The sequence below is a fragment of the Muricoccus nepalensis genome, assembly GCF_006438825.1.
Classification (GTDB): Bacteria; Pseudomonadota; Alphaproteobacteria; order Acetobacterales; family Acetobacteraceae; genus Roseomonas; species Roseomonas nepalensis.
On record NZ_RCZP01000008.1, the window covers coordinates 57,445 to 115,115 of the forward strand.

Consider the following 57,671-nt stretch of genomic DNA (forward strand, 5'->3'; position numbering starts at 1 on the left):
CCGCATGGTCGAGGAGGCCACCGCTTCCCGTGCGCCAACCCAAAGGTTCATCGAGCGATTCTCGAACTGGTGGACACCGGGTGCGATGATCGTCTCTCTCCTGGTCATCCTCGTGCCGCCCTTCCTGTTAGGGTGGGATTGGTGGACCAGCGTTTATCGCGGCCTTGCCGTTCTTCTGATTGCCTGCCCCTGCGCCCTCGTGATCTCCGTCCCCGCCGCCATGGCGTCCGGCCTGTCCGCTGGGGCACGTCGCGGCCTGCTGATCAAGGGTGGCGCGGCCTTGGAGGAGATTGGCACCGCCAGGACGGTCGCCTTCGACAAGACAGGCACTCTGACGGAGGGCCGCCCCAAGGTCACGGATATCCTGCCCGTCCAGGGCATGACCGAGGTCGACGTCCTGACCCTGGCGGCGGGCGCCGAGCAGGGATCCTCACACCCGCTGGCCAAGGCTGTTCTGGCTGAGGCGGAAGCCCGCGGCGTTGCGGCGCCCCAGGTCTCCGAGCAGGCCGCGGTGCCGGGCAAGGCGGTCACCGCCACGGTGAACGGCCGCAAGGTCAGCGTCGGCAGCCCACGCCATGCCGCAGAGGTCGGTGCCAGCCTCGGCCAACTCGCTGAGGCGGTCGCTCGCCTTGAGGGCGAGGGCAAGACAGCTGTGGTCGTCGTCGCCGACGGTGCTCCGGCGGGCGTGCTAGCCCTCCGCGACGAGCCACGTGGGGACGCTGTCGCTGGGGTAGCCGCACTCTCGCGGCTGGGTATCCGCTCAGTCATGCTGACTGGCGACAATGCCCGGACGGGCGCCGCAATCGCAAAAGGGCTCGGCCTTGATGTGAAAGCCGAGCTCCTGCCCGATGACAAGCTCCGCGAGATTGGCGCCCTCAGGTCCTCAGGCTCTGTTGTCATGGTCGGGGATGGCATCAACGATGCCCCAGCGCTCGCTGCCGCCTCGGTCGGCGTGGCCATGGGCGGGGGCACGGACGTCGCGCTGGAGACCGCCGATGCCGCCGTCTTGAAAGATCGCGTGACGGGGGTTTCGGAATTGGTGAGCCTGTCGCGCGCTACCATGGCCAACGTAAAGACAAACGTTGCGATCGCCGTCGGCCTGAAGGCGGTGTTCCTTGTGACAACCCTGATCGGCGTGACCGGCCTCTGGCCCGCCATCCTTGCGGACACCGGTGCCACGGTTTTGGTAACGCTGAACGCGCTTCGGCTTTTGGGCTGGAGGCCGTCAGAGGTTCCTGGGACTCACCACGCTTGAGCCCACTCCTCTACACCCTAGTACCTGCGGCTGCGGCGGTCCTCGGGGCCGCCGTGGCTCTCTGGCGCCCACCTGGACCAGCAGCGAGGGCCGCCGTTCAGCATTTCGCGGCTGGGGTTGTCTTTGCTGCCGCGGCTGGAGAGATCCTACCAGATCTCAAACACGCTGGTTCCCCGGTGCCGGTTATCATCGGTGGTGCGCTCGGCGTGGCGGTGATGCTCCTGGTCAAACACATCGGCAAGCGTGCAAAGGGACCTCTGAGCGTTGTTGCTGTCACCGGCATCGACATCCTGGTGGACGGGCTTGTGCTCGGCATCGCCTTTGCGGCCGGGGCACGCCAAGGATTGCTCCTGACCGTCGCGCTGACCCTGGAGGTGCTCTTCCTCGGCCTCTCGATTACATCGAGCCTCGTGGAGGGCCTGGGCACACGAGCACGCGCCCTGTTGGCAATCGGTGGGATCGCGCTGCTCCTTCCGCTCGGAGCCCTCCTCGGTGCTCCGGTCGGACGACTGCCCCAAGCTTGGCTCACTGGGTTCTTTGCTTTCGGCCTCGTCGCGCTTCTCTATCTCGTCGTCGAGGAGCTGCTCGTCGAAGCGCATGAGGGTGGGCCAGAACCTCCCTGGGTGACCGCCACGTTCTTCGCCGGATTTCTCCTGCTTCTTCTCCTAGAGGAAGGCACGGGATGATGGAGGCGGTCACTCAGCAACTCAGGACAGAGAAGCCCATTTCAAGGAAGACAGCCATGGCTGCGGTGCGTAGTTCTGTTTGGATTTCAACGGCCATTTTGGCCGCCATTATGAGTGCTGGTTCTGGGACTGGAAACGCCCAGGGTCTACCCGGCCGGTCACCAGGCGGCGTGAGAATGACGGAAACACTGCTCAGCCAATCGGTGGCAGGGCTTGTTGAAGACGGCTGGCAGATCAAAGGCGTCTCACAGGCTGGGCCCGCCTTTGCCTACCATCTGGTGCATGAAAACAGCCTTGCGATCTGCTACTTCAATATCGCTGAACAGCCTCCTAACAGCCTGTGTTACCGGATGGCACCCTTACGCTGACCCGGTGATCAATACCCCCAGCTTCAGAGGCGGCGCGTGGGCTTCGGTAAGCAGAGGGGGTGCCAAGTAATTGCAATGCGGCACCGCCACTCGAGGCCGTCAAAACTGAACCATGTCCCCCAAAATCATTGGGATCCTGAGCTAGTAGGCTAGGTGGCCATAAGGTTGATGACCTATTCTGCTCGTGAGCACACTCCACAAGAACGGATCCATGACGCACTCCTTTAACCGACTGGCGCTCATTGGCTCTGGTCTGCGTGCGCTGGCGGCCACGGTCATAATGCTCGCTATCAGTTCCTCCCCGGGTGCCGCGCAGGGCTTTGGCAGTTCGGGCGTGCCGAATGTCGGGGCTCCAGAGGAGGCGCTGTTCCCTGCACTAGCAGCATTGCAGGACCGTTTAGAGGATCAGGGATGGCTCCTTCGCGGGCAGGCGACGTTCGTCCTCCAGGGCAACGCACGCTTCCGCTCGCCCTATCGTGGCGGGAACAGCCTGAGCCCTTCCGCCAATGCGCGGAATACCTTGTCGACGGACCTCGTCCTTGGCCGCCGCCTTTGGACCGGGGCGGAAGTCATCCTGGACGCCTCGGTCACCCGTGGTTTTGGGCTGTCGAACTCTACCGGCGTGGCGGCTTTCCCCAACAACGAGGCTTTTCGTCTGGGCTCGACTGAGCCGACCTTCTACGTCCCCCGTGTCTTCTTCCGGCAGACCATTGGCCTGTCGGCTGACACGGTGGAGAGCGATGGTGACCCGTTGCGCTTTACCACCCCGCTGCCACGCGAACGCTTGACCCTGACCGTGGGCAAGTTTTCGGTCTACGACATCTTCGACGATAATCGGTACGCCCACGATGCCCGCACTCAGCACCTGAACTGGGCCCTTGTTGGAGCAGGCGGCTTCGACTTCGCCGCGGATGCCCGGGGCTGGACCTATGGTGCTGCGCTGGAATGGGAGGATGGCACCTGGGGTCTTCGTGGTGGTGCCTTCCAGGTATCACGAAGGGCCAACGGGCTATTCATGGATCCCTCGATAACCCGAGCCTTCCAACTTATCGGCCAGGTCGACCGCTTCTATACGGTTGGAGGACGTCCTGGCGCTGTTCGCCTGATCTATGGCGCCTCGCGTTCCCGGCAATCTACCTGGGGCGAGCTCTTCGAGAATGGCTTCGATACCTTTGAGAAGAACCCCAACCGCTACAACCTCAAGCACAATGCCGCCCTGAACATGGAGCAGGAACTCACCGACGATCTGGGTGCCTTTGCGCGACTCTCCTGGAATGATGGCCGAACACAAAACTGGATGTTCACCGAGATGGACCGTGCTGTCTCGGCGGGTCTGTCCTTGAAAGGTCTACGCTGGCAGCGAGCTGCCGATACTGTGGGGCTCGCCACCAACGCAGGTTGGATATCAGGAGGGCGGAGACGGTACCTCGAGGCCGGAGGCATTGGCTTCATTGTCGGCGATGGTCGCCTCAACTACGCCCCCGAATGGATTACTGAGGTCTATTATGATGCCAAGGTGGCACCTGGGGTGAACCTGGCTCTGGATTATCAGCTGGTGGTGAACCCCGGCTACAACGCCGATCGCGGTCCGGTTCACATCTTCGGCCTACGGGCAAGAACGGCCTTCTAAGGGCTTCAGTATAGGAGTGGGGTGGATCGAGGGCATCACCACCCTGCTCGTCGTCCTATTGGCGGCCATGCCTCGATGACGCCCAAGGCTCGCCATGCGGCCGACACACGAACGGGCCAAACGGAAGGCATCAGAATGGGAGACGAACCCGTCATGCGCTGGACCACCGTCGCCGTCGCACTGGGCCTGCTGATCGCCGTCCCAGCCTGCGCCCAGCCCCTCTACTACGGCCCGGCTCCGGCCTACTCGGCTAATGGCCCGGCGCCATACCCGTATGGGGGAGCCCCCCGATACTGGGGCGGAGACAGGCACCACCATCACCATGCGCCGCCCCGCCACGATCACCACGGTGGTCATCATGGGGGCAGTCAACGGCATCATGGTGGGCATCACGGCGGCGGGCACCATGGGGGCCACCATCGCTGAGGGTGCGAACCATCCGGTCCTCGTTCCGTCCAGAGAGCGTCAGGCGGTAGTCGCTCGGGACCTGCTCGATGCAGCCATAATGGTGGAATGCCACAGGCAGTGCGGATCACTGCCAACCTTTTGGTGCTGCCCATCGAGCGTTCTGCAATCCCCTCAGCACCAGCCGACGACCTCGGCAGGCGTCCATTAAAATCGTAACGAACAGAGTCCCGGCTGGCCGTCACTACAGGATCCAGGATCCTGGGGCTGCTCGCGACGACGATGGAGTGCAACGAGGGAGACCGATCCGGCGACCGCGGCCACCGCTTGGATCTGGAGGACGCTGTCTCGTCGGACGGGACCGGACCAGGGTGGACGCCATCACCTGGTGTACTGGCTTCCGCTCGGCCCTGGAGCACTTGGGCGCATCCGGAGTTCTGAACCCGGCTGGCCACATCGGGGTGCAAGGGGGCCACGCCGTCGGCGACCCCTGGCTTTGGCTGGTCGGCTATGGCGACTGGACCGTGTGGCCTCCGCCACACTCGCCGGAGTGACGCGGGCTGCTCGAAATGCCGTGCAGGAGATCCAGGAAGCGTTGGCGACAACGTCACCTGCGGATGCCACCTGACTGAAGAACTGGATGCCCGACGTGAACTCTCTCGACCTCTCGCTCCCCAACGTTTCGCAAGCGCAGTTTGATATCCCTGATCTCACCCGGCTCGGCATTCCCGCGCGAGCACGCACCCGCCGTTCATCCTGCTGCTCTACGGCTCGCTTCGGGAGCGCTCCTACAGCCGGTTCCTGACGCTGGAGGCCGAGCGCTTCCTCCCCGGGTTCGGCGTCGAGACTTGGGTCTTTGATCCCCGTGACCTGCCGGTAGTCGACAGTGTGCCCGCTGACCATCCCCGAGTGGCTGAACTCTGAGAACTCTCCTTGTGGGCCGAGGGGCAGGTCTGGTGCTCTCCGGAGCGGCATGGTGCCGTTACCGGCGTCCTGAAGAACCAAATCGACTGGCTTCCCCTGGAGAGCAGAGGCGTCCGGCCAACCCAAGGACGCACCCTGGCAGTGATGCAGGTCTCGGGCGGAAGCCAGAGCTTCAACGCGGTGAACACGCTGCGCTTGTTGGGCAGGTGGATGAGGATGGTCACCATCCCGGACCAGAGCTCCGTCCCCAGGCTTGCGAGGAGTTCGACGACGCGGGGCGGATGAGGCCCGGGCCGCTCTACGACCGCGTGGTGGACGTCATGGAAGAGCTGGTGAAGTTCACCCTCCTGACACGGGACGTCTCGGCGCAGCTGACGGACCGCTACAGTGAGCGCAAGGATCGCGCCGAGAAGCAGGCCAGGGTAAACTTGGCCGAGGCGTCGGGCGGCTTGGGATAGTCTCTTGCCTCCCTTGCCAGGACGGCACCTGATTTGGCTGGGAAACTACGCGATTCGATAATCGAGGCCGTGACCGCAGATGCAGATCTCCCCCCAGTCAATCGAAGCTTTGGTAAGGGTGATCTCGGGCGGACCCGGAGCCGGAGCCGACGTGGCGCCTCCTATTGGGCGGTATCGCTCGGGCCCGAAGCTGGAGAGCTTCATGCGGGATTGCGGGGTACTCATGACCGTCGGGTCCGGCTCGCGACTGCCTGCCCTGACCGAGGCGCTCCTTGGGATCCTGCGGCGCGGCGATTTCGATATCATGCGTACCGTCATCGAGAAGGCGGCCGACCCGCGGGACTTCGTCACCGAGCCGGATAAGGTGCCCCAGGTCATCGGCTACCTGAACCAGTTCCTGCTTCACGACGGGCTGGAATTGCAACACCAAGGCCATCGCGTGCGCCTCGTCCAAGCAGGCACCTCGGCCCCCGTGCTGGCCGCCCTGGCGCAGAAGACGCAGACCATCGATTTCGACACTGTCCAGCGGGACCTGGAGCGCGCCATGGCCAGCGCCGTCACCGACCCGGAGGATGCGGTCACGGCGGCATGCTCGGTCATCGAAAGCGTGTGCCGGTCCGTCCTGATCGAGCTCGGGGCGAAACTTCCGGACAAGCGGGACATCCTGGCGCTGTACAAGGCGGTCCGAGATCCGCTCGCCCTCTCCCCTGGCCGGGAGGACCTGCCAGCTGAGGTGGCCGAGGACGTGCGCCTCGTCCTCAGCGGAGTCCACACGGTCATCCAGGGCATCGGTGCCCTCCGCACGCACGCTGGGGACGCGCATGGGCGAGAGCGCGGGTTCCGCCGGATCGACGCGAGGATTGCTCGGCTCGCCATCCATTCCGCCAGTGCCGCCGCCCTGTTTATCATCGAAACCTGGCAGCAAAAGCACCCAACGAAGCCGTTGATCGCCCACTGACCAGATCCGCGGCCTGCTACCGGCAGCGGAGCGCCACGGGCACCAGGGCCAGCACCATCAGCACGTTGAGCCCGGCCGCGCCGGACAGCACGGTGAATGTGACCTCCCCCCCGATCTCCGAGAGCAGTGCGCAGGCCAGTGGCCATCTCCATCCCGTCGGCATCAACTCGTTCGCCGTCGGTGCAAGGACCTGCAGGGATCCACCTTAAAGCTGTCGGATCCGATCCATGGCGAAGGGTGCCAGCAACTCGACAGCGCCGGTCTCGACGAGGTAACGCAGGTGTTGCCCAAGTGCGCCGCACTCGGATGGCTGGTCCGCCGATCGGGGTAGGACAATCCGACAGGCGGAAAGCGCCTTCCGCTCCACCCAGGAGGAGGATCACTAAAGCGCTGCAGGAGCGGGCTTGTGCATTTCGGGCTCCATACCGGCGTGCCACCCTCTAAACGCGGTGCAGGGCCGTCCTAGCCCCTTGGCGGGGCATCTCAGCACGACATGATGCCCCGCAGCGGGTTGGTAGAAAGAAATCTGCACCGGAATGCCCTCACGAGAAACCGGGAGCCACCGTCACACGTCGGACTTCTCGCTGCTCAACCTGAGCGGGAAATTTCCACAACCATTGATTGAAAATAACGCCTATTTTTTGGGCATTTACCTGTGGATGAAATACAAAGTGTAGTGAACTTCATACAAAGTGTAGTTGAAATACCCGTTTTTTCATTTGTTTTCAATGGCCTGCAAGGCCCGAATCTATTGAATAATAGTAAGCGAGAAGGCGGGCTTGGAGACCTGCCCTGAGGCTTCGGAGGCTAGGTGCGGGTAGAAAGGGGGGGGAGGTACCGATCCTGGGCACTCCGCCGCCAGGTACTGCTCCTGATCAGTCAGCTCCTGACCTGCTTGCTGAATTGTGGTTGGACCACAAGGGACAGGATAGGAATAGCCGAAAGGAGATGAGGAGGCAGGGCTGAGAGCCGGGGAAGCTGCCCCAACACACCCTTCGTGCCGGTAAAGCCCCGCCACGTCCCCGGCTCGGAAGCGAGCCTATCAGGTCACCTCGGGTTGTATCGAACGGCCCGGAAGATTCTCACCTGGCGGATCCCGGAGTGCGCTCGACGAAACCTCTGGATCGATCCCCCTGGTCCTAGGCCTGCTCCTTCTCAGCCCCGAACCATTGGCAACCACCCGGCCGACAAAGCCGTGGGCAGGGACGATCGCTGGCCGATTTTGGCCGATCGAGTTATGATCCTGAAAAGCACTGAACACTGTGCGGGGAAGCCCAACAATGGACGAGACGGTGGTGCTGAGTGACCACTGCACCAGGGATGGTCATACCTCCGAACCCTAAAACGAGCTTGAGGCCGGGTCTCGCTCACGTCCTGGCGAAGCTACTGACCCATCCCCTTCCCCGGCTAACCTTCGGGTCGCATCGGCCGCGGTCGACTGCATCAGTCCACGCTCGGCTCAGGATTACGCTGACCCGTCTGCCCTGGGAGGAACTGCTCCTTCCCATCGTCAGGACAGCCGGGCATCGCTTGGGTGGGTGCCCCTCTGGTTGGTGAAGCGCTGGTTGGGAAACCCAAGCCAATCCGGCTGAGGCAAGGTGTTGCGCCATCTCGCAAACTGGATCTGTCCACCCGACTGCGACGTACCGGCCATACGGGAGAGGCGTAGTGGGGAGCTTCAAGCCACGCCGGGGTTTGGCTATGCCGCCTTCCGTGGGGAAAAATCCAGTTTCCAAGGGGCCGCGAGATACGCCGGATCGGCCCTGCCATAGCCTGAAGAGACGAAATCGAAACCGGATGTGCCACACCGCACGCCCGTCTCGGTACGCCATCTTCGGCACCGCAGCGGTGAAGCCTGGGACTTTCTGGCGGGACGCGTGCTAGGCACGGCCTCAGAGGCCGTTCAGGAGCCCGCTGGGGCGCTTCAGACCAGCCGAGGGTAACCGACAGCACTCCCGCGCAAGGAACGGCTCTGCGCCCTCCTACGGCCCTCTGGTGGCCATCGCTGAAAAACCCACGCCAAGAGATGCATGTCAGAACCCGCCGGTGGACTAGAGGCAGTGGTTAGCGGCTTGAACGAAATGACTCTGCATGCCGTAGCCCCCCAAGCCAGGGCGAAAGAGGTCGATGCTGCTGCGCCACGTCTCGCGCCAGGTGGATCCTGATCATGTCAATAAGCCCGGCAGTGACTTGGTTTACGCCGTCACAGCCGGGGATTTGCACCGGTAGCCGCGCTGTTGACCGGCCCTCTGGTAGTTAGGGGCGCCTCGGTCTCTTCCGGCATGGTGCGTATGCTGGACATTGCGCTCGGCCCTGAGGCCTACGCGCCGGAGGGCATGTTCCTGGTCGCTCCAGACGGCCGTGAGGACAAGGCGCGGGCGCAACTGGCCCGTCCTGCATTCTCGCGGGCCGCCGACCTACAGGCGCAGTACCTGCCCACGGTGAACTCAAGACCAGCCGGGAGGCCATTGCCCGCTTGGTCAGGGCATGAGGCCGATCAGGGCCATTGCGCGGGAACTCGTCCGAGAGAATTTCCTGAGCTACAGCCCGGCCCCCGGCTGCTGCGCATCCTGCACGACACTCCCGGCCTGACTGCCAGTCCCACCGTTATGGCCGCCGTGGCCTTGATGCATGAACAGGTGCATCAGCGGACAGGCGAGAAGCAGGAGGTACGGAAGAACACCCAGGGCGAGCGCGTAATGCTCACGCAGGACGTAGAAGGCCACAATGAAGCCGAAGGCGACCAGGGCAACGCCGCCCCTGCTGCGCCACCACCGGATCGCAGAATGTTCGTGCATCTCAGTTCTGCTTGATCGGCCTTCCAACATCGTCTCCGGTGGCGCCCCGCGCCGCCTTGATCCAGCTCAAGCCAGGAGAACTGTCCGCGCGGCACTGCTCCCGCCCCACGCTCGGTGCCGAGCTCGGCACGGGCCGCCGCAAGGTGGACCGAGAAGCACCCCGCTTCGGGGTGCCCCGGAATAACCCTTTTTGGCAGCAAGGGCGCACTCCCAGTGCGGCCTCCCCTCGGCCCGGAAAGTGTACGACGCACCTCAACAGCCGGAACATGCAGAGTACTTCGTAATCGAGGGCACGCCCTGCCGGGGAAGAGCGTAACCCACCAGCTTGTCCCCTGGCGCGGCAGGCCGCCCAGACGGCGAATCAGGAAACAAAATGATGTAATTTCACGCCTGCCGGGCCGCCGCTTCGGAGCGTTACGGGCAGGCGGTCTGGAGCGGGGCGTAAGACCGCGTGCTGCTCCCTCCCTTCCGGCGAGAGGCTTTGCTCGATCCGTCACACGGCGCCATCGAAAAGACGAGAAGGAAGAGCATTCAATGAGCACACGGGGCCACGTTATCCGAACCACTTCTGCCATGGCGTTCGCACTCCCGCTTCTATGGGGCGTCCCCTCAGTCGCCCAGGGCGCTGGTCAGCAGGGCGGGCATCAAGGGGCCACGGCCGGGTATCACGCGGCCATGGAGAAGATGAATCGCGACATGGCGGCTGGCCCCATGACCGGGAACGCCGACCATGACTTCGCGAGTTTGATGGCAAAGCACCATCAGGCGGCCATCGACATGGCGCGGGTCGAACTCGAGCATGGGCGTGACCCGGAGATGCGGCGGACGGCTCAGGAGGTCATCGACAAGCAGCAGAAGGAAATCGCCGACCTGAGGACCTGGATGTCGCGGCACCCCTCCCGGTAGCTGCGCTCGACAGCCAGGATCACCAAGCCGGTGTCGTTTCAAGGCACCCTGACGGCGACCCTGCTGTGCCAGGCAGAGATAACAAGGTGCCAGCGGCCTGGCCCGGCCATTTGAGGAAGTTACGATGAGCTACGCCCGTTTCGGTGCAATGATCCTGGTGTCGACCGTGATCATGTTTGGTTTGATGTACCTCAACACCTATGCCTTTGAGCATGTGTTCTACAGCCAGACGCGAACCTGGATGGCCCTCCTGATGGGCGCCACCATGGCTGTCATCATGATGTTGTTCATGCTGAAGATGTATCAGAACAAGCGTGCAAACCTGGCGATCATCGCCGGAAGCATCGTGGTGTTCGCGGCCTCCCTCTTCCTGGTGCGCAGTCAGGCAACTGTAGGTGATGTCGCCTACATGAAGGCGATGATCCCGCACCACTCCATCGCAATCATGACGAGCGAGCGGGCCCACATCCGCGACCCACGTGTCCGCCAACTCGCCGACCAGATCATCGTGGCCCAGGTCAGGGAAATTGCTGAGATGAAGCAGTTGATCGCGGACCTCGAACGTAACCCGACACCTCCCAACGCACCGGATCTGGCACCGCGCATTGCGAGCGCCGATGCGGGAGCACGTTGATCAAACCGACAAAGCGAGAATAGCACTTGGCCACCCTGAGGGTGTGCGCGGACCTGAGTGTCGTGCCATGGGCGAAGACCGGCATGTTATCAGGGGAGCAGTCCGGTCTGCCTTGAACACCACGAGGTGACCCCAGAGCCGCTCCGGCCGGATCTGCATGTCCTGCCGGGTGCCTCCTCAGCATGGGGCACCGCCGTCCTCCCTCACAACGCCGGGGCGGCGAAACCTGTTCTCATCGCCATGGGCTTTGCCGCATGCGGTGCGCTGCCGCCGTCTGGCGCTGACGATGGTAGTGCCTGGAATACCGTCTAGCCATATACGACCGACTACGCGGGCCGCCCTGATGGTGAGCTTGGTCACCGCCTTACTCTCGGCAGGCTGCCCATGGTCCTGGCCTCTGGGGATGGCCTTGAATGGGCAAGCCAGAGGCAGTCAAGTCGAATGAGGGTGGCCCACGATCCCAGACGCCGCGCAATCACTTCGAAGCAGCCGCTGCTACCAAATGCCCTGATGCGGCGACGCTCCACAAGTATCCGTGCTTGGCATGCGCAATATTAGTGCGGATGCGTTCCATATCCTCCGACGAGATGTCATAAGATAATCTGCAATCGGGGGATCGGTAACAGACTGCGGATCGGTGTCGGCGCAGCGCAGCATCTTACATTACATCGTTTTATTACACCCCAATCCCCTCCCGCCGCTGCCCGTTTTCTTTGACCCTCTGGTCAAGTGCGAACCTGAGTTCCGCCTCGGAGGTCCGCGCACCCGCTGTACAAAAGGAAACCGTCATGGCGCACAACCCAGTGCATTCCGAGCTTGGCAGTGCCGATGGCCTGGAGCAGACGTTTGGCGACTACCACCTGCAGATTGGCAATTCAGGGCTGAACTTCCTCGCCGGGGCAGGCACCATGGACATCCAGTTCGGCCGCGCGAACACGGATGTCCTGATTGGGGAAGCCCAGAATGATGACCTTCTTGGAGGTGCAGGGAACGACATCATAGCCGGTGGTGCGGGCATGAATCACCTCGATGGTGGGGAAGGCAACGACCTCCTGGTGGGCGGCGACTCCGCCGACCAGCTTCGGGGATCGGGCGGGCGTGACGTACTGAGCGAGGGTACGGGTCACGGCGATCTCGAGGGCGGGACGGGCAACGACCTACTCTTCGGTGGGCTAGGCGGCGACGCGTTCATCGTCGATCGCACCAGCGGCCATGACATTGTCGGCGACTTCCAAGCAGGGCCAGGCATCCTCGACCACATCGCCTTCCGCGACATCATGCCCGAGGAGCTGACCTTCCAGGACACACTCGCTGGCGTCAGGATCAGCTGGAATGATGGCAATGCCTCGGTGCTGCTCGCCGGTGTTCAGAAGGCGGACCTAGCCCAGGACGACTTCATGTTTGCGGACGTCCGCATGCTGCTCCAGCCTGCCAACCCCAATGCGGACCATGTCTCCTCGGTCAGCTTTGCAGTGGATGAGGGCTTCAACCTCTCTGCGCCCGAGATCGGTGTGAGCACGACGCCAGCCACCTCTGTCTCCTTCGATGACTTCAACGTGCAGGTCGGCACGGCCGGGGCAGACGCCTTCGCTGGTACGGAGGCCCGCGACTTCTACTTCGGGCTGGAAGGAGATGACCGGTTTTCAGGTGCAGCCGGTGACGACGACCTGACCGGGGATGCCGGAAGCGACACCCTGGACGGCGGGATGGGTCAGGATCACCTCGTCGGCGGCGCGGGGGCGGACCAGCTCTTCGGGGGTGATCAGGCCGACAGCCTCATGGGCGAGGACGGCAACGACACCCTGTATGCGGGTGCCGGTCACGACATGATCGAGGGCGGGCGCGGCGATGATGTCCTGAATGGTGGAGATGGCGCCGACGCGTTCATCGTGGCGCCGGATAGCGGCAATGACGTCGTCACTGGCGGTTTTGATGCCGGTCCTGGGGCATTCGATCACATCGCGTTCCGTGACATTACCCCCGATGAGGTCAGCGTCGCCGATACAGCCGACGGCGTGTTGGTTAGCTGGACCACTGATGAGGGTGCGGGGTCCTTACTGCTCTCAGGTCTGACCAAGAGCGAGATGGCGCAGGACGACTTCATGTTCAACGCGGGTGCCGGAGCGAGTGGTGCCTTCGCGAATGATCCTGGCATCACGGACCAGGGTTCTCTCTACCTCTTCCGGGATGGGGCTGAGGCGGCTGCGGTGCAGCAGGACTACCTCTTTACCTAGTCTGGGCATCAGACCCAGCACGGCATCCGATGCCGTATGCGGCCAGTGGTCCATGTAGCAGCATGGACCGCTGGCATTGACCGGCTACTCCGGTGGTTTGTGGCGATCTCCATCAGGGGAAAGGAAAAACCGGGTGCCCCGTGCCGAAAGCGCCAGGGCCGTAGAGATCATTATCTGACGTGCATGTAGTCCTCGCACATAGAGATCGGAGATCTCGGACCGATCAGGTAATCTTAATCTCTGGCGTTCTGCCTCGGCCGCGGCCTAGAATCCAGTTCTCGGAGGACAGCGCGCTTGGCTAAACCGGCTGACATAGAGGCCGACCTGACGCTGGAGATCAGCGGCAGCGACGTCACGCCCGATCGTTTTCAGCGGGCGACGGCAGCCTTCTTTGACCTGCTTGGTGAGGTCGGAAAAGGCGTGGCTGCAAAGGGTGAGCCTCTTGAATGGCGCGTCCAGGTCAAGCAGGGCAGCAACCTCGTCGGCGTGCTCCCTGGCCCACGGTTGTCCCAGGCCACGGCGACAGGTACCCGCCGGGTCATTGTCGCTGGGTTGGAAGCCCTCCAAAGGGCGGCGGAGGAACCCCCAGGGTTCAGCGATCGTGCTCTTCTCTGCCTGAAGCGACTGATTGGAACTACGCCAGCGCACGACGAGGGTGATTTTACAATTGCGGTTTGGGGCCAGAAGGTGCCTGTCCCGATCAGTGGGTCCCTAGCGGATAACGTCCGGGAACTGCTGAACGAGGCCTATACAGATCAAGGCTCCGTTGAAGGGCACTTGCGAACCGTTTCCGAGGCGGGAGGCTTCCGGATCGTGCTCTACGAACCGTTGTTCGGCCGCCCAGTACGGTGCGACGTGCCTGAGCACCTGATGTCCAATGCGCTGACCCTGTTTGGCAAGCGGGTCGAGGTTTTCGGCTCGATCAGCTACCGGCGCGATGGAGAGATAGCCCGCGTTCGGGTGGAGGACCTAGTTCCGTTTCCGGATGATCAACAACTTCCTACGCATGACCAGGTGCGCGGTATCTTGCGGGCAAACGCGTGAGCCGAGAACGCGTTTACTGGGATTCCGACTGCTTCCTAGGCTGGCTCCAAGCAGAGCCGGACAAGGTGGATGCGTGCCGTGAAGTTCTGGAAGAGGCGGATGCTGGTCGGGTCATCATCGTGACTAGCGCGTTGACCATCGCCGAAGTCCTGGCGATGCGACGGCGAGAGCCAATCGATCGATCACGCAGGGAGAACGTCGAGGGCTTCTTCCGGCGCAGCTACATCGCCGTCCAGAATGTCACCCGGACCATCGCGGAGCATGCCCGATCGGTCGTCTGGGACAATGGAGTTCTCCCCAAGGATGCCATTCACGTGGCAACTGCACTGGCGACCAAGGTTGCCCGCCTCAACACCTTTGACCAAGGTCTTCTCAGCAAGAGCGGTCTGATCGGATCGCCAGCACTTGCGATATGCCGACCCTTCGTGGTGAGTCCAAAGCTGGATCTGCGTCCACCGGTTCAAGACGTAGTAGATCGACCAGAAGCCTAATCCCGGCCAACACCCTGACGCTCAACTCTGTCGGGAACTTTGCCTATGATGCGGTCGTCAACTGGTGGCACGAACTGTTCATCGGCGTCTCCGCCAAGTTAAGGTAGCAGATCGCGAGCTTGCCTCCCTGGACAAGGTGATATGCCAGGATTGGACCTGCTTGGGAGACGCCAACGACTTTCCATCCGTCCGCGACCAGTTGTGCGACGGACCGGTTCAGGTCGACTTCCCCTACTGGTTGTCCACCTTCAGGCGCCCGGCGTGAGGACTGTGCAGAGCCAGGGTGGATCTGGACGGCGGCAAGAGAAATCAGGGCTCCCAGCGTGACCGCTTGTACTGCCCCCGGGATCAAGGCGACGTGCCCTCCACTGCAAGAGCGACGGTAAGCGGCCGATGTTGGCCGAGCGGTCCGTGTTTCCGGGTCTGCTCGGCCAACGCAGCTTCAGCCCTCGCCCTGGGGACTGGTGGAGGTCATTTCGGCTACTGCCCAAAGCACCAGGATCATGACGACGGTCTCCCAGCCTATCGAGGCTGCGAGCCGAGCTCCAGACCCAGGGGCATCTGCCGCGAGGGCAGACGTTAGCCGAAACTTGTGCCAAGCAGCAAAGCCGAGGAGCACACCCACCAACGCCACCTTGATCATCAGAGCCCAGCCATAGGCCGTGGTCGCCAGCACTTCCAGGCTCCCGACCAGGAGCCAAGCCAAGATCGAACCAGCAAGGAGGAGTGCACCCACGATCCACACAGCAGCACGTGCCCACCCCTCAACGAGGCGAGCCGCCGTGGGACCACCGCGCCTGGAGGCCAGGACCAGGGGCCACAGGCTTCCTGCCCAAAAGGACACTGCGAGGAGGTGCAAGATTAGAGCGGTCGCCAGCAGAGCGCGTGGCTGATGCTGGGTGGTGTGTCCGACCGCCGTGAAGCTGCCTGCGACGGCCACGATGCCAACAGCACCCAGGATCACTGCACCCCGACCTATCAGGGTCGCGATCCCGATGGCGAGCAATCCTGCCCAGGTTAGCAGGACCGAGATCCCGGGTCGGGACGTCAGCATCACACCCCAGATCTCGGTGTCGAAGACGTCCCCATCCGATGCCAGGGCGACCTGAGAAGCCAGCCAGGCGCCGCTGGCAGCCAGGCCGATTACCACCATCCCCAACGTCATCTGGCGACAGGTCGCGACGTCACGGGAGTCCTGAAGACTGCCAAAACCGAGCGAGAAGATCGCCAGCCCAGCAGCTCCCAAGGACGCAACGTAGTAGGCGATCCTCAGTGCTGCGGCCGTTGCGCGGAGGAGTTCTGGCTCGGGCCGCAGGACCTCTAGAATCACCGGGCGGCAGCCACGGCGAACCGGACCGTCCCGCTCATCACATGCCCGTCGTCACCCATGGCACGCCATTCCAGCCGGTACGCACCGGAAGGAAGGGGTGCCGCCACCGTGGCGGTAGCCTTGCTGGATGCCGCACGTCCTCCTTCTCGGCGCACCTGGTGCTCCCGGCCGCTCTCGTCGACCAGGCGCAGTGCCGTGACCCGGCATTCCTCACTGAACGCCAGGTTCAGGGCGCGTGGCGAAGAAGGCAGGGTTGCCCCGTCCGCCGGGTCAGAACTGTGGAGCATCGCGTGCGCCGATGCTGCCGCCGGGGTTACCGCGGCAAGGGTGAGCGCCAGCAAACTGCTCCTGAGAAGGTGGAAGCGTGAAAGCATGATGTCTCCAATGCTCAAGCCCCGTAATCCCGTCTTTCATGAAAGAAGACGAATGCGGGCACACCCTTTTCATAACCGGCCCGGCCCACCACGGCAGCCGGATTTCCGCACCAATTTGTTGCCGCCGCGGTCACCCGGAGAACGACAGCGTCAGGCGGCTACGATCTCCGCCTTCCAGCCAGCGGCCTGAAGGGCGGCGATCAGCGAGCTGCTATCACTGGAGATCCCTGTGACCGCGATCTGCTTGCGATCCAGGTCGACCTCGATCTGCGCAGAAGGGTCTGCCTCCTTTACCGTGGATGTCACCCCCTTTGCGCAGCCACCACAATTCATGTTCGAAATCGCTATGCGAGCCATCGTAGTGCTCTCCTTTCGAGCAGGGAGACAGATGGGGTTTCCCATAGTGGGAAGGTCAAGCTCAGCTTGAACTCCTCGATAAATTTCTACGTGCACCGGGATCTCGCTCCAACCTTGCAGGCTTGCACCGGGCAGGACTGCGCTGAGTCAGTCGCAAGATTTGAGATCAGCGCGGCGCCACACGTTCCGCTACCTACGTCGTTACGTAAGGGAGATCAGGAGTGCCGATCCATGGGCGTCTGCTCAATTGCCGCTGGGCGGACCGAGCAACTGCTCCGGGTAATCCCGCAGGGTCGCAGAGAGAACGCGCCCACAATCGAAGCCTTTGCTGCGGCTAACGGGCGCAACTCTGTCGCCGGACGTCGCCTCATCATCCGGATAGCTGAGCTGAACCTCGATGCCCGACCCGTCGTCAAGCATGGAAGACAGCACTCAGCCGCTACCTGGAGCTATCCATGCCCTAACCGCTTCAGGCTAGGAAACGAAGTGAGCGGTGATCGCGGCCTGGTGTACGAGAGCGCTGTCGCCGTCGCCGGGAAGCGCGTCAAGAAAGTTGCTGCCGCGGTGACAACTTGGTTCGGTTGGCACGCCGTCGCTCGCTGGTTTGAGCGAACCGGATCGACCTCTCAGCCCTCCGCGCTGGCGGCGATGTCCGAAGCCGTCCTGAGTGTCAACTTTATCCGCGCCATTGCGATCACACCCCTGGTGAGGAATGCGCTGCTTCAACGCAGTGGACATCTACCGATAGTGGTGCCCACAGCCGATGGTGCCTTCCTTGGATTTCTTCGCCTCATCCACCTTGTGGACCGGTTCCATCTCGCGGCGGACCTCTCGACCTTTCTGCCCGACAGCCGCCTCTCCCTGGGAGAGCTCTCCGCAGCCCAGGATATCCGGGTCCTCGCTGCCGAGCGTCACGTTCCAGCCGACCTTCTCGCGAGGAGATTCATGTTGGCTATGGAGGCGGCGAACTACGACAGCGTCGCGGACAAGCGTTTGCGCCGGTCCGGCGCCGCCACATTCAAAGCCGATGCGCCAATAGACATCATCCTTGATGAGGTGCTGTCATCCTTTTCGATGACTGTCTCCCTCTGTGTTGCCGGTCACCTTGGCCCAGACGAGGCAGCCAAGCTGCTTGAGCATGAAGGGACTGTTTACGATAGGACCACCGATCAACGGGATCGCAGCCCACCCCCAACACGGGCGCCAGGCACCTGGGTTAATAGCTGAGGCAAGCGAACCCGGGCCGGATCAAGCCTCCATGGCTGTCGCCGCCGAACGCAGTAGGCCACCGTCTACTGTAGCAGTGCCCTGCCTTGAGTACGGGCGCGCCATGGTCGATTACCTGTTCACGACCGAGGTCTCAGCCCGAGCATGTCTCCGTGGCAGCCGAAGCGTCACCACGGCTCCCTGGCCTGCAGCGCTTTCAATCAAGAGGCTCCCACCATGGGCTTCTACAATTGCCCGCGTGGTGGAGAGGCCTAGTCCGCTACCGCCCCGGCCTGCTGTTCTAGCGGGGTCGCCTCTGAAAAAGGGTTCAGTGACCCGCGGTAGATCTTGGATGGATATTCCAGGCCCTCGGTCACCGACACGTACCAGGACGTCATCTCCAGCTTCGACCACCTCGACCCAGGGCTCACGGCCATGCCTGATGGCGTTGGTGACGACGTTGGTCACCGCGCGCTTAATGGCAACTCGCCTAGCAGGGATGACCGCACTCTCGTCCATGCGGCCTTCCTCAATCGGGGTGCCCGCATCCGTGAACTCATCGATTACCGTTCGAACCAGGGCTGTCACGACGAGCGGCTGGACGGCTTCACCACCATGTCCACCCCGCAGGTAGGCGAGGACATCGGACACCATGGTCTCCATCTCCGCCAGATCCCGGCGAATGGGTTCGCGGACCTCCTCGGGTAGGTCCTCTGCCCTGAGGCGCAGCCGGGCAATGGGTGACATCAGATCGTGGGACAGGGCGCCAAGGGCCAAGGTGCGCTGCCGAAAAGCATCGCGGGTACGTGCGGCCATATCATTCAGAGCCTCAGCCAGCATCCGCACCTCGCGAGGCCCGGAGGCAGGCAGCGTTGGGATCTCCTTCTCGAGGTCGAGCCGGGACACGGTGGAGGCCAGAGCCGAGACGGGAGCGGATACCGACCGTGCGGCGAAGCCGACCGCCAGGAGCAGGACCAGACCGATGGCCGCGGCATAAGAGTGCAGGGCAGCCTGATCGGTGGACAACACATTGAACGAGGCAATCTCGACCTGGAGCCAGGAGCCGTCCTCCAGGCGAGCTATGGCACCAATACCCGCGATGCTGGCGGAAGAATTGTCGAGGCTACCCGAGCGGACGCGCACCTCTCTGGTTAGACCGGAAAGAGCTTTGGTCCTGGCCGCAACCGACTCCCAATTGGCAGCCGTGGGGTGCTCTGGAGTAGGTCCTGTGTTCCGCCGCCAGTGCACCGTCAGATCTGCGCGCGACAAGGCGTGCGCAAGCTGGTCACGGTCTGCTCTGGGTGCGGCTGCAACGGCGTCGATCAGGATCGAGAGCCGCTGCGCCAGCAACTCCTCCGTCCCGTTTTCTACGGCCTTCCGCAACAGGACATCGTGGAGCCCAACCATAGCAGCGAAGAGTACGGCAAAGGCGATCGTGAGCGCCGCGAGAGTGCGGGCAGCCAGAGACTGGGGAAGAAGCCGGGTCACCCCGTCCATTCCACAGGGCTCGACAGCATGTAGCCAACACCCCGAACCGTCTTGATCAGACCGGGTTCCCCTTCCTCATGCGGCCTGGCACCCAGCTTGGCTCGCAGGCGGCTGATCTGAACGTCCATGGACCGGTCCAGTCCACCGTATGGGCGGTTCCGGGCGAGATCGAGGAGTTGGTCACGGGTTAGGATGCGCTGAGGGCGTTCCACAAACGCCAGGAGGAGATCGTACTCGCCACTGGTCAGTTCCACGACCACGCCGTCTGGCCGGAGCAGTTCACGCCGCCTTGTGTCCAGAGACCACTTGGCAAAGCGAGCTACCTCCCGCCCTTCGCCGCCGTGGGGTCCTTCGGGGCTCTCGACCCGACGAAGGACGGCACGGATGCGCGCCACTAGCTCGCGTGGGTCCGCGGGCTTCACCACGAAGTCATCCGCACCCAACTCCAGCCCGATCACCCGGTCAGAGGCTTCCGCGAGAGCTGTCAGCAAGATGATTGGAATCCGCCCCTCTGCGCGGAGATCCCGGCAGAGTTCAAAGCCTGAACGCCCTGGCAGCATGACATCGAGCACAACGAGGTCGACAGGAGCCGAGGCGAGAAGACGGCGCATCTCGATGCCGTCCCGCGCCCCGCTGACCCGAAACCCACTCCGGCGGAGCAAGGAGACCAAGAGCTTGCGCAGCTCGCCGTCATCCTCGACGACAAGGATATGCCGCCCTTCCCCAGACATCGGTGGGAGATCAGTTGCCGACACACCCCGAGGGGGGGTGCCTCCTGCACGGTCGCTCACCGTGCTGCTCCCCTGGTTTCCGGGCGACCGCAAAGCTCCCTCATCGGCGTGGCCCAGCTCAGAAGTAGAGCCGGACGCCCGTAAGGAACTCAAACGACTCTGCCTTGCCGCCCTCGTCCCGGACATACCGCGCTGCCTCACCAAAACGGCGCGTATAGTTGACACCAACATAGGGAGCGACCTCACGCGTAAACTCATACCGGAGCCGGAAGCCCGCCTCGATATCGCTGACACCGCTGTTGACGCCGAGTTCCCGGACCCGCTGGGCTGCAACGTTGATCTCGACGTTGGGCTGGAACACCAGCCGCTGCGTGACGTAGAGGTCGTAGGACGCCTCAAGGCGTGCCGAGAGGTCGCCCCTCTCGCTTACGAAGGCCTGCAGGTCGACCTCGAAGAGGCCCGGCGCCAAGCCCTGAATCCCGATCACACCGTAGGTGCGATCCGGCCTGGGACGAGGGTCATACCGCACACCGGCCTGGAAATCCCAGTAGTAGCCGAGCAGCCGGGAGTAGAGGAGCTGGACCTCCGCGTTCTCAGCCCTGCGTCCACGCTCAAGCTCGCCCTGGGTCTTCACCCACACCTTGTCGTAGTCCGTGCCGTACCAAGCCTGCCCATCCCAACGCGCGATGTTGGGTGCGCCGTTCAGGCCGACGCCCCACTCCAGCTTCTCGAACAGCACAGCGCCGTAATAGATCTCATGGGAGGCCATGGCATGGGCACCTGGATCGCGAACTGCGTTCTGCGAGGCTGCCTGCTGCGCTGAAGCCTCTCCCACACCAAACAGGCTGAGCAGGACCGGAAGAGAAAGGAGGGTCGTGAACGAGCGGCGCACCGATGTTTGCTCCATAACCATCAACCAGCAGACGCGACGCGCGGCGAGCGCCGGATCTCAACCTTGCGCATCATTCCCGTCTCCATGTGGAAGAGCATGTGGCAGTGGAATGCCCACCCGCCCTCGGCATCCGCCTCCACGTCGACGTCCATGGTGCTGCCCGGCCGGATAGCAACGGTATGCAGCAGGGGGTTCTGAGCACCATTGCCGACCTGCGGCTGCATCCAGACGCCATGCAAGTGCATGGGGTGGGACATCATGGTCTCATTGATAAAGCGAAGCCGCACCCGCTCTCCGAGAACCAGGGAAATTGGCTGCGCCTCGCTGAACCGATTGCCGTTGATCGCCCAAAAATATCTCTCCATATTTCCGGTCAAGCGGACCTCGATGATCCGGTTGGGTTCCCGCACGGGATAGGGGTTCGCGAGCGCCTTGAGGTGCCGATATGTGAGCACGCGGGTGCCGGGAGGCGCCCCAGTGTTCACGGCGAACGCGTCGGGTGGCGCCATCCCACCATGACCAGCATGAGCGTTGGCCGCCGACATATCGACCTGGCCTACCTGCCCCGTGCCTGGTGCGCCGTGCCCCATGGCCGCATGGTCGGGGGCGGCCGGAGCCGCACTGCGCTGGTCGCGCCTGGGCGCTGGCTGCTGGTTCTGCCGTCCCTGAGGCCTGCTCGGCGGAGTCTGCGGCGCCGGGCGCTGCTGTCCCATGCCAGGCATATTCGAGTGGTCCATTCCGGGCATGGTGGAGTGATCCATACCCTGCATGCTGCTCTGCCCCTGGCTGGCCTGAGCAAGGGTAAAGCCACCCGCACCCTGCACGGACGCCAGCGGCAAGCGCGCGGAGGCCAGCTGGAAGCCGGAGTCGGTGGTCAGAGATGATCTCCGCCCCATCCCTGGCATGTTCGAGTGGTCCATGGCGGGAGCGTCAGAGGGTGCCGCGGCCGCCCTTCCGCGCCCAGTTGCGGGCGGGGCAGTCATCCCGGGCATGTTGGAATGATCCATGCCCTGCATGCTGCCCCCAGCGCCCATGCCGGACATCCCAGACATGCCGGAGTGGTCCATACCGCCCATGTCTCCCATGGATCCCATGGGAGCGATCTGACCAGGCCGGTCGGTTTCAGGACGCAGGGTGCCGCGATCCAGCCCCTTGGGCCCGTAGTCGCCACCCATGTCGGCCATCGTCAGGAGCGGACGCTCACGGTGAGGCGGCAGGGCCACCATCGGCAGCCCCTCCTGGGTGGCGATGCTCGCGCTTGCAAACCCCTGACGACCCATGGACTCCGCAAGGATCTGGAACTGGCGCCCATTGGTGGGGCGCACGAGGACGTCAAAGGTCTCGGCGGGTGCGATGCGGAATTCGTCGATGGGCACCGGCTGCACGTTGTTGCCGTGCGCCTGGACCACGGTCATCTCCAGTCCAGGGATGCGGACGTCGAAATGGCTCATGGCGCCTGAGTTGATGAAGCGCAGGCGGACGGTTTCACCGGGACGGTAGACCGCCGTGAAGTTCTGCTGGGGCGTGCGGCCGTTCACCAGGAACGTGTAGCCGGTGACGTCCTCGATGTCGGTCGGGTCCATCCGCATCTGGCCCCACATCATCCGGTCGCGGATAACGGCTTCGCGGGCTGCTGCGTTCGGGGCACGCGCTAACTCCGCCGCCAAGCTCGCTGCGGTGCGCTTGTTGTAATTATAGTAACCGGGATCCCGCTTGAGGTTCTGGATGACGCGGTGCGGGTTCTCGTCAGTCCAGTCGGAGAGCTGGATGATGTAGTCGCGGTCGTAGCCGAATGGATCAGGACGGGCTGGCTCGATAATCAGCGGTCCATAAAAACCAGCCTGCTCCTGGGTGCCCGAGTGGCTGTGGTACCAGTAGGTGCCGGACTGCACGAGGGGGAACCGGTACTGGTGCGTCTGGCCCGCCGCAATCCCCTGGAAGCCATCACTGATGCCGGGCACGCCATCCTGTTCGCTGGGGAGGATGAGACCATGCCAGTGAACGGAGGTCTCCTCACGCAGCTGGTTGGCCACGTTGATGACGACCTCCTCGCCCTCGCGGAACTTCAGAACGGGGCCGGGAACCTGACGGTTGATGGCGATGGCTGAGCGCGACCGTCCTGTGATGTTCAGGCTCACGTGCTCGATGGCGAGGTTGAACTCGCGTGGCAGCGAACGCCCGATGCTCGGCTGCGCTAGAGCAGCGCCTGACACCTCAGGAGCGGCAACGGCGGCGATACCTGCCGCCAGCATGCTGCGCCGCGATAGGGAGAACTCAGCCATGCTCGTCTACTCCTCTTAACTCAGGTGGCGCCCAGGACCACTGGATCAGGGCGTCAAACCAGTTGGGCCTGATATCAACTCTGCCGTCTGCTCCAGCAATGACGGACTGGCTTCGGACATAAAATGAAAGATTTGCCGCTGCTCTGGATCGAGGACGGCACCGCAGGCAGCGTGTACCCTCCGACCGAGCCGCACCGAGGCGCGTTACCTGTTCAGGCAGGGCCAAGCGCCCCTGTCGTGGCTCAGTAGTCTGCTCCCGCCGGACGCGGGATTCCGAGGATGTTGGCCAGCGCGGTCCGGCGCGGCAGGGCCAGGAGGAGGAAGCATGCAAATCGCTTCGCGTGGATTTCGGAATACCAAGTTGGTTCTCGGCCTGACGCTGGCTCTTGGCGCCACTGCATGCGCGCAGCAGGCGATGCCGCAGGCTTCGGCCCCTCCGGCGACCGACCTGTCGATCCAGCCTGCGGGGCGGTCTACGGCGATGCCCGCGTCGAGCCCTCAGGGCATGCAGGGGAGCAGCATGCAGGGCATGGATCACTCCAACATGCCGGGTATGCGGGGAGGCAGCATGCAGGGCATGGACCACTCCAACATGCCGGGCATGAGCGGCAGCAGCGCGCAGGGCGGTGGTATGCAGGGCCACAGCATGTCCGGCATGAACATGCAACAAATGATGGCTCACTGCGCTGAGATGCGTCAGCAGATGAGGGCGGGTGCCAGCATGAGTTCGGATATGCAGGCTATGATGGCGCACTGCGACCAGATGGGCGGCTCCACCGGCACCCAGCGCGGCACCCGGGCTCGCTGATCCCGGTTGTGGTGGCGGCCGGTCTGGCCGCCACCACGCTCCATCGAGATTGCGTGGCGGCCCGAACACCTTACCCACCCTTCCCAGGGTCGTCACCTCAGACCGTCGAGCTTGACTGCCCTGAGCCGTAAGGCGTTGCCAATCACCGAGACGGAGCTCAGCGCCATGGCCAGCGCGGCGACGATCGGGCTGAGCAGGGTACCCAGGAGCGGGTAGAGCACCCCGGCGGCAAGTGGCACTCCAAGCGCGTTGTAGACGAACGCGAGGAACAAGTTCTGCCGTATGTTCCGCATGGTCGCGTGGCTGAGGGTGCGGGCCCGCGCGATACCCGCGAGGTCTCCCTTTACCAGGGTGACGCCAGCGCTCTGCATCGCAACATCGGTGCCCGTCCCCATGGCGATGCCTACATCTGCTTCGGCCAGAGCTGGCGCATCGTTGACGCCGTCGCCCGCCATGGCGACCACTCGCCCCTTTTGCTTCAACTCCCGCACGATGCGGTGCTTGTCCTCGGGGAGGACGTCCCCCTGGAACTCGTCGATGCCCAGCTTCCGGGCGACGGCAGCCGCTGTGGTGGCGTTGTCCCCGGTCAGCATGACGATGTGGATGCCTTCGGCGCGCAGACTCCTCAGGGCGTTGGGTGTCGTCTCCTTGATGGGGTCAGCAACCGCGATGACGCCACCCGGCTTTCCATCGACGGCCAGGAACAGAGCACTGCCTCCCTCCTGGCGGAGGTCATCAGCCCTGGCGGCTAGATCCCCGAGATCGACGCCGAGGTCACTCATCAAGCGAGCGTTACCCAGAGCTACCCGGCGTCCACTGACGGTACCGCTGACACCCTTACCGGTGATCGAGGCGAAGTCGCCGGGTTCCTGGAGTTCCACGCCGCGCTTGTGAGCTGCGGCCACAATCGCGGCGGCCAATGGGTGCTCACTGGACCGCTCCAGGCTCGCGGCGAGCGGCAGAACCTCGGCCTCAGTGAGGCCTGGACCAGGGACTACGGCGACTACCTCCGGCTTACCGACGGTCAGGGTGCCCGTCTTGTCCACCACCAGAGTGTCGACCTTCTCCATGCGCTCAAGCGCTTCGGCCGATCGGATGAGGACACCCGCACCGGCGCCCTTGCCCACGCCCATCATGACTGACATCGGCGTGGCAAGGCCGAGCGCGCAAGGGCAGGCGATGATGAGTACGGAGACGGCAGCGATCAGCCCGTAGGAGAGCGCCGGTGATGGGCCCCAGACGGCCCAGGCTATGAAGGCGACGACTGCCACGGCGATGACCACGGGGACGAAGAACCCAGACACTTGGTCGGCCATGCGTTGGATGGGAGCCCGGCTGCGCTGGGCTTCCGCCACCATGGCGACGATGCGGGAGAGCATGGTGTCCGAGCCCACCTTGTCGGCGCGCATCACCAGGGATCCGGTGCCGTTCACGGTGCCGCCGATGAGCTTGGAGCCAGGCTCCTTTTCAACAGGCAGAGACTCCCCGGTGACCATGGACTCATCCACCGAGCCGCTGCCCTCCAGGACCTCGCCGTCCACGGGTACGCCCTCGCCGGGGCGGACCCGCAGGCGGTCACCCAACTGCACGTCGGCCAAGTTGACCTCCTCGTCCGCGCCATCTGGACGGATGCGGCGGGCAGTCTTGGGCGCGAGATCCAGCAGGGCGCGGATGGCGCCGCCGGTCTGCTCCCGGGCACGGAGTTCCAGCACCTGGCCAAGGAGGACCAGCACGGTGATGACGGCTGCGGCCTCGTAGTAGACGGCCACCGTGCCGCCCATACCGCGGAAGCCCTCGGGGAAGACGCCAGGGGCAAAGGTAGCGACCAGGCTGTAGAGGTAGGCAGCCCCTGTTCCGAGGGCGATCAACGAGAACATGTTGAGGCTGCGGGCCAGGACCGATTGCCAGCCACGCACGAAGAAGGGCCATCCCGCCCAGAGGACCACGGGCGTCGCGAACAGGAACTGAAGCCACGTCGACGCGGTCGGCGAGATCAGGTTGTGCAGGCCGAGCCCGGGAATGTGGGCGCCCATTTCAAGGATGACGACCGGAATAGTCAGGGCGAGGCCGATCCACATCCGCCGGGTCATGTCGATCAGCTCGTGGTTAGGTCCGGCCTCTGTCGTGACCTCAAGGGGTTCGAGGGCCATGCCGCAAAGGGGGCAGTTGCCCGGTCCCTCCTGCCGGACCTGAGGGTGCATGGGGCACGTGTAGATGGCGCCCTTCGGGGCAGTGGTCGGCGCCGTGGCCACCTTCGGAGCGAGGTACTTCCCAGGGTCGGCTTCGAACTTGGTTCGGCATCCCGAGGAGCAGAAATGGTAGGTGGTCCCTCCGTGCTCCAGGCGGTGCTTGGAGGTCGCTGGATCCACCTTCATACCGCAGACAGGATCTGTGACCTTCCCGTCGTTGGCAGCCATGGCGCCGTGGCTGTGGTGGCAGCCTGGTCCGTGCTGATGGCCGTGTGCGTGTCCGTGACCGGAGTGCTGACCGCTCATCTTTGCCGCTCCTGGTTCAGCTCGCTCCTGGAGGAGCCGCTGTGACGAGGCTCCAAAGCTGGGGTTTGCCATCGTGGGAAGGTCAAGTGCCGTCTGGTCTGACCCCTCGATCACTTGGGGCTTGACCTTCCCACAGTGGGAAACCCCATCTCTGCGGCATCGGGGCTGGATGGTCCGGGTGGAGGTAGAAGATGCAGATCGGACAGGCGGCCAGAGCGTCCGGCGTCTCGGCCAAGATGTTGCGTTACTATGAGAGCATCGGTCTCCTCGGGAGGGCAGGGCGAACAGAGGCTGGTTACCGGGTCTACTCCGAGGCTGACGTCAAAACCCTGAAGTTCGTTCGGAGGGCGCGCGACCTCGGACTTCCGCTCGACCGGATCAAGCTCTTGATCGGTCTCTGGCAAGACGAGGATCGGGCGAGCGCCGACGTAAAGCGGATCGCGACCGAGCATGCGGCGGAGCTCAGGGCCAAAATCGGGGAGCTGACACGGATGTGCGAGGCGCTGGAGGGCATGGCAGCGGCCTGCCACGGTGATCACCGGCCAGAGTGCCCCATTCTGGACGAGATCGCCGAAGGAAGCAGTGATCTTGCTGCCCCGAGCGCATCGGCAAAGGGGCAGCGAGCGAGACGTGAAGCACCAGGTGCCACGGCGCACCGAGCCAATCAGGGAGCTATGTCATGAGCGAGACTTCCGCACCGCCATTGTCCAACAGGCGTTGGATCCTGGGCCTCGGCCTAGCCGCCGCAGCCGCACCGCTCGCGTCTACTCGCGCAGCTCAGGGCACCCCGATCGAGGTCTGGAAGGACGCGACCTGCGGCTGCTGCGAAGGCTGGGTAGAGCACATGCGCGCCGCTGGCTTCCAAGCGACCGTGCACGACGTCGGTGACCTCGCGGCCATCAAAACCGCCAGAGGCGTCCCAGATGCCCTCCAGTCATGCCACACAGCCGTGGTGGACGGCTACGTGATCGAGGGGCATGTCCCCGCGGGCGACGTCCGCCGCCTGCTCCTGGAGCGCCCTCGCGCCGTGGGGTTGGCTGCACCGGGGATGCCGCCGTCCTCGCCGGGAATGGACATCCCGGGCACTCCCTATCAGGTAGTTGCCTTTGGTGGGGTTGGCGGTAACCGGATCTGGGCACGTCATTGACCCCCACTGCTTCTCCAGCCCGGCGCGCTCGCGCGATGCTGGGCTGGATTGCTCCTTGGCAGAGTTCTTTAACTTCCGCCTGTCCGGGACTAAGCTGACATCATGTCGTCTCGCCTCTCCAGGCTGGTCATTGTTGTCGTCACGATCTGCGCCTTCCTGGGTGCCGGTCTGGTACAGAACCTGCCGTTCTCCGCCAAGGCGGCTCCGGTCGGCATGACCATGATGGCTGACGACGCAGGAGACAGCGGCGCCTCGATGCCGTGTCACGAGACCTCCGCACCGCCCTGCAATGACCAGGTGCCGGGCTGTATGACGGACCTGGGCTGCGTTTTCACGGTGGCGCTCCCCGCGCTGCCCACGCGTGCGGCTGAACGCTTTGTTTGGGACTCGATCTCCTACTGGCCTGAGATCGGCTTTTCCGAGGGCGTCTCGCCCGAACCCATCGTTGGACCTCCCATCCGCATCGTCTGACCTGAGCCGCGCCCGGATTCGGGCTGTGGCGGCTCTTCCCTGCTCAGATCTCTGATTGGCTACCTCTCGGCGGACAATCCTGTCTTCTGCGTGGTTGTCGTCAGGGATGGAGCGGGTTCCAGACAATATCGGCTGCTCGCCTTCAATGCGGGTGGCCCACGGAATGGGACACGACGATGTTCTCCAAGCTCTTGCGCGCTGCCGTAGTGGGCGCCGTCACCGCAGCCACGCCCGCTCTGATGACCTCGGGCGCTATTGCTGCCGCAGCGGACTACCGCTTCGAGGTGGTCAGCGCCCGAGCCGCTGGCCCCGGCAAGACCGATGTCACAGTCCGCCTGCTGCAGGTGCCAGCCAACCGTCCTGTACCGGACGCGGTCATCTTCCAGACCAGGGCTGACATGGCACCCTCGGGCATGCCGACGATGACCGGCAATGTTGCCCCCCAGCCTGGACAGCAAGCGGGCACCTATCGCTTCGTCATCGAGACCGGCATGGCCGGAAGTTGGGCCCTAGCGCTTGCCGCCAAGGTACAGGGCGAGGCCGAGACCGTTCGTACCACGGTCACCTTTAACGCGGCCCGATGAGATGTCCCACTCGTCATGGGGGGCGACGCGCCCTCTGGTCCGCGCCTGGCGCAAGCTGGGTGTGGTCCTCGTCGTCGGGCTGACACTCACCGTCTTGGCTGGACCAGGCTTCGGCCAGTCCAGAACGGGCCAGCAGCCCCAGGGCGGAGTTCTCCCTGGGGCTACCCTGGAGAGCGTGCTCAGTGCTGCCCGGCAACTCAGCCCCGATCTTGCCGCACGAGCACTCGATACAGCCGCCGCACGGGCGCATGTCGAAATCGCCGGATCACTTCCCGATCCCACCGTCCGGGTGATGTCGGATGAGATCGACATGCCGACCGGGCCGCGTCGGAACAAGATGATCTACAGCTTCGAGCAGGAGATCCCACTCTGGGGCAGACGTGACCTCAGGCGCCAGGGTGCCCGTGCCGAGGTCGACCAGATGACAGCCCAGAGTCAGGCGGCCGATGTTGAACTGGTCGAAAAGGTAAAGGTGGCTTTCGCCCGCTACTACACGGCCTACCAAGCCGTCCGGCGGATCTCAGAACAACAGCGGGCGATGACAAGCATCACCCAGGTTTCCCGTGATCGCTATGCAGGAGGCCGCGGCGAACAGGGAGAGGTCATCCGCGCCGAGGTCGAGGCCACACGGGTGGCAGCCGAGGTCCTACGCCTCGAGGCCTCCCTTCGCAGTGCTCGAGGTCAGCTGAATGCCCTCCTGAACCGCAGGGCAGACGCCGCCCTGGCGGCACCGGAACGGCTGCGGCCGCTTCCCGACCCACGGGTACTGAACGTCACCCTCCTCGCTGCCCGTGCCCGGCAGGTCAGTCCGGCGTTGGCAGCGGACGCGGCCGCGATCAGCGGCGCCGACGTAAACAGGGCTCTGACCGACAGGAATTGGTATCCAGACGTCACCGTAGGCGCAGGGGCCATCGACCGGGGAAGCTACGGCCCAACCGGGTATCAGGCGTGGATCGGCATGAGGGTGCCGCTCCAGTGGGGCTTACGAGACGCCCAGGCCCGGGAGGCCACCGCTCAAGCGAACGCCGCCCGAGCTCGTTTCGGTGCCCGGGAACAGCAGATCCAGGGCGATCTCGCCGATGCCGCGGCAGGTGCAGAGGGTAGTCGCCAGACCATCGACCTTATCCGGCGGCGCCTCCTACCTCAGGCCGAGGCACTCGTGCGGTCCGGCACGGCTGGATACTCCCAGGGCAAGGTCGACCTCGCGACGGTCTTGCGAGCGCAGGCCGACCTCGTCGGCTACCGCCTGCAGCTTCTCTCCACTGAGTTCGATGCCCAGCGTCAGATCGCCACCATCGAGCGCCTGATCGGGGGCGATCTATGAGCACACGTCCCCTCATCCTAGCGGGCGGGGTCCTCCTCGCTGGAACAGCTACCCTCGGCGCCTATTGGTTGGGTGGAGGAGAGTTCACCCCTGCCGTGACGCGGGCCGCCTTGGCGCAGTCATCCTCACCAGCCCGGCAGCCCCTCTACTATCAGGCACCCGGCGGTGGCACGGACTTCTCGCCAATTCCAAAGAAGGACGCCCAGGGTCGGGACTACGTTCCCGTCTACGACGAGAGCGAACAGACACCCGCCACGCCCTCGCCAACCAACGCCACTCCGACGCCGTCGCTCTCCATGCCCCCGGCGTCGGCGTCTCCAGGGCGTCCCGCTCTCTACTACCAGGACCCCTCAGGCAAGCCCGAGTACTCCGCGACGCCCAGGAAGACTGCCAACGGAAGGGACTTCACTCCGGTCTATGAGGATACTGCTGCTCCGCCAGCGTCCCCACCGGCGCCCGCTCCCGCATCCCCACAGGCCTCTCCATCGCCGTCACCGGGCAGTCGTAGTCGGATCCTCTATTACCGAAATCCCATGGGGCTGCCTGACACCTCCCCTGTTCCTAAAAAGGACTCCATGGGGATGGACTACCTCCCCGTCTTTGAGGAGGAGGCCAATCAGCCAGCGGGCACGGTGACTGTCAGCCCAGAGCGGGTGCAATTGCTCGGCGTGCGCACGGAAGCCGCCACCCAGCGGACGATGACTCGCTCGATCCGGGCTGTCGGCACCATCGCTGTGGATGAACGCCGCCTCGCGGTAGTGGCACCCAGGTTTGAGGGCTGGATCCAGAAGCTTCTCGTCAACGAGACCGGGCAGCCCGTTCGGAGGGGACAACCTCTGTTCGAGGTCTACAGCCCTGACCTAGCAGTCGCAGAGCAGGAGTATGTCGTCACCCGCCGAATGGATGGTGGCATCGCCAACGCGGCGCTCTCCAGGCTTCGCAACTTTGACCTCCCCGAGGAAGAAATAGCCCGCCTGCGGCGCACGGGGACCGTCAGCCGGGCGCTGACTCTGACCTCGCCCATGGACGGCGTCGTCATGGAGAAGGCAGCCCTGCAGGGGATGCGCTTTGCGCCAGGGGAGACGCTGTACCGCATTGCAGACCTGTCGACCGTGTGGCTGTTGGCCGACGTTTTCGAACAGGACCTTGGCATCGTAGGCCCCGGACAGGAGGCCAGCATCGCGCTGACTTCCTACCCTGACCGGCGGTTCACTGGTTTGGTCACTTTTGTCTATCCGACCGTCAACGCCACCACGCGCACGGCCCGGGTTCGGGTGGAGATCCCCAACCCGGACCAACTGCTCAAGCCGGACATGTACGCCACCGTCGAGATCGCGGCCGCCCTCGGCTCCACGCCCGTTGTCACGGTTCCGGACTCCGCGGTGCTCGACACGGGGACGCGGCAGGCCATTCTCGTCGAGCGAGCCCCAGGCCGCTACGAACCTCGAACGGTGTCTGTTGGCCGCCGGGCGGATGGCCAGGTGGAGATCCGCAACGGCCTCAGTACGGGTGAGCGCGTGGTTGTGGGCGCCAACTTCCTCATCGACGCGGAGAGCAATCTGCGGGCTGCCCTGCAATCATTCGCGCCGCCACCCCCCGCCGCTTCCGCCCCCGCGCAGGAGGCACCCCGATGATCGCCCGCGTAATCCGTTGGTCGGTGGCCAACCCATTCTTGATCCTGCTCACCACCCTGTTCGTCATCGGCACCGGAATCTGGGCCGTCCGGAACACTCCGCTGGATGCCGTCCCAGATCTCTCGGACGTCCAGGTCATTGTCTACACCGAGTACCCCGGTCAGGCCCCTCAGGTGGTGGAAGACCAAGTCACCTACCCCCTGACCACGGCGCTCCTGACGGTTCCTCGGTCGAAAACAGTGCGAGGCTTTTCCTTCTTTGGCTCGTCCTTTGTCTACGTGGTGTTCGAGGACGGCACCGACCTCTACTGGGCTCGCAGCCGGGTGCTGGAATACCTCAGCCAAGCCGCACGGCGCCTTCCCGACGGGGTGACGCCATCCCTGGGACCAGACGCCACCGGGGTGGGCTGGGTGTACCAATACGCTGTCACGGGGCCGCAGAGAACGCTGGCCGAACTTCGGTCTGTCCAGGACTGGTTCCTGCGTTACCAGCTCGCCCGGGCCGAGGGCGTGGCAGAAGTGGCAAGCGTTGGCGGCTTCGTGCAGCAGTACCAGATCGTCGTCGATCCACAGCGGCTCCAGGCCTACCGCATCCCGCTGTCGCGGGTCACCGAGGCTGTCCGGGCCAGCAACCGCGATGTCGGTGGCCGCTCCGTCGAAATGTCGGAGACGGAGTACCTTGTTCGTGGCCGCGGGTATCTGCGTGGAATTGGGGACATCGAGCAGATCGTGCTCACGATGCAGAATGGCATTCCCGTCCTCTTGCGCGACGTCGCCCGGGTAGAGCTCGGCCCAGAGGAACGTCGCGGTATCACGGAGCTAAATGGTGAGGGCGAAGTGGTCAGCGGCATCGTGCTCCAGCGGGAGGGACAGAATGCGCTCACCGTTATCGAGAGCGTGAAGCAGCGTCTCGCTGAGATCGCGGGCAGCCTGCCTGAGGGGGTGACCGTCTCCCCGGTTTACGATCGCTCCGCTCTGATCGAGCGTGCCATCGAAACCCTGAAAGGAACGCTGATCGAGGAGAGCGTCATCGTCGCCCTCGTTTGCGTGGTCTTCCTGCTCCACGTCAGGAGCGCCCTGGTGGCCATCTTGATGCTGCCCGTCGGCGTCCTCATCGCCATGGCACTCCTGCATCTCCTGGGGTTGAGCTCCAACATCATGTCGTTGGGCGGCATCGCCATCGCGCTGGGTGCCATGGTCGATGCGGCCATCGTGATGATCGAGAATGCTCACAAGCGGCTGGAACAGGCCATGCCTGGAGCATCCCGGGTTCAGGTGCTGACGGAAGCCGCAGTGGAGGTCGGTCCGGCGCTGTTCTTTAGCTTGGCTGTCATCACCGTCTCCTTTCTCCCGGTCTTTACCCTGGAGGATCAGGAGGGACGGATGTTCCGGCCTCTTGCGCTGACAAAGACCTTTGCCATGGGCGCGGGCGCGCTGCTCTCGGTCACCCTGGTGCCGGTACTGATGGTGTTGTTCGTCCGGGGCCGGATCATGCCGGAGCGCCGCAACCCAGTGAACCGCTTCCTGATCTGGGTGTACCGCCCACTCATCGCAGGCGTTCTCCGAGCCAAGACTCTGACCATCCTTGTCGCCCTTCTGGCTGTGGGTGCCACCGCTTGGCCGCTGGCACGCCTCGGTAGCGAGTTCATGCCGACCCTGAACGAGGGAACCCTGATGTATATGCCGGTCAGCTTGCCCGGTATGTCGGTGACCAAGGCAGCGGAACTTCTCCAGACACAGAACAGGATTATCCGCAGCTTTCCCGAGGTAGCCAGCGTCTACGGAAAAGCCGGGCGCGCCGCGACAGCGACGGACCCCGCCCCGACCGAGATGTTCGAGACCATCATCAACCTAAAGCCCGAAAAGGAATGGCGAGCAGGGATGAACGTGGACGCCCTCATCGCTGAAATGGACACCGCGCTGCGGATGCCGGGCGTCAGCAACGCGTGGACGATGCCCATCAAGGCCCGCACCGACATGCTCTCCACGGGCATCCGCACCCCGGTGGGCGTCAAGGTCTACGGCCCAGATCTCGCGGGCATTGATCGGCTATCGCGAGAGGTCGAGACGGCCGTGCGATCAGTGCCCGGCACGACCAGTGCCTTCGCCGAGCGGGTGGAGGGCGGCTACTACCTGGAGATCGAACCCGATCGGGGAGCACTGGCCCGCTATGGCCTGACTGTCGGCGATCTCCAGGAGACAATTACCACCGCTCTGGGCGGTGAGCCGGTGACCACCACTGTTGAGGGCCGAGCCCGATATACCGTCAATGTCCGCTACCCCCGAAGCCTTCGAAGCGACCCGCAGGGCATCGCAAGCCAGGTTCTCGTCCAGAACACCCAGGGAGTCGCCATACCTCTGGGTCAGTTGGCAGCCGTCCAGCTACGTCGTGGTCCCCCGACAATTCGGACTGAGAACGCCCAGCTTGTGAACTATGTCTATGTCGACATGCACGGCCGGGATATCGGCGGCTATGTCGCGGACGCCCAGCGCGCTGTCGCCGAGCAGGTCCGCATGGACCCAGGTTACCACGTCGAGTGGAGCGGTCAGTTCGAGTACATGCAGCGCGCAAAGGCAAAGCTAGCCATCGTGGTGCCGGTTACCCTGCTCCTGATCTTTGTGCTCCTCTACCTGAACTTCGGCCGTCTCACCGAAACGCTCATCGTCATGCTCTCGGTTCCGTTCGCTCTGGTTGGTGGCGTCTGGCTCATGTACCTCATGAACTTCAACATGAGCGTCGCCGTCGCTGTTGGCTTCATCGCCCTCGCCGGGGTCGCAGCCGAAACAGGCGTCATCATGCTGATCTACCTAGACCACGCCTTTGCGGAGATCCGGGAGCGGCGTCGTGGCGAAGGACGGCCATTGACCCGCGAGGATCTCCGACACGCCATCATGGAAGGCGCAGTCGAACGGGTGAGACCCAAGATGATGACGGTGACAGCCATCATGGCGGGCTTGGTGCCCATTCTGTGGAGTACTGGTACGGGGTCGGAGCTCATGCAGCGGATTGCCGTCCCCATGGTGGGCGGCATGGTGTCTTCGACGGTGCTGACCCTGCTGGTCATCCCTGCCATCTACGCCACGGTAAAGGGATGGCGCCTGCCGCGGGCCGCGGCGGTGGCTCTAGAGACGAAGACGTTGGTGGCGGCCGAATAATGGTTGGAATGGGTGGTCAACTCAGAACCAGAAGGAGCCTGGAGGCATGATGCACGACGGCGGCACGATGAGCGGGATGATGTGGGGCATGGGGCTGACGTGGCTCCTCCTCATCGTCCTGCTGGTCCTCGGTGTCATGGCCTTGGCCAAGTACCTGTTTTCGCGACACCGCTGACCCGGCAGCACGGCTGGCGCATTTAGGCGGCGGGCTGCTGGGGAGCGCTTCCCGGCCGCCCTGACTGAGGTCTCGGTCCGCCGGAGCCAAGTTCGACGAGCAGACTCCTCGGCGAAACGCAATCGGAACCTGGGGCGCGGCTGCGCACAAGTTGGGTTGCAATGCGGATCCGGGTAGGCGGCGTGCAGCGGAGCAAGATGCTATCGCAGCACCTGCCCCAGGGTGCTGCAACCTGGCCCGTAGCACTGCTGATGTCGTCCAGCGGCCAAGCACCCCGAACGAAGGCACCGCGGACGCATGCGGCACCCGCCGATAATACGGCGGCAAGCAGCAAGGCCAAGATGCCTTTAACAGGCATGCGGGTTGGAGGAGATCGATAACTTCGCGGGCAGTTTAATCGACAAGATTTCTATTGACCTTCCCATGCAGGAAGGCTGCAGGCTCCGAATGCAATCATCTGACTGTGGGGAGGAGGCTGTGCGTGACGATGGGAGAGCAGAGACGTCCAGCGCTCACCGACCAGGCCAGTCTCTTGGCGGCCGTCGACCGCTCCGCATGAGCGGATCTGACGTCGTATCCGGAACCGTCGCCATGCCGCTCGATTTTTCAGCCGGACGGTTGCATGGTCTGCCTTGCCGAGGCGCCCGGCAGCCAGCGCCATGAACCGCACATCGCTTTGGGCCAAGTCACCACCCATGTTGCTTCGGCTTCTCAGACCTCTGCTCGCCATCCTGATCGCCTTCTCCATGATCGCGGCGCCCACGGTCCAGGCCGCTGCCATCCCGTGCGACACAATGCAGATGGTCTCCGACCGCCAGGTCTCCAATGTTGGAGCACAGCATTCTGTGCCCTGCGAAGTGACGCCCGCTTGCCTCGATGCGCTCGGCTGCGTCGCCATCGCAAGCTTGCCCGTCCCCGCCATCTCGGCGGCGCGACCGCTGGCCTTCGCACCCGTCGCGTACTGGACGGGCACCGACACTCGTGAGGGCCTTTCAGTCGAGCCCGCCCTCAATCCTCCCATTCCGTTCGCTTGACCGCCAGGCCACCCGGCGGGTGGCTTCGGTTCGCCGCATTCCGCCAGGCTCGGCCCGCGATACAGGGGTCTTGCGAATGCCGCCGCCCGAAACGCGCCTCCGGTCGCCAGGAGCGTCTGCTCCACAAGCCCCATCATGCAGCACAGCAAAAGGCTTCAACGGATGAACATCTCAGCTCCCTCCAGGGATCTCGCCCTGACGACGCACATCCCGGGCGACGAGTACACCCAAGCGCCCAGACTATCCGCCACCTGGGCCAGCACCCGCCGGATTTTTCAAGGTCGCCGCGGCCTGCTGGTCCTTGCTGCCGGGCTCGCGGTGACCGGCCTCCTCGCCGGATGGAACTGGCTGGGCACGGCGGCGATCCTTCCGCTGCTCTACACCCTACCCTGCGCCGCGATGATGGCGATGTGCATGAGGGGACACGGCGGTTCCAACAGGAGCGCTCCAGTAGAAGCGGACGCCCCTGCCAATCTCAACATCGGCTTGCCCCGCTGACCTGTGCAACTCCGCGTGGACACTGTCCGCGCCAGAACTCAAAAGGAAACTAGACATGACGACGAAGCGCATTCCCATGGCCGCCGCAGCGGTCCTGCTCGCCACCGCTCTTGGTGCGGGAGCCTCCCTCGCCCAAGGTAACCAAGCACAGACACCGCAGGCTCCGGCACCGCAGCAGGCACCCACGCCGGACGGCAGCATGATGGGGCGCGGTGGCATGATGGACCATGGGGGAATGATGGGCCAGATGAACCGTATGATGGAGAACTGCAACCGGATGATGGAGAGTATGCAGCGCTCTCCGTCCACCCCACGTGACGCGCAGCCCGGCCGCGGCTGACAGAATGGATCTCGCCGTCCAGTCCATGGACGGCGGGATCCCCATCCGCTTCACGGAAGGCAGAAGCTTTTCAAACGCATGCCCCGCGTCAGCCAGCTCTACTCAGATGAGGTTGCGCGCGATTGCCTGGATTGGTTTCATGCCCTGACCGAAGCGCGCAATTGCCTCGCGGTTAGCCTTTAGTTCACCGTAGGGCAGGTAGTGCACCTTGAGGTCCGCCACACGGGAAAAGGCAGGCCGCGCCAGCTGTGCCCGCACCTCCCCCTCGCGGCCATCCGGCGCCACCAGGAACATCCCCTCCAGGGCATGGGCCTCGGGACCGAGCGCGAGGTCCAGCATACGCACGATGCCAGAGTAAATGGACGTCGTGTGCTCGACCTCATAGGCCGCCACGATCCGACCGGACTCTCGTCCCAGCCACAGGACGTCAATGAGCCGAATGGCTTCGGCACCAGGGGCCCCGCGCAGGGCACCCGGTAGATCAGTCAGGCAACCATCACCCAGCTTGCCGCCATTCAGAGCTCGGTTGCGGTCGTTGGCGGCAATCCAGACGTCGTAGCCCAGAGCCTTCCCGAGATCCCGGAGCCAGCCCTGCACCTGGGTATGGGTCTCATCCTCCTGGCGGGCCTCCGCGAGAGCCTTAGCGGCCCTGGCGCCCTCCTCGCGAACCTCTGCCAGGTCTGCCATCCACGTGGCCTTGGCGCTGACGTCGTCGGCACGGGGTGGCGCCGTGTAGCGGCTGCTGCCGAGGTCAAAGAGGAGGCCACCAATGGCACCGAGGTCATTCGAAAGCAGACGGCGGTACTCTGCATTCAAGGTCAGGATCCCCCGCCGCATGGCGAGGTACTCCTCCCACCGGCCGAGCTTTACCTTGGCGCCAGTGAGCGCGTTGTAGCCGTTGACGATCGCCGTGTTGAAAGGCGGCATGATCGTGGGGTGAAGAAAGTACAAGAGGTTGGCGACCGCGGGTCCAAGGCCCTTGATGCCCACCTTGTCGATCTCTCGGATTGCGCCGAGGACCTGCGGCTCCGTCGTGCAGCAGACGCAGGTGTCGAGCAGGTGTCCAAAGGCCCGTTGGTTCCCTGGGCTCTCATAGATGTCTGGGATCCGGAGCTTGGGTTTCCACAGGAAGGCGTGGTCAGCACCTTTGAAGATCTGACGTTGCTCCGCGATGGAGTGGACTACCGTCTCCAGAGACGATCCCCGGTAGGCGACGCCGAATGTCCCGGCCTGGATCTCCGCCACAACCTGCTGAAGGCCGCGGCGGATTGACCGGAAGTTCTTTACCCGCTCCTCCCATAGAAACCAGTTCTGGTAGGTGGCACCAGGGTCTTCACGCCAGCGAGCCAGCAGGGCTGTCAACAACTCGGGCGAACCCGGCCCACCATCCTCGGAGGCCGGGACGGATATCGTACTCTGCATGTCGAAGCCCCAAAGGCACCAGTGTTGGCATCAGCAATACCGGCGACGGTATGCAGGTCTGACGCCGATGGGCGCAAGACATAGCCCTCTTCAGGAGAACTGGGACCGCTGGTCAGTATTGAGGGTAGCTGGGTTACCACTGTGGGAGGCTTGATCTCGGAAACCACCGAGATCCTCTGGTCCCATCGGGCGACGGCTTGCAGAAGGTAAACAGTGCGGCCGCGATCCAGACCGCCAACCCTGCCATGTTAGGAGGCTGATTAGAACGCCTGGCATCCACTCACCGTTCTACACCAATTTATTGCATCACTACCTGCTCCCCCACGATTTGCACACAAACAATGCATTGGAATCAACGTATTGGGTGAGGCTGCACGAGCCCTGATAGGGCGTCAGATTCCGTCCAGGGAGTTAAGCATTTCAATCAACAAAACCGCCTCGTCGTCGAGGTGTTCTGCAAACGGGCGAACGGTCCGCTCCCACATGCGGCCGCGTTCGATCCAAGCGCACAACGAGAGGTCACACCCATGCATGTCCAGCAGATGATCAGCACGCATCCACACGTTCAGGGAAGCACCAACGACGTCCTGATCCAGTGCATCGAGGAGTGCTACTCGTGTGCGCAGACCTGTACCTCCTGCGCCGATGCCTGTCTCGGCGAGAAGATGGTTGAGCAGCTCACGCAGTGCATCCGACTCAACCTCGACTGCGCCGATGTTTGCGCGGCGGCGGGTTCGGTTGCTACCCGGCGAACCGGTTCCAACGAGCAGGTGATCCGGGCCATGCTCGCCGCCTGTGAGACGGCGTGTCGCCAGTGTGCCGAGGAGTGCGAGCGGCACGCTAGTCACCATGAGCATTGCCGCATCTGCGCCGAGTCCTGCCGTCGGTGTGAGCAGGCCTGCCAGGAGGCGGCTCGCAGCATGGGGTGATGAGCACTTCAGCTGGCTAGAGACCTGGAAGCTCACTCCCACGAGCGCCCATAATCTCGCCTGGGAGGACCTCTGGGCGCAGACATTCCAGATCTTCCTCCTGCCAGCCTGGATCCCGGAAGCTCCTCGCCTGACCAATTGATGCCAGGGGACAGCGACTGGGACGCCCGGTGAACAGACCTTTGGTGGGCTGTTCACTCTCCTGCCATCCCCCATGTTCTCCAGTGCATGCTGCGCTTCGACGAAGCGGACTACGTATTGGCAGAGAGGACCAGCCGTGCTGACGTCCTCGTCAGTATCGGAGTTTTCTGAAAGCGCCTTTGGCCTGGGCAGGGACAACAGCATCTCGGCGATGAACGGTGATCATTATCCCCTGGCGACAACGGAGCCGACGCATTGGACTGCAGTAATGCGTAGGATCGCATCGTCGATAGGGGTGATATTGACTGCTTCGTCGGTGGCTTGCTGTCCGAGGAGCTGATGAGCATCCCGGGGATGATGACCTCGGCAGGGGAATGCTCATGCCGCGCTTGAGGCCACCATGGCAGGCGACGCCCCGTCGACGGCGCAGTACCCGACGCCTTCATGATCGTTCTTCAGAAGAAAGACGTCGTGGTCGGTGTGCTGCCAACGGGTAGCACCCAGCGGGCCGTGAATTACCATCCTTCCGGACATCCTCGGACCCGAGCGCCGATGCCCCCTCTACATGAAATATCTTGTCGCCCTATCGTAAAGCCCACGCAATGTACGGCTCCCATTTTGGTCAGGTCAGCAAGCAAGGCTGACGGCAAGTGGATGGATGATCTGATGCTCCCCTGCACCAGTGTTCTCGGGGTGCTTGGATCTGAAACCCCGAACCGGGAGATGGTAGCCTGCGCCAGAGAGACGCGGGCTGCCTCACCACCCAATCAAAATCAGGAGCCCAGCACATGAAGATTTTCGCCACCTTGGCACTGTCGTTGGTGTTGGCGTCCGGCGCCGCATATGCGCAGCAGGCAGGAGGGACCGCTGCGCCGCAACCCGGGGGCGTCAGCACCGCACCGACGCCGCGTGCTCCGGCCGGTGTTACAATCGACCAGGGCGCTGGAGTTCCCGGCGCCGCTGCGTCCGGACTTGCACCGCACCCGAGCACGCCGCACCCGCATGGCCCCGATAACCCGCAGGCCAACACGCCCGGCACTCAGGACCCCTCTCAGCTAGGCGGCTCCGGGGGCTGAGCACGATCTGCCTCGACAAGTGCGGGAGGATAGGTCTCTGCGGCACTGCCGCAGAGACCCGTCGGCGCTCGGCGGGTGCCTCCCGACAATGGGGACACCTCCCCACTGCTCGAGTTATCGGGGAGACAGGCGGGAGCTTCGCGGCGGAGCACGGGAGACGCGGGGCTTGCTGGTCATTTACAAACCCTGCCGAGGCCAGAACAGCCTCCCGCTCTCAACTGTTCACGGCCGCACCGTTCACGGTGCTCTCCGAAGGGAACCGCGGCCGCATCGATGCCAAGACATCTGATAACCGGCCTCCCCCTCGCGGCCGTAGCACCAACTGAGCGCTTGCAGCCTTTCCCCGATTTCTGACCTCTCTGCGCAGGCGATCCAGGTGGCGTCCTCATCACCGGATCCCCCACGACACCGGCTGTTGGCGTCGTCTGATAGCGTGATCAAGGTGGCGGGATCCCGCTGCCGGGCAACACGGCTTCGAACACCGATCACCGAAGGTGCGCAGCGCAGGACCACGTCAACAACAGCCCTGCCGTTCTGCACGTCAGCGGGAAACACCTCCTGAAGGCCAGCCCCTGGAGCGTCGACCCGGATAGAAGCGCCCTCGGAGATCGCATCAGCCACCTCCTTGGCAGTTGTGAATGCGTCCTGGCCCACACCAGTCCAGCGCAGCACGTTTCCGCCTCGTGCCTCCGCCCCAACCGAGTTGAGTAGCAAGGGAGCCACGGGCCCGGCGGCCAAGCGCGCCTGTGTCGTCTTGCTGAGGGGGCTGGAGGCCCAGACCACCACCTCAACTAGTAGATCGGGAGACCCCCGCCCGGCGTCGGTGCAGGTAAACACCAAGCGGTTCCGCCCCTCCGACCAAGCGGTTGCCTTCCAGGCCGTTGTAGCAGGCCTCTCCGCCTGCCAGACACCTTGGCTCTGAGCAGGAAGAGCAGCTGCGAGACTGGTGAGCACGGCACCGATCAGGGATCTCAAGGATGGCCTCATACACGGGAAGAGACGACTACAGATCAGACGGTGCTTGCCGTCCAGATGGCGCCTTCGGTGCTGACGCCTATGTCCTCGTCTCGGCGCGCTTAAACATGGCGGGCTGGTAAACGCGTGTTGGACAGGCGGTGCGACTATTAGTTCGCAGTCTTCATCCAGAGAGCCCAAAGATCCCCGGTTGGATCATGCCGTCCATTCCGCGCAACACTGGTCTACTGCCAAGCGTACGGCAGCGTACCCAGCCCGGAGCCGACGGGCATCAGGGCCCGCACGGTGTTTGATCTCGGGCCATGAAGCGATGGCCTGCTCCCGTCTGCTGTAGCACGCGAGCCTGGTCTGCTGGAGGGATCTCCCCAAGTTCTGAGGTGGCCTGATGGCAAGCAGGCGGGCCGTCTCCTGCCAGCACACAAGGTCGAAGTCGAACACTTGTGGCGGAGCCTCTCCTATCGTGGAGAGCAGGAGGTTGAGCCACGCACCATCCCAAGCTGGTTGGTCCACTACAATACGGCGGTCACGGGCAAGGGCTAGGACGACCTCCGCTGCACACGACGCTGGTACACCGTTGCGCGCCGGGAGATCTCGGCTGATCCCGTGCAGGGCCTCCGCACCTGGATCCCAGTCAGCTGTGTGCCAGGTTCCGTCTGGCCTGATGAGCAGACTACCCGTCTCGCTCTCCGACACCGACCAGCCGACCTCGATGGGGTACGAGTGCATGCTCAAACCCGATGCTTCGAGATCGAGGAACAGGAGGTCGCACCCAGGATCATGGTGCACGCTGGTGCACCCCCTGGCACGACAACACAGACTTGAGACACCGGTCTGCCCTCACGAGGCACCAACTAAGCAGGAGGATTGATTGCATTCACTCCCAACCTCAGAGCCGTCACCTCCAGGGGCAAGTCCTCCTGCGCAGATCACGGGGTTACACAAACCGACGTCCACCTTTGACGGCGGAAAGCGTCATGTCCTGGAACACCACGCGCCCACGAATTGACGTCCGAGATCGCTGGGTTGCTAACCCTCTCGAGGCTCCGACGGACAACTAGCCTCCACGCCTGATTACCAGGGTATGAGCTCACCCCTGGAATGCATGAAGCAGCCAGTCAATCTCAACGGCTTTATAGCCCAGGGATTGGAGACGCAGATGTATGTCGCTGCCGGACCATCCATTCATGCGCATTTCACGGACAGACGGGCCTCCGTCTGGTGCCTCGTAGCGGACGCCCATCAGGATCTGCAGGTAGACCTCACGCACCTGGAGAGATCTCAGGTGATCGGCGGCGGGGCGGCTAAAACGATTGCGCCACTCTTCCTCATTCACGATGTCGTCTCCTTAACTCAGCGCCTTCCGCAACCCGGCTGACCTCAAGTGTTGGAGAGGGTATCTGTCATAGGGATGGGGATGTCGCTGACGCGGTAGTAGCGTCCTTCTGTGAGGATCCAACCCAGGCCTGATCCATCCACAATCACCCCGGCTGTGGTAACCGGGCCGTCAGGCAGTCGGGGATGTCCCTCGCCCCAGCCCACGAGGCACATAGCTGACCTGACCACGTATCTGGGCCCGACGAGCAGTGGCGCCGACGCGAGTTCTTGCTCGGTTGGACCTTGGCCAAGGGCAACGCGGCGGAGGCGTTCAGCCAGATTCCCAAAGCGATCGGCTGCGGAAACCATCCGCAACCTTTGTGGCTCCTTGATCGCGCCCGTGACGCGAAACGGCATGCGGTCTCCTCCTCGTCATCAGCAACCCGTGTGGCCGGTTTTACCCATCGAGCCCGTTCCCGGTCGGCATCGCTCTATCTACTCGGACTGCGCCAGGGATCCTGGTCGGGTTGGCCAGATTTGCCGCGTCCGCACCGATGGTCTGACGGTGACCGGAGGCACCGGTGCAGCGTTTCGAGGACACTTCCGCCGGTCAGCAGCAAGATCCTCCTCACGAATCACAAAGAGTGGTTTCCCCCCTACTTTGTACGCGGCAAGAGCGTGCAGGATCAGCGATACCCTCGTGCACCGAAGTTTGTGGGTCGCCTCGTCGATTTGCTCTTCAAGGTAGTGGGGGATGTCGGCACGGAGTGCAGACGTCCAGTCAACCCGTTCGCCGTCCCCTGGAATCCGGACGTCCGGTGCGATCGGACTTCTCCTTGAGGATGGAATGCGGGACCAGTCGAGCAAGGCTCCCTGGGCGGAAGCTGCGTGCTGCTCTCCAGGCGATCTGGTCATTTCCCGTTGCCCTCTACTGATTTCCAGGGGTGCCCACCGGGGTTAACACGGCGCCGGGACCGAGCAGTATGGACAGCCAGGGGAAAGGATCGGCCCTCATCCTCAATCCCGCATCCGTCTCGAAGAATGCAGATCACCTGCTGTGTGGCAGGCGTCACTGGTTCTGCCCTTGTGCACGCAGAGCCAGATAGGCGCCTAGGTGCGCGGACATGAAGGCCTCCACCTCGACGAGGTCACGCGTGGGTAGCTCTAGTTGCAAATGGCGGGCTATTTTGCATGCCGTTATCCAGGCGCGCGCCTGGCAACGTTCCTTCGCTGAAGTGAGATCAAGATTTTCCGCGACGTGACCAGGCCCAAGGAGGAGGGAGAGGGCGACTTGTGCTTCTTCGGTCGGCAGCGTTTCGGATGAAATGCGTTCACCGAGAATGTAGTGACGGCCCGACTTTGTTTGAGCGATCCCTAGCTTTTCATTCAGGTACACAACTGGAGTGCTGCGCGTCCAGGAGAGTCCGCCCGTTGCCGGATGCCGCATGCAGAAACCGAAGAGAACTCGCGCGCCATTACCGATGTCGACCAGGATCCATGGGCTCATCGCAGCACTCCAGTGATCAGTCGGGATCACCGCTACGGTCCCTCACGAAATAACGGCAACAGGCTAGGAGGCGAGTGTGCCCGGGACAGATGGCCGACCATTCGGCCGGGACCGCTGCGACTTCACCCATGAATGTCCGGCCCCTGCCCCTGGAGGGTCCATCCATCTGCCTGGGGATCTCCTCGGCAAGATGATTGGCGTCGGCAACGAGGTAGATGGGTTGCGTGGATCTCCTCGTGCGACGTCCAGCGCGGACCTGTTGCACCCCCCGTCCTAACACCATGCTCGACACTCCCATTCTCGACCGGAGCAAACCGTGAGGGCAGACGCACCTCCGATGAGCACCGGTAGCCAGCAGGCTGTACCGGCAGCACGCAGTCGTCAAGTCAGAAAGGGGTTTTATACCCCGTTTTAGGGGTTCTAGACCACCATAAGGATTCGATATTGTTCAGGGGTGGCGCTCCCCAGTTTTCGAGGCTTTTTTACGCTTAATCGAATCCTTGGAGACGCACGGGCCGATGCTCGACCCCCGGCTACTCGTAGCTGCCAGGGTGCTCACTGGTTGGACACAGCAGGAGCTAGCCTCCGCCGCGAACTTGGGGCTGAACACGATTCAGGGACTAGAGACCGGACGGCGGAAAACCCGTAGTTCCAGCTTGAAGCGGGTTCTGGACGCGCTGCTTGAGCAGGGTGTCGAGGTGACCCTTGGAGGCGAGCGCTGGTCGTACGGTATCCAAGTTCTACGCGGAGGCATCGTCGATCAGGGGCAAGGTGCCAGGCAAACTGCCGCTACCGTCGCGAACAAGACAGGGGAGTTCGACTAACGACGGGGCACCCGACAGCACATCTGGCGTCGACTACAGGTCGAAGGCGCCAAGCCTACCGCCATCCAGGACATCGGCGAGTTAGTCCTGGAGTTCTCCACCCTGCCCTCGGATCATCCTGATCAGGCGGTCATCCCTGCTGAGGTACGGGCGACTTCCTGCCTGAAGAGCCCCAGACAGCGCCGCCAGGGCTGGCAACATCCGACCCCAAGCGCCACCTGCCTACCAGGACGTGCCTACCGCCGCTTCAGTCCCCTCTCCTGTCGCTCAAGGTTCACCACCTGGGATGAGGTCGGCTGCCCCTGACGCAGGGTGGCCAGTTCCTTCTCCAGTGCAATGATCTTGTACTGTAGGGCAGCCACAGTTTGGGCGAGCTGTTCAACCCGATCGGTGCGATCAAGGACGGTCTTGGTTGCCTCCTTGGCCGCGACCTTCCCTTTACCGGTTTGGCGTTTCAGATCCTCGATCAGGACCTCCAGCTCGCGCCTGAGGCTCCCATGGTAGTCAGCGGCAAGCGTCGATCGCGATCGGACACCTGCCATCCTGAGGATCTCAGCAGCCGAGATCGGGTTGGGGTACCGGTAGGTCTGGGAAGCGGGATCAAAGTTGCGCTTATTCAGCACCATGGCCTCATAGCGGACCATGGCCTTTCGAACCGCCTTCTGCGTCTCCTCAGCCCCGGCCACGGTTCCAGCCCTCCCAGGATTGCAGGGCAAGGAAGACTAGATCGTCCACGTAGTCCTCCGCCAGGGAGGGGAACTCCTGGACCTTGTCCCGCACCACCCGGGCGAAGTGCTCCCACTGGAGACTGCCAACAGCCTTGGTCCTCAGGTGCTCCATGGCGTCCGCAACGTTGATCCGGGCCTGCTCCATGAACTCCGGCATTGCGAGATGCCAAATGCAACGTGATTGACATTTGGCGACGTTCGGAAGTTCGTTGACCTTGCAGCACAAACCTGGCTCATCGCGCGGTTTGAAGCAGACCACTAGTCCAGGGACAATTTGTTTCAGCGATATTCCATCTGGACCATCTGCCACGATGTCCAAGATGTCGTCTGTTGTATACTTGCCTTGATCTTTCACGCCATCCGGCACGAAAAGGTTCATTGACGAAACCACAGCATCGAGCGCTTGATTAAAGTGTGCAGCGCCCCCGCCGACTAGGACCTCACGTTTTTCCACGAATGCCGCTGCAGTTAATCTGCTTTCCTCCTCTGCGATTGCGCGAAGATCTTCAAGAATGGAGCTGTTCGCCAATATATATCGTAAGGTGACCCAGAGATGTTCGTGGCCGAAAAGCCTTCTAAGAACAATCGGTCCGCCGTGAAGAGCAATTACGATGAGTCGAGCTGTCGTTTTACGGAACCGATGGTGATGGATCGGGATCCCGTCGAGCAGATGCTCAAAGCCATGTTTGGCTGCAAATTTCTTGAGGCGAGCATCAATTTGCCTCATGGGTTCACCACTCGCCCACAGGGTAGAGTGACTGCGCCACAGATAAGGAAATTCACCTCCCTCAAGAAGGATTACATAATCCCGTTGAGCTTCCAAGTATTTCGCGAGGCGGTCGCTAATAGGCCAATCACGAAGCTGACCTATCGTTGATCTTGAACTCTTGAATGTCAGCCCGGAGAGAGTTGCTCCCTCCTGAACTCCAGGCCGCCACTGAACAGCGTCCTTGGAAAGGGCGGAAACCTCAGACCACCGCGGACCGAGAACAAGCGAAAGAATGAAAATGGCAGCCATCTGACAGAGGTTCCCAACCGCCCGTAGTTCCTGGGAACGCGGCACTTCCAACCCGAGCGGCCAAGTGCGCCCAGCGAGTATGGCAGGTACTGCTTGGACCCGGTCCTGAGCAGGAAGTGCCATAACCTCCCTGTAGCAATCCATCATCACAGGCTGGAGATCATCCAGAACTGACAAGCAAAACTCCCCAGCATCAGCAACAAAAGCATCAGTGAACGGTTGGAAGAGGCGCGGCTCAACCTGGGGAACGTCAACACGAGTTACGTTGGTATCAAGCCCCGCATAAAGCTCCATGCTGCTAACTGCCTCGATCGATGGAGGCGGATCAAACATAGAATAAGAGTCTGGAGATCTAGCACGCCATGATCGAAGGGCCTCATAAACGGCTTGCAAGCTTTTGCGGTAAACCGGGCGAAGCCTATTAACAATCTTCAATAGATCGTCGTAACCGAGATCTTTAATTTCTTTATTGTTTTGAATTGCGTATTGCGCAAAGGCTAGATAAACCCGACGCCTAGTTCTAAGTGTGCTCATAGATAAAGGGCGACGGGTGTGAAAAATCTCTAGATACATGCACCTTTTTACCTGAAGTAGAGCGCGCTGCGCCGCAGGTGAATTTCCCAGAGGTCCATGTAGTGAGAATTTTTGTTTTAGATAACCTATCGGTCGAGTTTCATATTGCCGGTGCCATGATAATGGCATGACCCAGACATCGTCCCCGGCGCGCACGAAAGGTCCAGATCCTTTGCCCGGAAAGATCTCCAGCCCCTCAAACTGTTTATCAACGTCAAAGGCAGGATCCCCTGGACGAGGATAGAGATCCTTCACACCACCATGTCCAGCTTTCCAGCCGTCAACGTTGAGCTGATTCCAGAGGTCCAGGCGTTGAAGATTGGACATCTTTAATGCTCCCGGATGGAGGTATTCCCCACAAACATGGATGTTGTAATGATAGGCCGCATTGGCTCTGCGGTAAGCCGCGCAGCCTGGACATGCTTGGCGTCGAATTGATCCACAATATGTTTGTACACCGCGAGCATGACCGGGTAGTCGCTCGTTTCCCACAGGGCTACCGATAGGGTTTCCCTGATCTGCTCAAGGTCAGCGATTATCCTCAGGAGAGTTGGAAGGCTCTCCACGCTGGCGTACCAATTCCAGCACGTGAAGCAGCGTTGAGATTGGCAGGCGTGACCATCGGAATGACCTGGATCAGCGTCTGGTGCAGGGTGGAGAGAGTCGCCACAATGGAGCCCTGTTGCTGCGATCTCAGCGGCACCCTCCCTGTATCTTCTTGGCCCATACTTGCCATCTTTGAGATCGCGAAAGACTTGGTCCTGGAGATCGAGCAGGCGTTTTCGGTCCTGCACAATAACAGCCCTTTTCTCCAGGTAATGGAGCAGGGAGTGGATTGTTGCGTGACCTAACGATTGAGCGGTTAGCAAATGGTTAAAACTGCTGCGATGATACATGAACAAGCCCCAGATATCTCGCCCCTGGGGCATTCGGTAACGCATGGGAGACCCATCCTCACGAACCACCCCGCTGTAATCAAAAAAGGCGTCTAGCGTCTGATGGGCTTCGTAAAAGGTTGATGAGGCCGGGAGAAAATCAAACAGGCCGTCCTTTTTCACACCCAGCCATACCATTGATGCCCTTCGCTTGAGTTCTGGATCGTTCCGCTCGATCGAGAGCTCAATCAAGCGGTCTCGAATCGGCTTTTGAACATCAATCACGTATTGGATGATTTGATATGCATCAGTCTTTCTGATAAGAGATGACGACGCGCGCTGCGTTTTGTTGCCTATACGCTTTGGCCCGTACAGAACTGCCCGCTTGGTAGGAGCCAGGGGATCTGGACGCCACCAATTTGAAACTAGCATTCTGCTCACGGTGTCCGGATTCATGCCCGTCTTCATCGTGACCATTGCGAACGCAATGGCGAGTTCAGGCAAGCGGAGAAATCGCGCTCCTACATGCGCCTGGGCTCCGGTTCCGAGCTCGCCTAGTTCAGGGATGATCAGCTCCGGTGGCAGGCTGACCCTCATACCATCCCGGTGCTTGTGGAACTCCGCAGGTTTATGGGATAGACCAGCAAACGGCAGCACCTGTTCCACGAGCCAGAGCCGGTTTTCTATGTTACGCCATCCCCCACCTTGCCACCGGTTTTTTCCACTACTTCCTGTAGCGGGATCCACACCCCGTGCCGCCAAACTCTGTGCTAACGCGATGCGACGGCAGATCTTCCTCCAGCCGCGAGCAAGAGCCCTGAACGCCGTCTTCGCCTCCTCAAACGAAAGGACATCGCCTCCATAAAAAGCTTCTTTGTTACTTTGGAAGAAGATATAAATTTCCAGTGTTTGCTTCGTGATCTGGTTTTTCGCCCGCGCCTCATCGAAGGCACGACGAAAAACCGCATAAACCACCTGGTTAATGTAGTATTTTGAATGTTGCGTCGTGCGCTTATGGCGCAGCCAATCAATAAACTGCGGCCAAATCCTTTCAAGCTCCTCCCAGTCCAAATCATCGAATGAGACTTCGGGGCGACCAGAAAGGCTTTTTGCCTGGAGTTCCTGATCATCCAAGAACCGCCAGAAGTAGTTCAGGTTAGCCCGGCTTCTATACGCAGTTGATTTCGCCCCGTCCCGATAGAGATCTTCGAACGCGCCTTGTATTCTCTTCGTCAACAAGGGCCTGCCACGGAACGCTTCACCCCCTCCCTCCAGGGACTTCAATGACAAGTTCCAGCGGACGGACTTCTGGGTGATGCGATCCACGCTGCGGCCCGAAATACTAGCTTTCATTTGTCGTCTCCATCAAGTTCGGCCGCAAAGATTTCAGGCAGCTTCGAACCGAGGAGGTACGAAACTCCATTCAGATAACCAATTGTGGTCTCAAGGCGAGCATGGCCCAGGTTTTCTTTGAGGCGCAGCAGGTCGGTTGAAAGGATCGCCTCCCCTGCCGTTCTCTCGAACGCATACGCCATGATTCCCCCTTGATCAGACCGTCGTTTCCAAGCGCGCAAAAGGTAGTGAGCTGCGTAATGGTGCCGGAGCATATGTGGCGAAAGCCCCTGGTAACCGGTAAGCCTCCTTGCCGCCGTGAATGCCTTCTGAACGCGGCGGTGCTTCAACGGGGAAACCGTTCCTTGAGAAGCGGTTTCGATTAGCAATATATCAGTTTTTGTTTTTGATTTCCGTTCAACCAAACGACGATCAAAGTCGCGATAACGGATTATTGCTGGCAGAACATCGGCGTCGAGCTCAACCCTTCGGAATCTTTTGAATTTCCCCTGGATGCGTATGGATCGCCTCGACGGATCCTTACGGAAATCAGATATCTCTGGAAAATCGGATACCTTTAGCAGAAGCACTTCTGATAGGCGGAGCCCCATTCTGTGGAAGATGCGGGCTGCAAGCTTCAGTGCTGAGGTGTCAAGTGCTTCAATGAAGGTATCAACCTGCCCTTCAGTATACCAATCCGTGATCTCAGCCGGATTAACACGCCGTATAATCGCAGGCCGAAGCACTGGAGCGCCCTGGTTACCCCGAACCTTGAACATCCTGAGTGAAAGCAGGTCGCGCAATCCGCGCTTGGCAGCAAAATTCAAAAAATCAACGGCTGACGTGAGATACTGGTTAACTGATTGTAGGCGGAGGCCAATGCCCCCCTGGGTTGCCCGACCTTCCTCAAGATCCTCGGCGAAGTTCTCAAGGTCCTGCTCACCTATAGTCTTGTAGGTGACCCCATTTCGGGAGCACCAGCGGCGCAAGACGTCCAGCTGGTAGGCACGGTTACGCAGGTATCCGAGGTCCGCCCTCAAGACAGCTCGTCCCGCGATCTCGACGTAGATGCCCTGCTGGGGCTGCTCTGGCGCCCAGTCTCCATTGCGGCGGGCAAGGAGGTACTCGTTCACCCACCAGTCTGGGTTGCCGTCCTCACCGATCAGCAGGGGAACCCCGCGGAACGCCGCAGGGACACCCTCCTCTATCGCCTGGTCCCCGACCAGGAAGACCGTCCGAACCCGACCACCCATAGTTCATCCCCTCACCGCCGGTTGACCATGACGGGCGAGAGCAAGGACGTCCAAGCAGGTGGGGGGCACCCACCCTTGGAGGAGGCGTCAAAGGTTGGACGTTTTTAGCGGGGGCGCATTAAGGCTGGAACTCTACCATTGAGCTACACCCGCTGAGCCAGAGCAGCAGCCTGCCGAGCAGACCGGTCACACAGAAGCCCACCGCTCCGGCGGGATGGGACACATGGAGGGGGTTGGATTCGAACCAACGTAGGCGCAAGCCAGCGGATTTACAGTCCGCCCCCTTTAGCCACTCGGGCACCCCTCCACAGGGTGTCCCCACCCTGACGGGCGGGAGCCGGCGGACTATCCGAGAAGCGGCGCGCCTGTCAACGTGAGCGGCGCGATCGTCGCGGCATCGCCGGCCGGGACGGGTGCGCCGGACCCGGTGCATGGCAGCCGGCCGAGCATGGGCCTTGCGGCGGGCGCCGCGATTTGCAGGATGCCGCCATGTCCCCCCCTCGACGGCCGCAAGGCCCACGCCCCCCGGGTTCGGCCTCCGGGCCCCATGGCGGCGGTGCCCCCGGCCAGCCGCCCCGCCCGCGCGCCTTCGACGGCAAGCGCGGCTGGGCCGGCGGCGAGGCCCCGGCCGGCGCGCGCGGCGCCGCCCCCCGCCCGCCCTTCGCCCGGCCAGGCGCCGCCCCCGCCGGCGCGACGGGCGGCTACCAGCCCGCGGCCAAGCCCTGGTCCAAGGCGCCGGGCAAGGCGCCCGGCAAGACCTGGAGCCGCTCCCCCGCCGAGCCCCGGCCGCACCGCCCCGGCGCCGACGCCGAGCCGCCCCGCGGCCCCCGCCCCCCGCGCCACGATTCCCGGCACGAGGGCGCCGAGCCCTCCCCCCGCGGCCGCGCCGAGGGCCCGCGCCGCGAGACGCCCGAGGAGCGCACGCCCGCCAACACCTTCTGGATGCACGGGCTGCACGCCGTCGCCGCCGCCCTGCTGAACCCGCGCCGCCGCCTCCGCCGCCTCCTGCTGACCGCCGAGGCCGAGGCGACGCTCGCCGCCCGCCTGCCGCCCGGCACCATCGCCGCGCGCAAGCTGAGCGCCGAGCGGGTGGAGGACCGCACCCGCTTCCACAGCTTCCTGCCCGAGGATTCCGTGCACCAGGGCGCGGCGATGCTGGTGGAGCCCCTGCCCGGCCTCGCCCTCGACGACGTCCTTGCCGCCTCCGCCGGCCCTGTCCTGCTGCTCGACCAGGTGACGGACCCGCGCAACGTCGGCGCCATCCTGCGCTCCGCCGCCGCCTTCGGGGCCGCGGCCGTGGTCGTGCAGGACCGCCACGCGCCGCCCGAGACCGGCGCCCTCGCCCGCGCCGCCTCCGGGGCGCTCGAGACCGTGCCCATGATCCGCGAGGTGAACCTCGCCCGCGCCATCCGCGGCCTGCAGGACAAGGGCGTCTGGGTGCTCGGCCTGGCCGGCGAGGCGAAGCGCACGCTCGCCGAGGCGAAGCCCGCCGACCGCCGCGTCGGCCTCGTCCTCGGCGCCGAGGCCGGGGGCCTGCGCCGCCTCCAGCGCGAGACCGTGGACGAGATGGTCCGCCTGCCCATCGCGACGGAGGTCGAGAGCCTCAACGTGGCCGCCGCCGCCGCCGTCGCCCTCTACGAGCTGGCGCGCGCCTGATGGGGGCCGCGGCCGCCCTCCTCGCCGCCCGGCTGGCCCGCCGCGGCTTCCCCGACCTCGGCGCCGAGGCCCCCGCGGACGTCGCGGCCGGCTACGCCGTTCAGCGCGCGCTGGCCGAGGCCATGGGCGCCGTCCCCCCCGCCGGCTTCAAGATCGGCGCGACCACGCAGGCCATGCAGGCCTATCTCGGCCTCGCCCATCCCTGCGCCGGCTTCTGCGCGGCCGAGGGCATCCAGGACCGCGTCGGGAGCTTCCGCTTCGCCGACTACGTCCGCCCGGGCGTGGAGTGCGAGATCGGCCTTCGCCTCGGCCATGACCTCTCCCACGGCGAGCACAGCCGCGACTCCGTCGCCGGCGCCGTGGAGCACGTCTTCGCGGCGATCGAGGTGGTGGACAACCGCTACGGCGACTTCCGCGCGGTCGGCGCCCCCGGCCTCATCGCCGACCAGGTCTTCCACGCGGGCGGCGTCACCGGCGCGCCCGCCTCGGGCTGGCCCGGGCTGGACCTGCCGGGCGCGCTCGGCCGCGTGCTGGTGGACGGGGAGGAGCGCGGCCGGGGACTCGGCGAGGCGCTTCTCGGCCACCCGCTCGACGCCCTCGCCTGGCTCGCGGGATCGCCGCTGGCCGGGCTTTTCGGCGGGCTGCGGGCCGGGCAGGTGGTCTTCCTCGGCTCGGTCACGCCGCCCATCTGGCTCGACGGTCCCTGCGAAGTCCGCGTGTCCTTCGACCTTCTGGGCGAGGTCTCCGCCCGTTTCGCCTGACGGGTTCGTGACGCCCTCCCGGCCCCCCGGACACCTCCGGTTAACCCTCTCAGGCGACACTAATCCACGCACCCAGATGGGGCATGACACAGGCCAGGAGGGCGCAGGCCAAGGAATACCTTGATGTATCGGTCCTCAACCCTGCCCGTCGACACCCCGTCGGCGACGCTGGGTGCCTGGCACGACCTGCCGGAAGAGGTTCAGCTTGTCCTCTCGCGCGAGGCGCTGCGGCGGGCGGCGGAGACCCTTGCCGAGCACGCGGAGCTCCTCGCCGCGGAGATCGAGTCGGGCGCGCTGCTCGACCAGGGCGGGCCGGACTCGCTCCGCCTCTTCGCCGCGGTGGTCCGCGCCACCAACAAGGACGGCTTCGCGACCGTGGGCAACGCCTGAACGCCCGCGCCAAGCCGACCCCGCCGACCGGGCCCTGCAAAACGCAGGCGTGCCCCCGCCGTTCAGCCAGCGGCCCCCGATGGTGCCGGGTGAGGGGATCGAACCCCCGACCTTCGGTTTACAAAACCGCTGCACTACCGCTGTGCTAACCCGGCCCCGGCCGCCCTATAGCAAGGCCGCGCGACGGTGTCTCGACCCCGCTGCCTCCTGCCGGCGGCATCCCGCGCCGCCCGTCGATCCCTGCTGAAAGATCGGGCCCCACGCCCTATGTTCGAGGGGCCATGGACACTCTCCCGCCCGCCCTCTTCGCGCCCATCCGCCGCCCCTACCCCTCGGGCGGGAAGCCGCTGAAGGTCGTCTCGCCCTACGAGCCCGCCGGCGACCAGCCCCAGGCCATCGCCGTCCTCGTCGAGGGTCTCAAAGACCGCGGGGATCGGGACCAGGTGCTGCTCGGCGTCACCGGCTCCGGCAAGACCTTCACCATGGCGAAGGTCATCGAGTCGCTGCAGCGCCCCACCCTCGTCCTCGCGCCCAACAAGACGCTGGCGGCCCAGCTCTACGGCGAGATGAAGTCGTTCTTTCCCGACAACGCCGTCGAGTACTTCGTCTCCTACTACGACTACTACCAGCCGGAGGCCTATGTTCCGCGGACGGACACGTACATAGAGAAGGACGCGCAGATCAACGAGCAGATCGACCGCATGCGCCACTCGGCCACGCAGTCCCTGCTCGAGCGGCGCGACGTCATCATCGTCGCCTCCGTGTCCTGCATCTACGGCATCGGCTCCGTCGAGACCTACGGCAACATGACCGTGAAGCTGGAGCTCGGCGGCCACATCGCGCGCGAGCTGCTGCTGAAGGCCCTCGTGGAATTGCAGTACCGTCGCAACGACGCCGCCTTCCAGCGCGGCACCTTCCGGGTCCGCGGCGAAACCGTGGACATCTGGCCCTCCCACCTCGAGGACCGCGCCTGGCGCATCTCCCTCTTCGGGGACGAGGTGGACGGGCTGCGCGAGTTCGACCCCCTGACGGGCGAGGTCGCCGGCGAGATGGAGCGGGTCGCGATCTACGCGAACAGCCACTACGTCACCCCGCGCCCGACGCTCATCCAGGCCATCCGCGACATCAAGATCGAGCTGCGCGAGACGCTCGCCCGCCTCACCGCCGAGGGAAAGCTGCTGGAGGCCCAGCGCCTGGAGCAGCGCACCACCTTCGACATCGAGATGATGGAGACAACGGGCGTCTGCAAAGGCATCGAGAACTACTCCCGCTACCTCTCCGGCCGCGGCCCCGGCCAGCCGCCGCCCACCCTCTTCGAGTACCTGCCCGAGGGCGCCCTGCTGATCGTGGACGAGAGCCACGTCACCGTCCCCCAGATCGGCGGCATGGCCCGCGGCGACTTCGCCCGGAAGTCCGTGCTCGCCGACTTCGGCTTCCGCCTCCCCTCCTGCCTCGACAACCGCCCCCTCAAGTTCGAGGAGTGGGAGAGCTTCCGCCCCGCCACCGTCTTCGTCTCCGCCACCCCCGGCCCCTGGGAGATGGAGCGCACCGGCGGCACCTTCGCCGAGCAGGTCATCCGCCCCACCGGCCTGATCGACCCGCCCGTCGAGATCCGCCCCGTCGAGCGCCAGGTGGACGACCTGCTGGCGGAGTGCCGCGAGGTCATCGCCCAGGGCGGCCGCGTGCTGGCCACCACGCTCACCAAGCGCATGGCCGAGGACCTGACGGAGTACATGACGGAGACGGGCATCAAGGTCCGCTACCTCCACTCCGACGTGGACACGCTCGAGCGCATCGAGATCATCCGCGATCTCCGCCGCGGCGTCTTCGACGTGCTCGTCGGCATCAACCTTCTGCGCGAGGGGCTGGACATCCCGGAGTGCCGGATGGTTGCCATCCTCGACGCCGACAAGGAGGGCTTCCTCCGCTCCACCACCTCCCTCATCCAGACCATCGGCCGCGCCGCCCGCAACGCCGAGGGCCGCGTCATCCTCTACGCCGACCGCATGACCGACAGCATGCGCCGCGCGATCGAGGAGACCGACCGCCGCCGGGCGAAGCAGGTGGCGTACAACGAGGAACACGGCATCACGCCGCAGACGATCAAGCGCGACATCTCCGACGTGCTACAATCCGTCTACGAGCAGGACTACGTCACGGTCGAGGCGGTGGAGGACGACGCGACCGCCAACTTCATCGGCCACAACCTCCGCGGCAGCATCCAGGAGCTGGAGCGGCGCATGCGGGCGGCGGCGGCGGACCTCGAGTTCGAGACAGCGGCTCGCCTGCGCGACGAGATCAAGCGGCTCGAGGCGCTCGAGCTCGGCCTCGACGCCCCGCCCCCTTCCGGCACCGAGGCGCGGGCGCCCGCCAAGGGCCCCGTCAAGGGATCGGTGCGCTCGAAGGCGGACTGGAAGCCCAAGCCGCTCGGCCCGGGCGGCGGCGGCTACGACCCCGACAAGCGCTCCACCCGGACCGCCTCGCGCGGCGCCCCCCGGCGGAAGTCGGGCTCGGCCTGACGCGCTCTCAGCCCTCGTGCCGCGGCCCCGGCGCGCCGGGCCGGGTGCGGCGGGCGAGGGCGGGCCGGGCCGTCCGGTCGAGGGCCGCCCGCACCCGGTCGGCCAGCTCGGCCCGCAGGTAGGGCTTGCCGAGCACGTCCATCGAGGCGCTGCGCGGCGCCTCCGCCAGCAGGTCCTCGTTGTAGCCGGTGGTGTAGAGCACGGCGACCTCCGGCAGCCGCTTGCGCACCTGCTCGGCCAGGACGAAGCCGTTCACGCTCCCGGGCATGAGGATGTCCGTGAAGAGAAGGTCGACCGGCCCGTTCTCCGGGCGGTCGAGGAGGTCGAGCGCCTCGTCGGCGCTGCGGGCGGCGAGGGCCCGGTAGCCGAGGATGCCGAGGTGCTCGAGGGCGAGGTTGAGGATGTCCTCGTTGTCCTCGACGACGAGGATCGTCTCCCCCGTGGCGGCCGGGTTCGCCAGGGGGCCCGCCGGGCGCGGGCGCGGGGCCGCCGCCACCGCCTCGCGGGCGGCGGGGAAGAGCATCCGGATGGTCGTGCCGGCCCCCTCCTCGCTGTCGATCTCGAGCAGGCCGCGCGACTGCTGGACGAAGCCCTGCACCATGGCGAGGCCCAGCCCCGTCCCCTCCCCTACCCCCTTCGTGGTGAAGAAGGGCTCGGTCGCGCGCTCGAGGACGTGGGGCGGCATGCCCGTCCCCTCGTCCGTCACGCTCAGCACGACGTAGCGGCCCTCGGGGCAGCCGTGGCGCGGCGCGCCCGCGGCGGTCGCGATGGTGATCGTGCCGCCGCCCGGCATGGCGTCGCGCGCGTTGATGATGACGTTCAGCAGCGCCATCTCGAGATGGACCGGGTCGATCTCCGCCGGGGGACGGCGGCGGCGCAGGTTGAACTGCAGGTCGACCCGGCTGCCGGCCGTCGTCTCCAGCATCTCCCCGAACTCGTTGATCAGCGTCGAGAGGTCGGTCGGCCGCGGGTCGAGCCGGGTCTTGCGGGCGAAGGCGAGGAGCTGGCGCGTCACCTTCGTCCCGCGCTCGAGCGCTTTGCCGATGCGCGCGGCGTAGCGCTGCAGGTCGCTCTCCCCGAGGCTGGAGCGCAGGATCTCGAGGTTGCCGGAGGCGACGAGGAGGAGGTTGTTGAAGTCGTGGGCGAGCCCGGCCGTGAGCTGCCCGATCGATTCCATCTTCTGCGCCTGCCGGAAGGCCTGCTCCGAGGTCCGGCGCCGCGTGACGTCGAGCTGCGAGGCGAAGAAGTAAACGAGGCGCCCC

General features: G+C 63.8%; 48 protein-coding genes, 2 tRNA genes and 1 pseudogene (2 of these 51 only partly in view). 29 read left to right on the plus strand and 22 right to left on the minus strand.

Going from position 1 to position 57,671, the window contains the following annotated elements; translation table 11 throughout:
- The 6 genes and pseudogenes from EAH89_RS10745 to EAH89_RS10770 form a co-directional block, all read left to right on the plus strand.
- Positions 1-1,255 carry the 3' portion of a heavy metal translocating P-type ATPase gene (locus EAH89_RS10745; protein WP_241666957.1) on the plus strand. It extends 1,040 nt beyond the left edge of the window, so the window shows 1,255 of its 2,295 coding nt (coding positions 1,041-2,295); its start codon lies off the left edge, out of view; it ends in the stop codon at positions 1,253-1,255.
- Positions 1,252-1,941, plus strand: a complete 690-nt coding sequence (locus tag EAH89_RS10750) for a ZIP family metal transporter (protein WP_140882814.1) — start codon at positions 1,252-1,254, stop codon at positions 1,939-1,941. The genes EAH89_RS10745 and EAH89_RS10750 overlap by 4 nt, the downstream gene beginning before the upstream one ends.
- A complete protein-coding gene (locus tag EAH89_RS10755) occupies positions 1,938-2,309 on the plus strand; it encodes a hypothetical protein (RefSeq protein ID WP_140882818.1) in 372 nt (123 codons plus the stop codon). Before EAH89_RS10750 ends, EAH89_RS10755 begins: the two co-directional genes overlap by 4 nt.
- A 211-nt stretch (positions 2,310-2,520) precedes the next feature.
- Entirely contained in the window at positions 2,521-3,939 is a 1,419-nt protein-coding gene (locus tag EAH89_RS10760; RefSeq protein ID WP_140882821.1) for a carbohydrate porin, read from the plus strand.
- A gap of 1,033 nt (positions 3,940-4,972) precedes the next feature.
- A pseudogene (arsH, locus tag EAH89_RS10765) lies at positions 4,973-5,726 on the plus strand (arsenical resistance protein ArsH).
- Positions 5,727-5,949: 223 nt separating this feature from the next.
- The gene (locus tag EAH89_RS10770; protein WP_241666958.1) at positions 5,950-6,684 is read left to right on the plus strand and encodes an abortive infection family protein; all 735 of its coding nucleotides are present in this window, start codon (positions 5,950-5,952) and stop codon (positions 6,682-6,684) included.
- A gap of 16 nt (positions 6,685-6,700) precedes the next feature.
- Here the strand turns inward: EAH89_RS10770 and EAH89_RS31170 are convergent, their stop codons facing one another.
- Positions 6,701-6,847, minus strand: coding sequence for a hypothetical protein (locus EAH89_RS31170; RefSeq protein WP_161993543.1), 147 nt, complete (start codon positions 6,845-6,847; stop codon positions 6,701-6,703).
- Between the two features lie 2,377 nt (positions 6,848-9,224).
- Positions 9,225-9,512: a DUF2933 domain-containing protein gene (locus EAH89_RS10775; RefSeq protein WP_338325527.1), complete on the minus strand. Its 288-nt coding sequence runs from the start codon at positions 9,510-9,512 to the stop codon at positions 9,225-9,227.
- A 543-nt stretch (positions 9,513-10,055) separates the two neighbouring features.
- Here EAH89_RS10775 and copM point away from each other — a divergent pair.
- The 5 genes from copM (at position 10,056) to EAH89_RS10800 (ending at position 14,791) form a co-directional block, all read left to right on the plus strand.
- Complete coding sequence (gene copM, locus EAH89_RS10780) at positions 10,056-10,388, plus strand: CopM family metallochaperone (RefSeq protein WP_241666971.1); 333 nt, start codon at positions 10,056-10,058, stop codon at positions 10,386-10,388.
- Between the two features lie 124 nt (positions 10,389-10,512).
- A complete protein-coding gene (locus tag EAH89_RS10785; protein WP_140882830.1) occupies positions 10,513-11,022 on the plus strand; it encodes a DUF305 domain-containing protein in 510 nt (169 codons plus the stop codon).
- Positions 11,023-11,810: 788 nt separating this feature from the next.
- Positions 11,811-13,256 carry a calcium-binding protein gene (locus tag EAH89_RS10790; RefSeq protein WP_140882833.1) on the plus strand — a complete coding sequence of 482 codons (1,446 nt, stop codon included), beginning with the start codon at positions 11,811-11,813 and terminating at the stop codon, positions 13,254-13,256.
- 294 nt (positions 13,257-13,550) lie between these two features.
- Entirely contained in the window at positions 13,551-14,300 is a 750-nt protein-coding gene (locus EAH89_RS10795) for a hypothetical protein (protein WP_140882835.1), read from the plus strand.
- The gene (locus EAH89_RS10800; protein ID WP_140882837.1) at positions 14,297-14,791 is read left to right on the plus strand and encodes a type II toxin-antitoxin system VapC family toxin; all 495 of its coding nucleotides are present in this window, start codon (positions 14,297-14,299) and stop codon (positions 14,789-14,791) included. The genes EAH89_RS10795 and EAH89_RS10800 overlap by 4 nt, the downstream gene beginning before the upstream one ends.
- A gap of 442 nt (positions 14,792-15,233) precedes the next feature.
- Here EAH89_RS10800 and EAH89_RS10805 read toward each other — a convergent pair whose 3' ends face one another.
- The 4 genes from EAH89_RS10805 to EAH89_RS31175 all read right to left on the minus strand — a co-directional run bounded on the left by EAH89_RS10805 (position 15,234) and on the right by EAH89_RS31175 (position 17,272).
- Positions 15,234-15,956, minus strand: coding sequence for a copper resistance D family protein (locus tag EAH89_RS10805; protein ID WP_338325528.1), 723 nt, complete (start codon positions 15,954-15,956; stop codon positions 15,234-15,236).
- Between the two features lie 161 nt (positions 15,957-16,117).
- Positions 16,118-16,513: a copper resistance CopC family protein gene (locus EAH89_RS10810; RefSeq protein ID WP_241666959.1), complete on the minus strand. Its 396-nt coding sequence runs from the start codon at positions 16,511-16,513 to the stop codon at positions 16,118-16,120.
- Between the two features lie 132 nt (positions 16,514-16,645).
- Positions 16,646-16,852: a heavy-metal-associated domain-containing protein gene (locus EAH89_RS10815; protein ID WP_161993544.1), complete on the minus strand. Its 207-nt coding sequence runs from the start codon at positions 16,850-16,852 to the stop codon at positions 16,646-16,648.
- A gap of 243 nt (positions 16,853-17,095) precedes the next feature.
- Positions 17,096-17,272 (minus strand): hypothetical protein, encoded by a 177-nt coding sequence (locus EAH89_RS31175; protein WP_161993545.1) that lies wholly within the window; start codon positions 17,270-17,272, stop codon positions 17,096-17,098.
- Between the two features lie 66 nt (positions 17,273-17,338).
- Between EAH89_RS31175 and EAH89_RS10820 the strand changes: the two genes are divergently transcribed.
- The gene (locus EAH89_RS10820; RefSeq protein ID WP_140882845.1) at positions 17,339-18,079 is read left to right on the plus strand and encodes a hypothetical protein; all 741 of its coding nucleotides are present in this window, start codon (positions 17,339-17,341) and stop codon (positions 18,077-18,079) included.
- Positions 18,080-18,190: 111 nt separating this feature from the next.
- On the opposite strand, the gene EAH89_RS10825 is transcribed toward EAH89_RS10820, so the two are convergent.
- The 4 genes from EAH89_RS10825 to EAH89_RS10840 all read right to left on the minus strand — a co-directional run bounded on the left by EAH89_RS10825 (position 18,191) and on the right by EAH89_RS10840 (position 23,451).
- On the minus strand, positions 18,191-19,555 hold the full coding sequence (locus EAH89_RS10825) for an ATP-binding protein (protein WP_140882846.1): 1,365 nt from the start codon (positions 19,553-19,555) through the stop codon (positions 18,191-18,193).
- Positions 19,543-20,277, minus strand: coding sequence for a response regulator (locus tag EAH89_RS10830; protein ID WP_140883089.1), 735 nt, complete (start codon positions 20,275-20,277; stop codon positions 19,543-19,545). Before EAH89_RS10830 ends, EAH89_RS10825 begins: the two co-directional genes overlap by 13 nt.
- A 118-nt stretch (positions 20,278-20,395) precedes the next feature.
- Positions 20,396-21,169 carry a copper resistance protein B gene (locus EAH89_RS10835; protein WP_241666960.1) on the minus strand — a complete coding sequence of 258 codons (774 nt, stop codon included), beginning with the start codon at positions 21,167-21,169 and terminating at the stop codon, positions 20,396-20,398.
- A 20-nt stretch (positions 21,170-21,189) separates the two neighbouring features.
- Positions 21,190-23,451 (minus strand): multicopper oxidase domain-containing protein, encoded by a 2,262-nt coding sequence (locus tag EAH89_RS10840; protein WP_140882851.1) that lies wholly within the window; start codon positions 23,449-23,451, stop codon positions 21,190-21,192.
- Positions 23,452-23,776: 325 nt separating this feature from the next.
- Here EAH89_RS10840 and EAH89_RS32150 point away from each other — a divergent pair, with 325 nt between their 5' ends.
- Positions 23,777-24,259, plus strand: coding sequence for a hypothetical protein (locus tag EAH89_RS32150; protein ID WP_206667511.1), 483 nt, complete (start codon positions 23,777-23,779; stop codon positions 24,257-24,259).
- Positions 24,260-24,351: 92 nt separating this feature from the next.
- Here the strand turns inward: EAH89_RS32150 and EAH89_RS10850 are convergent, their stop codons facing one another.
- Complete coding sequence (locus EAH89_RS10850; RefSeq protein WP_277753804.1) at positions 24,352-26,676, minus strand: heavy metal translocating P-type ATPase; 2,325 nt, start codon at positions 26,674-26,676, stop codon at positions 24,352-24,354.
- Positions 26,677-26,945: 269 nt separating this feature from the next.
- Between EAH89_RS10850 and cueR the strand changes: the two genes are divergently transcribed.
- The 11 genes from cueR to EAH89_RS10900 all read left to right on the plus strand — a co-directional run bounded on the left by cueR (position 26,946) and on the right by EAH89_RS10900 (position 37,116).
- Complete coding sequence (gene cueR, locus EAH89_RS10855; protein WP_140882855.1) at positions 26,946-27,437, plus strand: Cu(I)-responsive transcriptional regulator; 492 nt, start codon at positions 26,946-26,948, stop codon at positions 27,435-27,437.
- Positions 27,434-27,901 (plus strand): DUF411 domain-containing protein, encoded by a 468-nt coding sequence (locus tag EAH89_RS10860; RefSeq protein ID WP_140882857.1) that lies wholly within the window; start codon positions 27,434-27,436, stop codon positions 27,899-27,901. The genes cueR and EAH89_RS10860 overlap by 4 nt, the downstream gene beginning before the upstream one ends.
- A gap of 102 nt (positions 27,902-28,003) precedes the next feature.
- Positions 28,004-28,372, plus strand: a complete 369-nt coding sequence (locus EAH89_RS10865) for a hypothetical protein (RefSeq protein ID WP_140882860.1) — start codon at positions 28,004-28,006, stop codon at positions 28,370-28,372.
- Between the two features lie 176 nt (positions 28,373-28,548).
- Positions 28,549-28,956, plus strand: a complete 408-nt coding sequence (locus tag EAH89_RS10870) for a FixH family protein (protein ID WP_140882862.1) — start codon at positions 28,549-28,551, stop codon at positions 28,954-28,956.
- A 175-nt stretch (positions 28,957-29,131) separates the two neighbouring features.
- A complete protein-coding gene (locus EAH89_RS10875) occupies positions 29,132-30,280 on the plus strand; it encodes a TolC family protein (protein WP_161993546.1) in 1,149 nt (382 codons plus the stop codon).
- A 581-nt stretch (positions 30,281-30,861) separates the two neighbouring features.
- Entirely contained in the window at positions 30,862-31,914 is a 1,053-nt protein-coding gene (locus EAH89_RS10880) for an efflux RND transporter periplasmic adaptor subunit (protein WP_456306497.1), read from the plus strand.
- Complete coding sequence (locus EAH89_RS10885) at positions 31,911-35,069, plus strand: efflux RND transporter permease subunit (protein ID WP_140882868.1); 3,159 nt, start codon at positions 31,911-31,913, stop codon at positions 35,067-35,069. Before EAH89_RS10880 ends, EAH89_RS10885 begins: the two co-directional genes overlap by 4 nt.
- 46 nt (positions 35,070-35,115) lie before the next feature.
- On the plus strand, positions 35,116-35,244 hold the full coding sequence (locus EAH89_RS33035; RefSeq protein WP_277753805.1) for a hypothetical protein: 129 nt from the start codon (positions 35,116-35,118) through the stop codon (positions 35,242-35,244).
- A gap of 659 nt (positions 35,245-35,903) precedes the next feature.
- Positions 35,904-36,278, plus strand: a complete 375-nt coding sequence (locus EAH89_RS10890; protein ID WP_140882870.1) for a hypothetical protein — start codon at positions 35,904-35,906, stop codon at positions 36,276-36,278.
- Positions 36,279-36,413: 135 nt separating this feature from the next.
- Positions 36,414-36,776, plus strand: coding sequence for a hypothetical protein (locus EAH89_RS10895; protein WP_140882872.1), 363 nt, complete (start codon positions 36,414-36,416; stop codon positions 36,774-36,776).
- Positions 36,777-36,831: 55 nt separating this feature from the next.
- Positions 36,832-37,116, plus strand: coding sequence for a hypothetical protein (locus EAH89_RS10900; protein ID WP_140882874.1), 285 nt, complete (start codon positions 36,832-36,834; stop codon positions 37,114-37,116).
- A 102-nt stretch (positions 37,117-37,218) separates the two neighbouring features.
- On the opposite strand, the gene EAH89_RS10905 is transcribed toward EAH89_RS10900, so the two are convergent.
- The 4 genes from EAH89_RS10905 to EAH89_RS10920 form a co-directional block, all read right to left on the minus strand.
- On the minus strand, positions 37,219-38,478 hold the full coding sequence (locus EAH89_RS10905; protein ID WP_241666961.1) for a type II restriction endonuclease: 1,260 nt from the start codon (positions 38,476-38,478) through the stop codon (positions 37,219-37,221).
- 452 nt (positions 38,479-38,930) lie between these two features.
- Positions 38,931-39,377, minus strand: coding sequence for a hypothetical protein (locus tag EAH89_RS31180; protein ID WP_161993547.1), 447 nt, complete (start codon positions 39,375-39,377; stop codon positions 38,931-38,933).
- Between the two features lie 3,369 nt (positions 39,378-42,746).
- Entirely contained in the window at positions 42,747-42,992 is a 246-nt protein-coding gene (locus EAH89_RS10915) for a hypothetical protein (RefSeq protein ID WP_140882879.1), read from the minus strand.
- A gap of 1,050 nt (positions 42,993-44,042) precedes the next feature.
- The gene (locus EAH89_RS10920) at positions 44,043-44,510 is read right to left on the minus strand and encodes a hypothetical protein (protein WP_140882881.1); all 468 of its coding nucleotides are present in this window, start codon (positions 44,508-44,510) and stop codon (positions 44,043-44,045) included.
- A 488-nt stretch (positions 44,511-44,998) separates the two neighbouring features.
- Between EAH89_RS10920 and EAH89_RS33390 the strand changes: the two genes are divergently transcribed.
- Positions 44,999-45,304: a helix-turn-helix domain-containing protein gene (locus tag EAH89_RS33390; protein WP_140882883.1), complete on the plus strand. Its 306-nt coding sequence runs from the start codon at positions 44,999-45,001 to the stop codon at positions 45,302-45,304.
- Positions 45,305-45,540: 236 nt separating this feature from the next.
- Here the strand turns inward: EAH89_RS33390 and EAH89_RS10930 are convergent, their stop codons facing one another.
- The 5 genes from EAH89_RS10930 to EAH89_RS10950 form a co-directional block, all read right to left on the minus strand.
- Positions 45,541-45,990, minus strand: coding sequence for a hypothetical protein (locus EAH89_RS10930; RefSeq protein WP_140882885.1), 450 nt, complete (start codon positions 45,988-45,990; stop codon positions 45,541-45,543).
- Positions 45,977-47,950: a site-specific integrase gene (locus EAH89_RS10935; protein ID WP_140882887.1), complete on the minus strand. Its 1,974-nt coding sequence runs from the start codon at positions 47,948-47,950 to the stop codon at positions 45,977-45,979. The genes EAH89_RS10930 and EAH89_RS10935 overlap by 14 nt, the downstream gene beginning before the upstream one ends.
- 2 nt (positions 47,951-47,952) lie before the next feature.
- Positions 47,953-49,782, minus strand: coding sequence for a hypothetical protein (locus EAH89_RS10940; RefSeq protein ID WP_140882889.1), 1,830 nt, complete (start codon positions 49,780-49,782; stop codon positions 47,953-47,955).
- A 65-nt stretch (positions 49,783-49,847) separates the two neighbouring features.
- Positions 49,848-51,083 (minus strand): tyrosine-type recombinase/integrase, encoded by a 1,236-nt coding sequence (locus EAH89_RS10945; protein ID WP_140882891.1) that lies wholly within the window; start codon positions 51,081-51,083, stop codon positions 49,848-49,850.
- Positions 51,084-51,307: 224 nt separating this feature from the next.
- A tRNA-Tyr gene (locus EAH89_RS10950) sits at positions 51,308-51,390 on the minus strand.
- Between the two features lie 635 nt (positions 51,391-52,025).
- Here EAH89_RS10950 and EAH89_RS33765 point away from each other — a divergent pair.
- From EAH89_RS33765 to EAH89_RS10965, 3 genes are all read left to right on the plus strand, one after another.
- Positions 52,026-52,739 carry a TrmH family RNA methyltransferase gene (locus tag EAH89_RS33765; RefSeq protein WP_140883091.1) on the plus strand — a complete coding sequence of 238 codons (714 nt, stop codon included), beginning with the start codon at positions 52,026-52,028 and terminating at the stop codon, positions 52,737-52,739.
- Complete coding sequence (locus tag EAH89_RS10960; protein WP_140882893.1) at positions 52,739-53,500, plus strand: 2-keto-4-pentenoate hydratase; 762 nt, start codon at positions 52,739-52,741, stop codon at positions 53,498-53,500. Before EAH89_RS33765 ends, EAH89_RS10960 begins: the two co-directional genes overlap by 1 nt.
- Before the next feature lie 123 nt (positions 53,501-53,623).
- Entirely contained in the window at positions 53,624-53,890 is a 267-nt protein-coding gene (locus tag EAH89_RS10965) for a hypothetical protein (RefSeq protein ID WP_140882895.1), read from the plus strand.
- An 80-nt stretch (positions 53,891-53,970) separates the two neighbouring features.
- On the opposite strand, the gene EAH89_RS10970 is transcribed toward EAH89_RS10965, so the two are convergent.
- Positions 53,971-54,045, minus strand: a tRNA-Thr gene (locus EAH89_RS10970).
- Between the two features lie 126 nt (positions 54,046-54,171).
- Between EAH89_RS10970 and uvrB the strand changes: the two genes are divergently transcribed.
- Complete coding sequence (gene uvrB / locus EAH89_RS10975) at positions 54,172-56,409, plus strand: excinuclease ABC subunit UvrB (RefSeq protein WP_140882897.1); 2,238 nt, start codon at positions 54,172-54,174, stop codon at positions 56,407-56,409.
- Positions 56,410-56,416: 7 nt separating this feature from the next.
- Here uvrB and EAH89_RS10980 read toward each other — a convergent pair whose 3' ends face one another.
- Positions 56,417-57,671, minus strand: the 3' portion of a protein-coding gene (locus EAH89_RS10980; RefSeq protein WP_206667512.1) for a PAS domain-containing protein. It continues 449 nt past the right edge of the window; 1,255 of the gene's 1,704 nt are visible here — the last part of the coding sequence; its start codon lies off the right edge, out of view; it ends in the stop codon at positions 56,417-56,419.

Excerpts from the sequence above, each read along its gene's own strand:
- EAH89_RS10755 (WP_140882818.1), top strand. The coding sequence starts at position 1,938 with ATGATGGAGGCGGTCACTCAGCAACTCAGGACAGAGAAGCCCATTTCA.
- EAH89_RS10760 (WP_140882821.1), top strand. The coding sequence starts at position 2,521 with ATGACGCACTCCTTTAACCGACTGGCGCTCATTGGCTCTGGTCTGCGT.
- EAH89_RS10770 (WP_241666958.1), top strand. The coding sequence starts at position 5,950 with ATGACCGTCGGGTCCGGCTCGCGACTGCCTGCCCTGACCGAGGCGCTC.
- EAH89_RS31170 (WP_161993543.1), bottom strand. The coding sequence starts at position 6,847 with ATGCCGACGGGATGGAGATGGCCACTGGCCTGCGCACTGCTCTCGGAG.
- EAH89_RS10775 (WP_338325527.1), bottom strand. The coding sequence starts at position 9,512 with ATGTTGGAAGGCCGATCAAGCAGAACTGAGATGCACGAACATTCTGCG.
- copM (WP_241666971.1), top strand. The coding sequence starts at position 10,056 with ATGGCGTTCGCACTCCCGCTTCTATGGGGCGTCCCCTCAGTCGCCCAG.
- EAH89_RS10785 (WP_140882830.1), top strand. The coding sequence starts at position 10,513 with ATGAGCTACGCCCGTTTCGGTGCAATGATCCTGGTGTCGACCGTGATC.
- EAH89_RS10790 (WP_140882833.1), top strand. The coding sequence starts at position 11,811 with ATGGCGCACAACCCAGTGCATTCCGAGCTTGGCAGTGCCGATGGCCTG.
- EAH89_RS10805 (WP_338325528.1), bottom strand. The coding sequence starts at position 15,956 with ATGACGTTGGGGATGGTGGTAATCGGCCTGGCTGCCAGCGGCGCCTGG.
- EAH89_RS10815 (WP_161993544.1), bottom strand. The coding sequence starts at position 16,852 with ATGGCTCGCATAGCGATTTCGAACATGAATTGTGGTGGCTGCGCAAAG.
- EAH89_RS31175 (WP_161993545.1), bottom strand. The coding sequence starts at position 17,272 with ATGCTTGACGACGGGTCGGGCATCGAGGTTCAGCTCAGCTATCCGGAT.
- EAH89_RS10825 (WP_140882846.1), bottom strand. The coding sequence starts at position 19,555 with ATGGACGGGGTGACCCGGCTTCTTCCCCAGTCTCTGGCTGCCCGCACT.
- EAH89_RS10830 (WP_140883089.1), bottom strand. The coding sequence starts at position 20,277 with ATGTCTGGGGAAGGGCGGCATATCCTTGTCGTCGAGGATGACGGCGAG.
- EAH89_RS10840 (WP_140882851.1), bottom strand. The coding sequence starts at position 23,451 with ATGGCTGAGTTCTCCCTATCGCGGCGCAGCATGCTGGCGGCAGGTATC.
- EAH89_RS32150 (WP_206667511.1), top strand. The coding sequence starts at position 23,777 with ATGCAAATCGCTTCGCGTGGATTTCGGAATACCAAGTTGGTTCTCGGC.
- EAH89_RS10850 (WP_277753804.1), bottom strand. The coding sequence starts at position 26,676 with ATGGCTGCCAACGACGGGAAGGTCACAGATCCTGTCTGCGGTATGAAG.
- cueR (WP_140882855.1), top strand. The coding sequence starts at position 26,946 with ATGCAGATCGGACAGGCGGCCAGAGCGTCCGGCGTCTCGGCCAAGATG.
- EAH89_RS10860 (WP_140882857.1), top strand. The coding sequence starts at position 27,434 with ATGAGCGAGACTTCCGCACCGCCATTGTCCAACAGGCGTTGGATCCTG.
- EAH89_RS10865 (WP_140882860.1), top strand. The coding sequence starts at position 28,004 with ATGTCGTCTCGCCTCTCCAGGCTGGTCATTGTTGTCGTCACGATCTGC.
- EAH89_RS10870 (WP_140882862.1), top strand. The coding sequence starts at position 28,549 with ATGTTCTCCAAGCTCTTGCGCGCTGCCGTAGTGGGCGCCGTCACCGCA.
- EAH89_RS10880 (WP_456306497.1), top strand. The coding sequence starts at position 30,862 with ATGGACTACCTCCCCGTCTTTGAGGAGGAGGCCAATCAGCCAGCGGGC.
- EAH89_RS10885 (WP_140882868.1), top strand. The coding sequence starts at position 31,911 with ATGATCGCCCGCGTAATCCGTTGGTCGGTGGCCAACCCATTCTTGATC.
- EAH89_RS33035 (WP_277753805.1), top strand. The coding sequence starts at position 35,116 with ATGATGCACGACGGCGGCACGATGAGCGGGATGATGTGGGGCATGGGG.
- EAH89_RS10890 (WP_140882870.1), top strand. The coding sequence starts at position 35,904 with ATGAACCGCACATCGCTTTGGGCCAAGTCACCACCCATGTTGCTTCGG.
- EAH89_RS10895 (WP_140882872.1), top strand. The coding sequence starts at position 36,414 with ATGCAGCACAGCAAAAGGCTTCAACGGATGAACATCTCAGCTCCCTCC.
- EAH89_RS10900 (WP_140882874.1), top strand. The coding sequence starts at position 36,832 with ATGACGACGAAGCGCATTCCCATGGCCGCCGCAGCGGTCCTGCTCGCC.
- EAH89_RS33390 (WP_140882883.1), top strand. The coding sequence starts at position 44,999 with ATGCTCGACCCCCGGCTACTCGTAGCTGCCAGGGTGCTCACTGGTTGG.
- EAH89_RS10935 (WP_140882887.1), bottom strand. The coding sequence starts at position 47,950 with ATGTCCAATCTTCAACGCCTGGACCTCTGGAATCAGCTCAACGTTGAC.
- EAH89_RS10945 (WP_140882891.1), bottom strand. The coding sequence starts at position 51,083 with ATGGGTGGTCGGGTTCGGACGGTCTTCCTGGTCGGGGACCAGGCGATA.
- EAH89_RS33765 (WP_140883091.1), top strand. The coding sequence starts at position 52,026 with ATGCACGGGCTGCACGCCGTCGCCGCCGCCCTGCTGAACCCGCGCCGC.
- EAH89_RS10960 (WP_140882893.1), top strand. The coding sequence starts at position 52,739 with ATGGGGGCCGCGGCCGCCCTCCTCGCCGCCCGGCTGGCCCGCCGCGGC.
- EAH89_RS10965 (WP_140882895.1), top strand. The coding sequence starts at position 53,624 with ATGTATCGGTCCTCAACCCTGCCCGTCGACACCCCGTCGGCGACGCTG.
- uvrB (WP_140882897.1), top strand. The coding sequence starts at position 54,172 with ATGGACACTCTCCCGCCCGCCCTCTTCGCGCCCATCCGCCGCCCCTAC.